This is a genomic window from Pseudomonadota bacterium, from assembly GCA_008501635.1.
Taxonomy (GTDB): Bacteria; Pseudomonadota; Gammaproteobacteria; order QQUJ01; family QQUJ01; genus QQUJ01.
This window is the reverse complement of the sequence record QQUJ01000016.1, coordinates 1-57,671: the sequence shown is the minus strand read 5'-3', so window position 1 is coordinate 57,671 and position 57,671 is coordinate 1. Positions and strand designations below refer to the sequence as shown.

Sequence of the window (57,671 nt, the reverse complement as noted above, 5' to 3'; positions counted from 1 at the left end):
GGGCCAAGGCGATCCCTCGTAGCTCATATGACAGGCGTTGCAGCGTTCGATGAACTGAAACTCCTCTCCCGCCTCCTCGAGCACGCTGCGCGGGGTGGCCTTTCCCTTGCTATCGAATTTCCGGGACGCCGTGCGGTGAATCAGCCGATACTCCGAGCCCGGCCCGTGACACGACTCACAGCCGACCCCGACCGTGTAGATGCTAGGGTCGTCAATCGTGTAGCCGCCCTCCTTCTCGAAGCCGGTAACATGGCATGCCACACAGTCCTTGTCGTTACTGTAGTCCTTGTCCGGGTCCAGTTTCGCTTTCTTCTTCGCCTCGGTTTTCACGCCCGGTTTAAGCGAGTCGAGCGCGTTGGCATGCCCGGTCTCTTTCCAGGACTGGTACTGGCTCTTGTGACAGCCACTGCATTTCTTGCGGCCATCATACGGGATATCGTCCTTGGCGATGACCGAGGAGGCTCCCAAAAGAAAGACCAGGCCGAACAATGCCCTACGCCGATACGACAACATCATGAGTCGGTTCCCCTGTCTGCCGCCGGTATTTTGTAGACCCAATACCCTAGGTGCTGGTAGACGACCCGCATGATTTTCAGATCCATTGATTGCGATTTGGTGAATGGCAGGGCTTGGGCGATGAGGGCGTTTTCAGATGCCGCGTTGGTGAGAAAATAGACGCGCACAACGTTGGCATCCCGATTCTCCGCGGTATAGGTCTTGTACCCCTGTTCGCGCAACCAATTCTTGATATTGCGAATGGTCGAGTGAAGGTCGCCGGTATTGGGGAAATCGCGATAGCCGATCCCGAATCGCTCGGGCTGCAGGGCGCCCAACTTGAAGGCATCGGAAAGATGTAGCGCCAGGTAAACCTCGTTGTCGTTGCCCGCCAGCTCCCGAAATATCCCAACCGCAGTGGCTTCATCGGCGAGCAGCGCCTCCTGGAAACGCTCGAACGCCGCGGCGCTGGGGCTGTCGTCCGGAACCTGCCAAAAGCGCTGTTCTGCGGTTTCGATTGTTCCTCGTTGGTCGCTCCACGCAGTGGGTAACAACAAGGGTAGTGCGAGGTTTTCATCAAAGGGTGTTTCGATATCGCTGAGCAACTTGAGCCGGCGGGTGGTGTCCCACCACCCCAGCAGCATGCTATCCCTCGGCAGGTGCGTGGCGATGGCAGTTGTCAGGGCCGCTAGTTCGGGGGCCGAAGCGGTGAGGGTGAACAGCGGTTCGGTGAGCTGATTTTGCCAGTCGAGCAACACCCTATCCAGTTGCGCGTTCCGCCCGACATGCAGACTCGCCAGGGGTTGGTCATGGCCATCCGCACGTATTTCGTACTTGCGAATCGACAATGCCGGCCGATCCGGAAGTCCCAAGTCGGGAAATTCCGCCACGGGACCTTCGGCGATCAGCTGATACCGGTAGTGCAGGGGATTGGGCTTGAGCGCGGACCATGTCACCCAGCCGAGCAACAGAAGCCCCCCCATCGCCAGTACGATACTGGCGATGGGGAGGGCCTTAGGCGAACCTGTACCCGCAGGCAGGGTTCCCGACAGTGGCACACCCATTTATTCCAGGGGCTCCTGGCTCTCGCCGCGACTGTTTGCGCTCTTGCGGCGCCGCCAGCCCAGCAGTCCACCGGTCAGTAGCATCATGCCGCCGAGTCCGCTTACTGCAACCTTCTCCTCAAACGTATCGAGGTTGATTCCAAGTGAGGCGCGTTTGCCTGCTTCGAGTGCATCGACCCGTTTCATAAGCGCCGCTTTTTCACGCAGTTCGGTATCGGCCTGCATGATATCCGTGTACGTACCCAGCAGTGGCTCCCAGCCAGTTGTGTAGGTCCATCCTCCATAGTTGACGTGGGCAACTGATACGTGGAGAAGTGCCAGTTCGTTTTCACCCATCTCTATCAGTTTCCGGTCCACTACCGATGGGTTGTTGCCCTTGGCCCACATGAGCTGGTAGAACTGGGCGGGGCCGCTGTCCAGACTGTCCGGTTTGGGCGGGGCCGGACGGTTGGTCTTCTGTCCCGGTAGCAGGCCATCATCGTACAGCTTCCCGACCACGGCGGCGGCCTCCTGATATTTGGCGACTCCCGCCAGCGTGGCATTATCGATCATCTCCAGGTAGGCGCGTGCAAACCGTTCGGAATGGCACTGGTTGCAGGTTTCCACCCACGCCTCCTTGCGTTTATCAGCCCAGTCGGACGTGATGTTTTCAGCAATACCCGGAGCGCCGGGATAGTTGGCCCAGCGCACCTTGCGGACCACATTGTGGCCATACTTGCCCTTGTATTCCATGTGGCAGGAGGCACAGGTGGGAGCCGTCTGACCGCCCTTCTCGAATGCATCCTTAAGCGGCACATTCCAGTTCCACTCATCCCCTCTGGTCTGGTAGATCGTACCGTGTTTGGATAAGGCATAGGCCGCGTTGTTATCGTGGTCGATGCCGTTGTGACAGCGGGCGCACGCCTCCGGCTTGCGTGCCTCGACCACGGAGAATTCGTGGCGAGTATGACAGCCGTCACACTTGTTCTGGTTGTAATGGCAACCCGTACAGCCTTCGGCGATCTCGCGTTCCGCCATACCGGCCCAGATGCCGGTCTCGACATTGGCCTGGTAGTCGAGGGCGTGCGACGGGCGGCCTTTCGGCCATTCATCGTTCGGCCAGATGGCGGTATCCCGCTCCGATTCCCTCTCGGCGAACTCCTGCAGGTGGCAGGTGCCGCAGACTGCGGCATCAGGGAGACGCAGGTCCTTGGTATGGTCCGCCTTTTTTGCGGTGTTAATGTTGACGTGACAGTCGATACAGCCAACCTCTTTCAGCGGTTCGTCACGACCCAGCTTGCCTATGGAGCGGAGGTTTTTTTCGATCTCTTCGAGCTTGGCCTTTTTATAATGGCGAGGGTCATCCGCTTTGAGTTTGCGAATCTCGCTGAGATTGGCGTGCGGGCTATTCTTCCACATCTGCACCCAGCCGGGCGTTTCTTCCTTATGACACTCAACACACTCCTCGCGGCTGTTAACCTCCTTGACGGTGCTCGGTGGTTTGTAAAACGTGCCCGGGTCGAAGTATCGGCTCATGGGAATAGGTTCCCACAAGTCACCAAATTTTCCTTTGCCCGCGCCCTGCGCAGGATCGTGGTAGCGTTTTTTCAATGCATCGAACAACTCCTTGGGTGAGGCGGATTTGCTGATACCCAAGGCGTCGTACGTTTCTTTCGGAACATCGGCCATCGCATTACCAGCCATGCCCAATAAGCCTATACAGAGTGCAACTGTCGAAACCAGGAGTCGATTCATCAAAGTTTTGGTCATTGCCCTCTCCCCGTTGCGTAACCCTAAGTACCGCAGCCCGTTGATGGCCGGATCTGACTTAAAAGTGTTATTGCGCGGAACTCCAACTTCTGAAATACGATATCGGTTGGTGACTAAACCTGAAGATCCATACGGTAAAAATAGATTGGGTCCACCGGTGTCTTCAGCACAGCACAACAGGTATCGATGAGTGCCCGAACTGTGGACGTCTCTTCACGGCTGGAACCCCATGCTGCGTTGATTCTGTACTGGGAGTGGTGCCATCAACGATGAATTGACTGGTACTACATACGTATCCAGATTTATATAGGCTATAGTACCAGTAGTCACCGCATTCACATTCGTACCTATCATTTGCAAGAACATCAGGAGGTAACCATGCAACTTCCTGTGAAACTCGAACCGGGCAACGGGATGACCTTGCAAGCCCAACTTTTCGAGGCGATTCGCAATCTCATTCTTAACGGACTCCTCAAACCAGGTGAAGTAGTGCCGGGTACACGGGTATTGAGTCAGCAGCTCAGCGTATCCCGCAATACGGTATTGGTCGCCTACGACCGTCTGGTAGCGGAGGGATACCTGGAAAGCCGCCCGACGGTCGGGACCATCGTGAGCCCCGATTTGCCCGATGCGTCAGTGTCGCCATCAATGAGACCCGATGCGTTGCGCTCAGGGGACGCGATGGAACGCCAGGCAAGCCGCCATCCTGCGCTTTTCAAGGGGCGCACTCACCCGGTGGTCAGCCCCAATCGCCACCGGCTTGCGATCGATTTCTGGGTGGGTCGACCTGACCCGCACTCCTTCCCCACCAAGTCATGGCGGCGACGACTGCTCCACAATCTCACCTTTGCGGGCGCTAACCTGACAGAGTACGGTGACCCCATTGGTCTTCAGAAACTGCGCTGTGCGATAGCCGACTTTCTGGGACCAGCGCGCGGTATCAAGGTTGAACCGGACCAGGTGATCGTAGTCAACGGAAGCCAGGCGGCACTCAACCTGGTGGCGCGCCTTTTGATCGAGAAGGGAACCACGGTGATGATCGAAGAGCCCTGCTACCAGGGGGCGGCCTTCGTATTCGAGAGTTACGGCGCCAAACTTCGGGCGGTGCCGGTCGATGACCGGGGAATCGATACCGCGCATCTCCCCGATGAGCCGATCGGTCTGGCCTACGTAACTCCGTCGCATCAGTACCCGCTTGGCGTCACCCTCTCTCTGGAGCGGCGCTTGCGGTTGCTTGATTGGGCATGGAAGACTGGGGCCTATCTGATCGAGGACGATTATGACAGTGATTTTCGCCATAAGGGATCCCCGCTGATCGCCCTGGCGGGGCAGGATGTGCACGGATGTGTGATTTATATAGGTACGTTCTCGAAATCGATTGGTGCAGGCATACGACTCGGCTATCTGGTGGTTCCCCCGGAGTTGGTCGAATCGGCCCGGATGGTGAGAACGCTGCACGACAATGGCCATGCCTGGCTCGATCAGGCCACCCTGGCTGATTTCATCTCGAGCGGAAGCTACGAGAGGCACCTTCGGCGCATTCGACGAACCTATCTGAGTCGTCGCGACTGTCTCCTGGAATCGCTACGAGCCAATTTTGGGGAGGTGCGGCTGACCGGACTGGAGGGTGGTATGCATTTAGCCTGGCATCTACCTCCAGATTTTCCAAAGGCGACCCATGTGCAGAAGATTGCCGAAGACGTCGGGGTGGGGATCTATAGTCTGACCACAGGGGCGGCGTTGAATTGCAATGGTGACTGGGGCGGCGATCGCGTCTTATTGATTGGCTATTCGTCGGTACCGGAAGATCAGATTCGGGAAGGGATCGCGCGCGTGGCAAAAGCGTGCTATTCATTCAGGGGCAAAGAGGGGAGAGGTTCCCCGGCTTCATTGACGACATAGCGAATCACTCCGCAACTCGTGAACAGTATTTGAGCACCGCTTCCCTTTGGCGGTGGGTTGAACAACGTCACCCGCACATTATCGAAGAGTACGGGCGTAGGTAAGGGGTTCACGCGAGTGTCGCCGGAAGTAATTTTCCGACATTTTTAACCCTGTCGTATTATGTCCTGAACTGTGATGGATCGGGGGGAGAGAGCCGTGCGGCTGAGCGTTGACGAATTCCGGGCCTGGGGAAATAAGTGCATCACCTTGCTGGGTATGTCGGGCGTGGGCAAGACCCACCTCGCCGCCAAGCTGCGCCGTCGCGACTGGTTCCACTACTCGGGCGATTACCGCATCGGCACCCGTTATCTGGACGAACAGATTCTGGACCAGATCAAGGAGCAGGCGATGCGCGTGCCATTCCTGCGCGAGCTGTTGCGCAAGGACTGGATATACATCCGCAACAATATCAAGGTGGATGACCTGGGACCGGTACTCTCATTCGTCGGCAAGTTAGGTGATCCGGAGCGCGGTGGTATGGCGTTGACCGATTTCATTCGCCACCAGGCGCTCTATCGCGAAGCCGAAATCGCAGCGATGAACGATGTACCGGCGTTTATTGAAAAAGCGCAGAAGATCTACGGCTACAAACACTTCGTCAACGACGTTGGCGGCAGCCTGTGCGAGATGGAGGACCCGGATATGCTCAATCTGCTGATCGAGCGCACCCTGATCCTCTACATCCAGGTTACCGACGAAGAGGAGGAGCGCAAGCTGATACAGCGTGCCGAGAGCGATCCCAAGCCGCTCTATTTTCGTCCCGCCTTCCTCGAGGAGCAGTTGGAGGCTTATCTGACGCAGCGTGGTTTGAGTTATGCGGCACAGATGAATCCTGACGATTTCACCCGGTGGATATTCCCGCGCCTGTTTCGGGCACGCATTCCGCGTTACGACGCGATTGCCGATCCCTATGGATACATAGTCACGGCTCACGAAGTGGCGCAGGTGCGCGATGAAGGAGATTTTCTGGAATTGATGGAAACCGCAATTGCGCGTAAACAGTGAGGGGGAGTGGAAGAGCCCCAGGCACAGTTCAGCAGGTTTGACCCCTGCAACATAGTTTTTCGTGCGATGGAATATTGAGAGAAGAGAGATGCCGCTGGTAGCAAATACAGGACTGCCGACCTTTCAACGCTTGCACGAAGAGGGGATGCCCGTGCTCAGCCCGGAAAGGGCGAGCCAACAGGATATTCGTGAACTGCATATCGGTCTGCTCAACATGATGCCGGATGGTGCGTTGGCGGCTACGGAACGGCAGTTTTTCCGTCTGGTAGGCGAGAGCAACCCCATCGCCCAATTCCACATGCACCCCTTTACCCTGGAAGGTTTGCCGCGTGGTGCGGAAGCGCGAGCGCATATCGAGCGCTATTACGAACCATTCGCGAAAATCCGCGAGGAAGGGCTCGATGCGCTCATCATTACCGGTGCCAATGTCAGCCATCCTGATCTGGCCCAGGAACCGTTCTGGCGGCCGTTGATCGAGGTCTTCGAGTGGGTAGTGGAAAATGTCACTTCGACGCTCTGCTCCTGTCTTGCCACGCATGCCGTGCTGCAGTTTCACTATGGCCAGCGACGCGTGCCACGAGCGGAAAAGCTATGGGGTGTGTTCGATCATCACGTGGTCGACCAGCGTCACCCGCTGGTCAACGATATCAACACGCACTTTGCTGTGCCGCACTCGCGCTGGAACTCGATTACCCGCGAGCAGTTCGATAATGCGGGGTTGCGAATTCTGGTCGAAAGCGAAGAGGGCGGCGTGCATCTTGTGACCAGTGCTGATGGATTGCGCATCGTCATGTTTCAGGGACATCCCGAATACGACACGGTCTCCTTGCTGAAGGAGTACAAGCGCGAGGTGGTTCGTTACGTGGGTGGTGAGTGCAACGACTATCCGCCGTTTCCACGTCACTACTTTGCTCCCCAGCAACGTGCGCTGCTCGATGAGTACCGGTTGCGCGTCGATCGCGCTCGCGAGCGCGGCATTCCCGCACCCGAGTTTCCTGAGCGCGAGATCGCGGGCGGGCTGCAGAACACCTGGCATGATACGGCGGAGGCAGTGATCGGCAATTGGATGGGTGGCGTCTACCAGGTGACTCACCGCGACCGGCGCATCCCGTACATGGACGGTGTGGATCCGAACGATCCGTTGGGCCTGGGCAGGTGATACAGGCGACGGCCGTGTAGGAGCGGCGGAAGCCGCGAAAAGATTTACCGCGCTCAAAGAATTCGATCCCTTCGCGGCTTCCGCCGCTCCTACAATTGAGTGGCGCGTTCGCGCAGCACGAATTTCTGAATCTTACCCGTCGAGGTCTTGGGCAACGGACCGAAAACCACGCAACGCGGGATCTTGAATCCCGCCAGATGCTCACGACAGAAGTCGATAATCTCATCGGCGGTTGCGCTATATCCGGTTTTGAGCGTCACGAAGGCGCACGGTGTCTCTCCCCATTTGTCATCCGGTTTCGCCACCACCGCCGCTTCCAGTACGGCGGGATGCCGATAGAGTGCGTTTTCAACCTCGATGGTGGAGATGTTCTCTCCGCCGGAGATAATGATGTCCTTGGCCCGATCTTTGAGCTGGATGTAGCCGTCCGCGAAAAGCACGCCGAGATCACCGCTGTGAAACCAGCCGCCCGCGAAGGCCTCGCGCGTAGCCTTTTCGTTTTTCAGATATCCCTTCATCACGATGTGTCCGCGCATGAAGACCTCACCCAGGGTTTCCCCGTCGGCAGGCACCGGTTCGAGGGTCTCGGGGTCGGCCACCATCAATCCTTCGAGCACGTGGTAACGCACGCCCTGGCGCGATTTCAGCTGTGCTTGCTCTTCCATGGGCAAATCATCCCACTCCGGGTGCCAGTCGCACACTACGGCAGGACCGTAGACCTCGGTAAGGCCGTAGACGTGCGTCACGTTGAACCCCTGGCGCTGCATCGCTTCCAGGACGGCGGCAGGTGGCGGCGCGGCCGCGGTCATGACCTGCACTTCATGGGTGAATTCACAGCGCTCTTCGGGTGAGGCATTGATTACCATCCCCAGGACGATGGGCGCGCCGCAGAAATGGGTGACCCTGTTTGTGGCGATAGCATTAAAAATGGCATGCGCATCCACCCGCCGCAGACAGACACTGGTGCCTGCCAGCGCAGCGAGAGTCCAGGGGAAACACCACCCGTTGCAATGAAACATGGGCAGTGTCCACAGATAGGTGGGGTGTGCCACCATGTTCCAGCTCAGCACGTTACCGATGGCATTCAGGTAAGCGCCGCGATGATGGTAGACAACACCTTTGGGATTACCGGTGGTGCCCGAGGTGTAATTCAACGAAATGGCGTCCCACTCATCGGCGGGTGGTTGCCAGGCGAACTCGGCATCGCTCTCGGCCAATAGCTCTTCGTAGCGCATCACACCCACACGTTCACCCTGGGGGTAGAGGGGATCGTCGATGTCGATGACCAGCGGCGGGTTGTCGAGTTGCTCCAGTGCGGCCTTGATCGTGCCGGCGAATTCGCCATCCGTCACCACAACCTTGGCTTCGCTGTGTTTCAGTGTGAATGCGATGGTGTTCGCATCGAGGCGCACGTTGAGTGCGTTCAAAACAGCGCCGAGCATCGGTACGCCGAAATGGGCTTCGTAGAGCGCGGGGATGTTGGGTGCCATGAAGGCGACAGTGTCCCCACGGCCAATGCCGTGCTTTGCGAGTGCCGAGGCGAGGCGACGACAGCGTGCGTAGGTCTCCGCCCAACTCTGGATATATTCGCCGTATACCAGTGCGGTACGCGCGGGATGCACCCGCGCGGCACGCTCGATAAAGGTCAACGGAGTGAGTGCCGTATAGTTGGCGTCGTTGCGATCTAGGCCCGTATCGTAAGGCGAGTGTGATGTCATTGTGTGGCTCCTGTAATCGCAATTCAGGTTGAGAACACCGCCAGCGCACCTCTGGGGCCAACCCGCAGGGCCGGGCGCCCGCGGACCCAGCGCGGTGTTGCGGCCCGCTCATTGGGAATGACCCAACCACGCTCGCCGCGCCTGGCGCTGAAACCACGAGCGACCGGCACAGCTGGCGGGGGATTTTGAGATAGGTTCTAGTTTCTTTTGGTATGGATCAACCAGTGTTAGTTAGTTTGCCCTTGATCGTGCTTTCCGTGAAGCCAAGTGGGTGATCTACATCAACCGGCGCCACGTTTCCCGGTACGCCCCGGAATCCGCAGGGTCGTCAGCATGATGCCACTGGCAACGGCCGCAATACCCCACAGATGATAGTTCTGGAGGTGCTCATCCAGGAAGGCGATGGCCAACAGGGTACTGAAAACCGGCATCAGATGGACGAATATGCCGGCCCGATTGGCGCCCACCCAGCGTACTGCTCGATTCCAGAAGATGAAAGCCAGAACCGACGCAAACAACGCCACATAGAGGACGCTCAGCAGCGTGGGGCGGTCGAAACGGATTACTCGACCACTTTGATGTTCCCAGGCGTAGAACGGTGCCAACGCCACGAGACCGGCGATGATGATGGCAAGCAGAAAGGCGAGGGGGTGCAGTCCTTCCGGGTAGTGGCGAAGCAACACGGAGTAACTGGCCCAGGTGAGTGCGGCGGCGAGTACCCAGAGGTCGCCCACCGTTCCATCAAGGGCGAAGATCGTCAGCGGCGCTCCCCGGGTTACTACCCAGATCACTCCAAGCAGCGATATCAATCCGCCGATTCCCTGGCGGGGCGTGATGCGCTCCCGGTAGAGGGTGTAGCTGATAAAGACAATGATCACCGGAACGGTGGAGTTGACCAGTACCGCGTTAATGGCGCCTGTCGACTGCAGGCCGAGATACACAAGCGTGTTGAAACCTGCGACCCCAAGGACGCCCTGGGTGACCAGAAATCGCCAGCTTTTAAGGGCCAGTGCGCGTTGTCGCCAGAGATGATGGGTGGCGAAAGGCAGCAGGATCAGGAGTGCCACTCCCCAGCGCCAGAACGACAACGCGATGGGCGGGACAATATCGTGCACGCCGCGGCCGATGACGAAGTTACCTGACCAGAACAGGGTGGTGAGCACAAGATACAGGTAAGGGAGAGGGCCGGTTACCATGGTCGGAAGTTCGATCGCCCGCGGTAGTTAACCGGATTCGGGACGTAACTGATGTGTGAACGTCAAACAGCCATCCTGTATTAGGGGGCAACAAGGCTGGAGGAGCTTCTGACCCCGCTTGGCGGTTTACTCTACCGGTTTGGCGCTGCAATTGCACACAGGGTATTATCGAACTCCAAAAGCGACTCACAACAACAACTGCTGCGCGGTGGAGCGAGACTGATGGTGGGAGTAGGCAGCACATGAATGCTCAAGGGACACATCGTCGCCACGCCGGGATCGCTGTTGTGCTTATCGCCGCCCTGTTGGGCGCGACGTCAGCTCAGGCAGCCAAGTTCTACCGTTGGGTAGACGAGAACGGTCAGGTCCACTTTAGTCAAACACCTCCGCCGGAAGTGCAGAAGAAGGGGATATCCGCGGTCAGCAACGACCGCACTGTCCTCTCGGTCACGCGCAAAGGCGATAGTGAATACTGTGGCAAGCTTGGCCTGCCGGGTCCGATCGGTGATACGCGGCGTATTCTGTCAAAATTGTCGGGTTCCGAAGAGCGCTGGCGGGAATCCCTCGAGCGCAGCGAGAAACGCCTGGAGGATTTTCTTGGGCAACAGGCGAGCAAACGCAGTTATGGCGGCAACAAGCAATTCGAGGAGCGCCGCCAGGACCTGATTAACGAGAAGGAACAATATCGTTGCGCGCTGGCCTGGGCACGCAAACAGCGTGAGGGCGCTGGTGAGGTCCGCGATTCGCTGAAGAGCGAACTTGAACAGTCGAAACAACGCCATCAGGCGCTGCGCGAGGAGGCCTACGATCGCTGTGGCCACGATCCCAAGGAGCGCAAAGCGAGTACGGTAACCGCCGCCGAACATACCGCGTGGAACAAGTGTATGCGCCGCTACAACAGTCCACTCCGATCTGCCGAGCGCGAGGTCGATCGTTTGCAGCGTGACTATCAGTCGGTCGCCCAATGAAGCGGCGCGTCCCAGCGGGCAACACCACCGACGTGCTGACCCGCGCACCAACTCACTAGCCGCTACGCGTGCGCAGTGCTTCCATCATGGCTGGGGTGGTACTGGTGATTCTGGCGGTGAGCTATTTGCAGCTGTCGCAACGCAGTCAGGTGGATCACTATTTGACCAGTGCCAAGGTCGTTCAAGGTCTGCAGGCTGCCGCCATGGTCCGAACTCAGGTCGAGGAATATTTCTGGTCGCAAGGCGATATGCCCGGTGACAACGGAACGCTGGGCTTGCCAGCACCGGAAACGGTCGCTCCGGAACCGGTGCGAGCGGTGACGGTGCTGCGTGGTGGTGTCATCCATATCGAGTTTGACGCCAGCCTCGGCGCCGGCAGTGCATTGACCCTGTTTCCAGCCATTGCCCGAGGCAGCGGCCGCATCGATTGGGCCTGCTCTGTGCAGGGGATCGATCCGTCCCATCTCAACGTTCTGCGTCCGCCCTGCGTGAGGACGCCACAGTCGCCCATCAGTGCGATGATGCTGGCGATCCACCGCGCCGATGTGGAGTCCGTCCAGAGACTGTTGGCGCAAGGGCTGGATGTGAACCAACACTTTCAGGGTGACCGTCCGTTGCCGGCGGCCGTTGACCGGGGGCGTGTCGATATCGCACGGCTTCTGGTGAAGGCTGGCGCCAACCCTAATCAGTCTGCCAGTTATTACCATGGCCAGACTCCGCTGATGATTGCCGCCACCCACCTCAACGTGCCGATGATTCGCCTGTTGCTTGAGCATGGCGCGCGGGTCGACCGCCGTGACAGGCAAGGCAGGACGGCTGTGGATTACGCTGCTCGGTTGGGAACGCAATACGAAGCCTATCGGGTACTGGCGCTGGCTTCCGATAAGAAGACGGCACTGGCAGCGCTTTTGGAACCATCCGATCGGACTCAAGCACCGGAGTCGGCGCTGATGGCGGCTGTCCTGTCGGGAGAGGCAGACAAAGTCACGGCGCAACTCGCAGTGGAAGCCCCGGACCGCGAAGATCGACGCGGTGAAACCGCTCTGTTCCACGCGCTGCGCGGCTCCCATCGCACCATCGTCGATCAGCTGCTGAATGCCGGTGCCGAGGTCAATCATCGCAACCTGCGTGGCGAAACGCCCCTGATGATAGCCAGCGAGGTAGGTGATGTGGCGCTGGTCGCCAGGCTGATCGAGGCGGGCGCGGAAGTGGATCCCGAACCGCAGGATGGCGACTCGCCGTTGATGCGCGCGATACTCAAACAGCGTTACGCCGTAGCGGAGCGGTTGCTGCTGGCTGGGGCGGATCCGAAGCGCAATGCGCACGGCGCGTTGATTGCGCTGGTGAGCGCCCCGTCGGCCCCTCCGGCAGCGTTGCTTGAGAAGTTGCTGGCTCGTGGCGCGGACAGCAACGCCAGCGATCGCAGCGGAGTTTCGGCCCTGGTGGTTGCAATGCGTTTGGGGCACATCGAGGCAGCCAAGAGCCTGCTTGCGCATGGCGCCAGGGCCGGAGGTGACGCGAAAGGCAGCGCGTTGCCCATCGTGATGGCGGCAGAGCGCGGGGATACGGAGTTGGTACGCTCGCTGCTGGAGGCCGGTGCCGATGCCAGTTCGCCTGACCGCGAAGGCCGCACCGCGTTGCACGCCGCGGTCGATCAGCGCTCGTTCGGCACCGTGAAGCTGCTCCTGCAGGCCGGCGCCGATCCGCACCGCGAAGATGTCCAGGGCATTTCGCCGCGGAAAATCGCAGCGGCCAAATACTACCAGCACATCCTGAATCTCATCGACGCTCCAGTGCGCAGATAAACAGCGTCGATGCGGCGCTACCCGAGCTGCGATCTGTTGAGGGCCTGATCGATATCCCACAGGATGTCGTCGCAGGTCTCGAGCCCCACCGAGATTCGAATCATTCCGGGTGTAACTCCGGCGTTACGCTGCTGCTCTTCGCTGAGCTGGCGGTGGGTCGTCGAAGCCGGATGGATCACCAGGGTTTTGGCATCGCCGACATTGGCGAGATGACTGAGGAACTGGCAAGCCTCGATAAAGCGCTCCCCCGCTGCGGCGCCGCCTTTGATCTCGAAGGTGAGGATGGCGCTGGGGCCGCGCGGCGTGTATTTGCGTGCCAGTTCGTGATACGGATTGTTCTTCAGTCCCGGGTAGTTGACTATTGCCACCAACGGATGGGCGTCGAGAAACTCGGCCACTTTCTGCGCGTTGTCGCAATGGCGCTCCATGCGCAGCGGCAACGTTTCCAGTCCTTGCAACATCAAAAAAGCGTTGAACGGACTCATGGCCGGGCCGTAAGTGCGCAGCGTCTCGACGCGGCATTTCATGATGAAGCCGAAGTCGCCGAAGGTTTCGAAGAAAATCACCCCGTGATAACCCCGCGAGGGTTCGGTCATCATCGGAAACCTGCCGTTGTCCCAGGGGAAACGCCCCGACTCGACGATCACGCCGCCCATGGAGGTTCCATGACCGCCCATGTACTTGGTCGCCGAGTGCACGACGATGTCGGCACCGTGCTCCAGGGGGCGACAGAGAAACGGCGTGGCGAAGGTGTTGTCGATAATCAGCGGAATGCCGGCTTGTCGAGCGATTTTTGCGACGGCTGCAATATCGAGCACATTGATACGCGGATTGCCGATGGTCTCGGCGTAGAGCGCCTTGGTCCTGGGAGTGATGGCGCGGGCGAAGTTTTCCGGGTCGTCGGGATCGACGAAAGTGGTGTTGATGCCCAGCTTGCGGAAGCTGACGTCGAACTGGGAATAGGTGCCCCCATAGAGTGTGCTGGCGGAGACCAGTTCATCGCCGGTTTCCAGCAGAGTCAGCAGGCAGGTCATCTGCGCCGACATGCCGCTGGCGGTGGCCAACGCACCGCGTCCCTCTTCCAGTGCCGCCACCCGTTCCTCGAATGCCGCGGTCGTCGGATTCATCAAGCGGGTGTAGATGTTGCCGAAGGTCTGCAGGTTGAAGAGGCTTGCGGCATGGTCGGCGTCGTCGAAGACGTAGGAGGTGGTCTGGTAGATCGGCACCGCGCGCGCACCGGTGGCCGGATCGGGCACCTGGCCGGCGTGCAGGCAGAGCGTTTCAAAACCGTATTCGTGATCTGGCATAGTAACGGGTCTCATGAAAGGGCACTGAAGTCTTTTAACGCAAAGACGCAAAGGCGCAAAGTTTGCCAAGGATTTCTTCAATAGGTTTTTCTTTGCGTCCTTGGCGTCTCTGCGACTTTGCGTTAAAAGAACTCAATGCTCTCACAAGCAGTTTCAATTGGCGATGTAACGCGGCCGTTTGGCGGAGATGACGCGGGTGTTGATGCCGATGAAATTGAGTCCGCCAAAGAGTCGCGCGTGCTCGATCTTCATGCAGCGGTCTTCGACCACCTCCAGACCGAGTTCGAGCGCCTCGCGCGCGGCTCGCTCGTTGATCACCCCAAGCTGCATCCAGAACACTTTGGCGCCGATCGCCCTGGCCTGCGCCACCAGCGGCGGAACGTCAGCCGGTTTGCGAAACACATCGACCACATCTACCGGATCGGGGATGTCCGCCAGGCTCGGGTAGCACTTCTCGCCCAGCACCTCCGCGTACTGTGGATTGACCGGGATGATGCGGTAGCCGTGATCTTGCAGGTATTTGGCGGCAAAGTAACTGGGACGATTCCAATTGGCCGAAAGCCCTACGACGGCGATGGAATGCGTGTTGGCCAGAATGTGGCGCAGACCTTCGATGTCGTCTGTAATCTCCGGTTGGCTCATGATTGCTCCCTTTTTTCGCGATCCATTTCGCGCAGCTCGGTGCGCCGCACTTTGCCGGTGGTGGTCAGCGGTAGCCGGGCAATATATTCGATCTCGCGCGGGTATTCATAGGCGGCGAGCCGGTTCTTGACGACCGATTGGATCTCGCGGGTGAGTTCTGCGCTGGGTTGAACCCCCTCCGTCAATACCAGATAGGCTTTGACGATGCTGCCGCGTAACGCGTCCGGGGCGCCGATTACCGCGGCCTGCGCGACGGCGGGATGCTTGAGCAGGCAGTCTTCGATCTCGCCGGGGCCAATACGGTATCCGGCGCTGGAGATGACGTCATCGTTACGGCCGACGAACCAGAGATAGCCATCCTCGTCACGGTAGCCGGCGTCCCCGGTCAGAAACCATTCGCCGACGCATTTCTTGCGCGTCGCCTCCGCGTTTTCCCAATAGCCGAGAAACATCACCGGATCGTCGCGGCGCGCGGCCAGCTCGCCGATTTCACCCACGTGCATGGGGCGACCCTCGGGGTCGATGACGTCCACCCAGTGACCGGGATAGGGGCGTCCCATGGAGCCCGGTTTTACAGGCAGCACCGCGCTGCAGTTGCCCACCAGGTAGTTGAACTCGGTCTGCCCCCACATCTCGTTGACCGGCACCCGCAGGGTGTCCTGCGCCCATTCGATGAGGTGTTCGCCCACCTGCTCGCCGGCGGACATGATTGCCCGCAGGCTGAGTTCGTAACGGTCGATATGGGGCACCTGCATCAGCATCTTCATGGCGGTCGGAGGAATAAAGCTGTTGTTCACGCCGTATTTCGCCATCAGCCCCAGGGCGCGCTCCGGATCGAAAGCGCCTTTGCCCTCGAAGGCCAGGATCGGTTTCCCGTAGTACCAGGTCGGCAGTAAGGCGTCCATGAGTCCACCGGTCCATGCCCAATCGGCTGGTGTCCAGAACAGCCCTCCGGTTTGTCCGTAGAAATTCTGTGACAGCTCGAAACCGGGGAGATTGCCGATCAACGAACGGTGTGCAATCAGCGCTCCTTTGGGCGGTCCTGTGGTCCCGGAGGTGTAGATGAGCAGCGCCGGGTCATCGGCGGTGGTGACCACGTCGGTTGGTGTCGTAGCCCCTTCGCGCAGTGTTTCCCAGAAACTACCCGTCTCCGGCGGGTCGCCGCAGACCAGTACCGACTGCAATCTGGGCAGGCGCGGATGTATTCCCTCGATGACCGGAAGTCGCGCGGCATCGGTGATCACCACTCGCGCGCCGCTGTTGGTCAACCGATACTCGAGTGCATCCGGGCCGAAGAGGATGGAGAGTGGCAATGCCACCGCGCCGATGGCGTAGATCGCCGTATGCGCGATGGCTGTCTCGGGCCGTTGCGAAAGGATGATGGCGACACGGTCGCCGCGCTCCACCCCCATCGCCTGGAGGGCGTTGGCCAGGCGCCGGGCATGATCACGAATCTGACCGAAGGTGTGGCGCGTCTCGTCTCCCTGGGCGTTTTCATAGAAGACGGCCACTGCGTCGTCAGCTGCGCCATTGGTGAAACAGGTCGCCTGGGCTATGTTGAATTCGCGGGGAATGTCCCAGCGGAAATTGTCGCGCAATGCATCGAAATCACCGGTACTAGGGTCGAGTAGAGCCATCGGTCGCTCCCGCTGATTACTCTCCTGTAGGGTATTGCCGCACCTAACTCTTGTGTTTCTTTTTTGCTGGACTGACCAACGCTTCCCCCTCGATGAGTTGCACATCGTCCTGGTTGTAGCAACAGGTGCGCAGCGTCACCCGGTTTTTCTCCGCGTTGATGTCGATCACTTCCACCTCGGCGCGCACCGTGTCGCCAATATGGACAGGGGCGAGAAACTTGACCTGCTGGCTGATGTAGATCGCGCCCGGCCCCGGCAGCTGCATGGCCAGCACCGTCGAGATGAAGCCGGTTACCAGCATGCCGTGAGCGATGCGGCCCTTGAAAGCCGTCTTGGCCGCGTAGACTTCATTGATGTGGGCCGGGTTCATGTCACCGGTAATGCCTGCAAACAGGTAGACATCGCTCTCGCTGATTGTCTTTTCAAAGACAGACTTTTCGCCGATGGAGAGTTCTTCTACCGTCTTTCCCAGTTTCATCCGATACTCCTCCTAGTTGAAGATGATTCTTATTTGACGCTTACGCAAACGGAGTGTGAGAATACCCGCTTGTTCGGGAAATACCTAGCATACCCGAGGCGGTTTAGCGACGGGGTGCCGGCGAGATATCCCGCGGTTCAACACCCGAACAGGCCCTGCGGAGGTCCCCATGCCGAAAGCCAAAGTCGCGGCCCATCCCGGTGCCCTCAGAGAACACGCCAAAGCACGTAACCTGCGCTTCGTTACGGCGGCCAGTCTTTTCGACGGCCACGACGCTTCCATCAACATCATGCGCCGTATCCTGCAGGCGGCAGGCGCCGAGGTGATCCATCTGGGTCATAATCGCTCGGTAGAGGAGATCGTCAACGCGGCCCTCCAGGAAGATGCCCACGCCATTGCTATCAGCTCCTACCAGGGCGGTCACGTAGAGTATCTCAAGTATATGGTCGAGATGCTGCGCGAGCGCGACGGCGCCGACATCCGCGTCTTCGCCGGTGGTGGCGGTGTGATCGTTCCCGCGGAAATCAAGGAACTCGAAAGCGCAGGGGTGACCCGCATCTACTCGCCTGAGGACGGCCAGAAGATGGGTCTGCAGGGCATGATCGACGATATGCTGAGCCGCAGTGATTTCGATCCCGGTGCCCGCGCACCGGATGACCTCAGCGCGATACTTGCCGGCGATCGACGCGCCTTGTCACGAGCCATTACCGCCCTGGAGAACGGCACGGCGGCCAAGTCACTTCTGGCGGCGCTGCACGAAGCGACCGCAGCGCAGCGTCTATCGGTGCCGGTGCTGGGGATCACCGGAACGGGGGGTTCGGGTAAATCGTCCTTGACGGACGAGCTGATCAGACGCTTTCGCTTCGATCAGCACGATCGGCTGAAGATCGCCATCCTCGCGGTCGATCCCACCCGCCGCAAGACCGGCGGCGCGCTGCTCGGTGATCGCATCCGTATGAACGCCATCGATGCACCCAATATCTATCTGCGCTCCATCGCCACGCGCGATACCAGGGGCGAGCTGCCTGAAAGCGTCAAGGAGATCGTGGCCCTCGTAAAACTGGCGGGCTTTGATCTGGTGATTGTCGAGACACCGGGTATTGGCCAGGGTGACGCAGGCATCGTTCCCCTGGTGGATGTCGCGCTCTATGTGATGACGCCCGAGTTCGGCGCTGCCAGCCAGCTCGAAAAGATCGATATGCTCGATTTCGCCGATGCGGTGGCGATCAACAAGTTCGACCGCAAGGGTGCCGACGATGCGTTGCGCGATGTGCGTAAACAGGTACAGCGCAATCGTGAGATATTCGATCAGGCTCCGGAGGTGATGCCGGTGTTTGGCACCATTGCCAGCCGTTTCAATGACGATGGCGTTACCGCGCTCTACCAGGGTCTGGCCGAGCGTCTCAAGGAGAAAGGACTGCACCTCGAAACCGGCGCGCTGCCGGTGGTGGCGGTACGCAGCTCCACCGCGCAGGGTGCTATTGTGCCGCCGGAACGCGTCCGGTACCTGGCCGAGATCGCTGAAACGGTGCGCGATTATCGGCAGACTGCCGAAAAGCAGGCGCGAGTTGCTCGCTCTCTTCAGCAACTGAACGAGACCAAACGCTTGTTGGAAGAACGCGGCAAGGTTACCGAGAGCATCGACGAATTGATCGGTGCGCAGCGCGAGGCGCTCGATCCGCGCGCCGCGAAACTCTTGGCCCAGTGGCCGACGATAAAAGCCAGTTATGCGGGCGACGAATACGTGGTAAAAATCCGCGGCAGGGAGATTCGCACCGCGCTCAATCACACCAGTCTAAGCGGTGTCAAAGTGCCCAAGGTGGCACTACCGCGCTACGAGGATCATGGCGAGCTGCTGCGCTGGCTGCTGCTGGAGAACGTACCCGGGGCGTTTCCTTATACGGCCGGCGTTTTCGTCTTCAAGCGCGAGGGGGAAGACCCGACGCGCATGTTCGCCGGCGAGGGAGATGCCTTCCGCACCAACCGCCGTTTCAAAGCACTTTCGGAACACTCGCAGGCCAAGCGGCTGTCGACGGCTTTCGATTCGGTGACGCTCTACGGTTACGATCCTCACGAACGTCCCGATATCTACGGCAAGGTGGGTAACTCCGGCGTTTCGATCGCGACGCTCGACGATATGAAGGTGCTTTACGACGGGTTTGATCTCTGCAGCCCGTCGACGTCGGTGTCGATGACCATCAACGGCCCGGCGCCGAGCATCCTCGCGATGTTCTTCAACACTGCGATCGATCAACAGCTTGCCCGGTTCGCGACCGACAACGGGCGCGATCCCACCGATGACGAGATCGAAAAGATTCGCGAGTGGACGCTGGAGAATGTGCGCGGCACCGTGCAGGCGGACATCCTGAAAGAGGATCAGGGACAGAACACCTGTATCTTCTCCACCGAGTTTGCGCTGCGCATGATGGCCGATATCCAGGAGTACTTCGTGCACCAACGGGTGCGCAATTTCTATTCGGTCTCCATCTCCGGATATCACATCGCCGAGGCGGGCGCGAATCCCATCAGTCAGCTGGCCTTCACATTGGCCAACGGCTTCACTTATGTCGAAGCCTATTTGGCGCGCGGCATGCACATCGACGATTTTGCGCCCAATCTCTCGTTTTTCTTCTCCAACGGGATGGATCCGGAGTATGCCGTGCTGGGACGCGTGGCACGACGCATCTGGTCGACCACGATGCGTTTCAAATACGGCGCCAATGAACGCTCGCAAAAGCTCAAGTACCACATCCAGACCTCGGGGCGCTCGCTGCATGCGCAGGAGATGGCGTTCAACGATATTCGCACCACGCTCCAGGCGCTGATCGCGATCTATGACAACTGCAACAGCCTGCACACCAACGCCTACGATGAGGCGATCACCACGCCGACGGAGGAGTCGGTGCGCCGCGCGCTCGCTATTCAGCTGGTAATCAACAACGAGTGGGGACTGGCGTACAACGAAAATCCCAACCAGGGCAGTTTCATCATTGATGAATTGACCGATCTGGTCGAGGAAGCCGTGCTTTGCGAGTTCGAACGGATCGCCGCACGCGGCGGTGTGCTTGGCGCCATGGAGACAGGCTATCAGCGCGGCAAGATCCAGGATGAATCACTCTACTACGAACGCAAGAAACACGACGGCAGTCTGCCGATCATTGGTGTCAACACCTTTATGAACCCCAATCCACCGGGAGACCTGGTGATCGAGTTGGCACGCTCCACGGACGAGGAGAAACAGAGCCAGATCGAACGGCTGCAGCAGTTTCATCAGCGTCACGCGGATGAGGCGCCGCGGATGCTGAAGCGGCTGCAACAGGCGGCGGTCAATGACGAGAACCTCTTCGCGGTGCTCGTGGACGCGGTGCGGTGCTGTTCGTTGGGTCAGATAACCCAAGCGCTCTTTGAAGTGGGCGGGCAGTACCGTCGGAACATGTAGTGGCGGGACCGAAGCTCAGCCGGCCGGCGGTGCGGGACGTTGTTCATCGCTTTCAAAGTGCCGCAGACCCTCGACGTTGAGCACGGTGATCATGCCATAGTCCACTTTGACCAACCCGGCCGCTTCGAGGACACGTAATGCCTGGTTGACTCGCTGGCGTGAAGCGCCGGCGATATAACCCAACTCCTCTTGCGAGATCTGTACGCGCGTCTCGGCGCCGGGATAGAGGTAGGTGTTGAAGAGCGAGGCCAGTGCCCGGGCCACTCGGGCATCGGGATCCAGCAAACGATCATGTTCGACCATGCCGATGAACTGGCCGAGGCGCTCGTTGATCTGCAACAGCAGAAAGCGATTGAATGGGAAACTGTTGTCGAGCAACCAGTTGAACGTCTTTTCCGGCATAAAGACGATACGCGAATCACGCAGCGCGATGACGTCGTATTTGCGAGGTTCACCCTTCAGGACCGATCCTTCGCCAAACCAGCTCCCAGCGGGGATGCCTGCGAAAGTGACGGCCTTGCCGACATGTGAGAAGCAGTTGAGTTTGACCAGGCCGTCCAGAACGCCGATCCACGAATCCGAGGGTTTTCCTTTATGGCAGATGGAGGCGCCCGCCGGATAGGCACGCTCGATCAGGTCCGATTCCACACGCCGTCTTTGATCGCCTGTCAGATCGGCCGTCCAGGGGCTGATTGCGAGCAACTCTTCTAGGGATCGCATGATTGTCGGGGATTGTCAGCCAAATGACAGAGGAGGGAGAAATATACCCCGTATGATCGGCCGATATAAACAATCTGGCGGCTTTTGCCTGTGGACGGAGCGCAAAAACCGCACTACGAGAATAACGGTTGGGAATGACCCAACGGGGCCGATGCCCAAGCAGCAGTCTTTAGGAGGAGCTTCATTGTGTGCAGTTCCGCACCTGCCTGTCAGCAGATTGCCGTGCTCTTGAATCGCACCCGTGCCGAGTTTGCGCTTCCGGCAACCTTTACTGCATTGCAGCATAGCCGGATGGGCAGGCAATGAGCGTTCAACGGGTCGGCGTGGTCGGGGCTGGAACGATGGGCCATGGTATCGCTCAGGTATTCGCCGCTGCGGGTATTCCGGTAGTCCTGCAGGATACGACTGCGGAGCGTGCGGCAGCAGGCATCGCTCGTATCAGCAAAAATCTCGATCGCCTGATCGAAAAAGAGAAGATGGTCGCCTCCGAGAAGGCCGTGATTCTGACGCGGTTATCGGCGACGCATGATTTGCAGCAGATGGAATCTGTAGACCTCGTCATTGAGGCTGCTTCCGAGAACCAGGCGATCAAACTCGAACTCTTCCGGGCGCTCGATGGAATATGTCCGGCGCATGCCGTACTGGCCACCAATACTTCCTCAATTTCGATTACCAAAATTGCCGCTGCCACGCAGCGCGCCGAGCGCGTGATTGGCATGCACTTCATGAACCCGGTACCGGTGATGAAGCTGGTGGAGATTATCCGTGGCATGCGTACCGGCGATGAGGTGTATCGCCTGGTTCACGGGCTTACGGAGAAGCTTGGCAAGGTGCCGGTCGCGGTGAACGACAGTCCCGGGTTCGTAGCCAATCGCATCCTGATGCCAATGATCAACGAAGCGATTTTCACGCTTTCCGAAAACATCGCGACTGCGGAGGGAATCGATGCGGTGATGATGCTGGGGATGAATCACCCCATGGGGCCGCTGGCTCTGGCGGATCTTATTGGCCTGGATACCTGTTTGGCGATTCTTGAGGTGCTGCACGAAGAGTTGGGCGATCCCAAGTACCGCCCCTGCCCGCTGCTGCGCAAGATGGTGGATGCCGGCCTGCTGGGGAGAAAATCAGGCCGTGGGTTCTACACTTACAAAACCTGACCGACCGATGCCCGATTGGGCCAGATAACAGACTATGGCGTATCAGAACATTCTTCTCGAAGCGATCGAAGCCGGTATTTACCGGCTGACGGTCAATCGCCCCAAGGCATTGAACGCGTTGAATCAGGAGACGCTTGAAGAAATCGGCGCCGCAGTCGCCGCCGTGGGTGACAAGGCGGATGCGCGGGTTCTGCTGGTTACGGGCGCGGGCGACAAGGCGTTCGTTGCGGGTGCGGATATCTCGCGTATGCAGGCGATGAGCGCCTTGCAGGGCAAGGCCTTTTCCGAACTCGGGTTGCGCACCTGCCGCAGTCTGGAACTTCTCCCCCTGCCGACGATCGCTGTGGTCAACGGCTATGCCCTCGGGGGCGGCACAGAACTGGCAATGAGCTGTGATTGGATCTATGCCAGCACACGTGCGGTTTTCGGCCAGCCCGAAGTCAATTTGGGGGTGACACCCGGTTTTGGTGGCACGCAGCGCCTCACCCGGCTGGTCGGCCGTGCAGTGGCCATGGAGATGGTCACGACCGGACGCCAGGTCACGGCGGACGAGGCGAAGAGTATCGGACTGGTCAATCGGGTGGTGGCCCCCGATCAGCTCATGGAGGCGGCGCTGGAGAGTGCGCGGCTGGTGGCAAGTCGCGGGCCGGTGGCCGTACGACTCGCCAAAGAGGCGATTCAGCGTGGACAGGATCTGGAGCTGGATGCGGCATTGGTGCTGGAGAGCGACGCATTCGGCCTCTGTTTCGCTACCGACGATCAGAAAGAGGGGATGGCCGCGTTTCTGGAGAAACGCACCCCTGAGTTTAAAGGGCGTTGACGGGAGCGGCGCGCTATAGTTAAGCGGATCGGCATCGAGAACAGCTACCCCGGGGGATGAATTCATGACTATCAAGGACATTCTTGTTCATGTGGATCGATCGGAGCGCAGTCGTGCCCGAGTGGATATCGCGATGCAGCTCGCTCAGCTGCACGGTGCCCACCTGACCGGGTTATTCGCGGAAGCGCACACGCCGGTATCCGATTTCGCACCCAGTCATTTGTCGCCGGGTGACACCGGGGATGTGCAGCAGACGGGCGAGGCGTGGGGCCAGCGATTCCAGGAACAGGCTCGAAAAATGGAAGTCAGTGCCGAGTGGCGCCAGATTAACCAAAACTCGTTGAGTGCCAACGACCTGATCGAGCAGGTGATTCTCCATGGCCGCTACACTGATCTGGTGATCGTCGGACAGAACGATCCGGATCATAACACCGGCAGCGTGCCGGGTGATCTCCCCGATCGAGTGGTTATCGGCGTGGGACGCCCGGTGCTGGTGGTGCCGTACAGTGGCGACTTCGATCTCACCACCGTGCGTGCCATGGTGGCCTGGAACGGGGGGCGCGAAGCCGTGCGTGGAGTCAACGATGCGCTGCCGTTTCTGGAGCGCGCGACAAAGGTGTTGGTGATGGCGGTCAATCCTGAGGCTGGCACTGGCCACGGCGATATCCCGTGCGCCGATATCTGTACGCATCTGGCGCGCCATGGGGTAAAAGCTGAAGCGCAACATGTCAACGCGCCGGATGTGCGCGTGGGGGATGTGCTGTTGTCACGCGCGGCGGACGAGGGGGTTAACCTGCTGGTTTCCGGCGCCTACCAGAAATCGCGCATGCGCGAGATGATGCTGGGCGGGGTGACCCGTCACCTTTTGGAGCAGATGACCGTTCCCGTATTGATGTCGCGCTAAGGAGAAACAGGCTTGCCGGTGGAGGCCGGGTGCCCGCCGCACACTAGAGAATTTAGACTTCCGCGACGCCAATGGCGACCAGGAAGCAGAATGAGAAGAGCAGAATGGTTCGAGTCTGACGGCGTAGCAGCCCAGCAGAATCGTGATCGACTTTTGAGGAGGCTCTGAGGCGCGCCGCGCGATTGTGCGGCAAGGCGCCGAAGACGTGGAGGTAAAATGACTGCCGATACGCAACGGCGAGGGACTGAACAGGTGGTGCTTGCGCCCGAATCTATGGATACGTTTCCCAAACTTCTTGCGCACCATGCACAGGTGCGAGGCAACCGCCCGGCCATGCGCGAGAAGAATCTCGGCATCTGGCAGTCGTGGACCTGGAAGGAGGTTGCGGACGAGGTGGCGGCCCTGGCGGGCGGTCTGGCCGCCATGGGTTTTAAGCGGGGCGACAAGCTCGCCATCATCGGGGATAACCGTCCGCGGCTCTATTGGGGGTTTACCGCGGCCCAGAGTCTCGGCGGTGTGCCGGTGCCTCTTTATCAGGATGCCGTGGCCGAGGAGATGGCCTACGTACTGGATGACGCGGACGTGCGTTTCGCCCTGGTGGAGGACCAGGAGCAGACTGACAAGCTGCTGGAGATGAAGGAGGTTTGCCCCAAGATCGAAACGATCATTTACGCCGATCCTCGCGGTTTGCGTGATTACAAGCAACCGTATGTAAAGAGCATCGATGATGTCCAGAAGCGGGGCAGAGAATTTCTGGAGAAAAATCCTGGATACACCCAGGCGGAAGTCGCAAAAGGCGAGAGCAGCGATATTGCCGTTATTCTCTACACCTCGGGTACTACCGGCAAACCAAAAGGCGTGTGCCAGACCCACTACGCCTTTATTCAATCGGCGCGCGGCGGTTGCGAATTCGATCGTTTAGGTCCGAACGACACCATACTCTCCTATCTGCCTATGGCTTGGGTGGGCGATTATCTTTTCTCCAACGCCCAGGCACTGCTGGCCGGGTTCAGCATCAACTGCCCTGAATCGAGCAATACGGTGATGACGGATCTGCGTGAAATTGGCCCCAGCTACTATTTCGCCCCGCCGAGTATCTACGAGAACCTGTTAACGCAGGTGATGATTCGCATGGAGGACGCCAGCGCGATCAAACGCAGCCTGTTCAACTATTTCCTCGGTGTGGCTCGTCGCTGCGGCGCCGAATTATTGGCAGGGTCCAAAGAGGTTTCAACAAAAGATCGCCTGTTATATGCCATTGGTGATCTGCTGGTTTATGCGCCGCTGCGCAATGTCCTGGGCATGAGCAGGATTCGAGTTGCCTACACCGCGGGAGCGGCTATCGGTCCGGATCTGTTTCGTTTCTATCGCTCGTTAGGAGTCAATCTGAAACAGCTGTACGGGTCTACCGAAACGTGTGCGTATGTTTGTCTGCAGCCAGATGGTGAGGTGAAACTGGATACCGTGGGCGTACCGGCGCCGGGCGTTGAGGTTGAGATATCCGGCAACGGTGAGGTGCTGGTCAACGGGCCCATGCTGTTTGCCGGGTACTACAAGCGCAAGGATGCGACAACGGAGACGATGGACGCACGGGGTTTCTTCAAGACCGGGGATGCAGGATTACTGGACGAAGACGGCCACTTGAAGATCATCGACCGCGCAAAGGATGTCGGCAAGTTGGCCAGCGGTGCGGTGTTCGCTCCCAACTATATCGAGAACAAGCTCAAGTTCTTTCCACACATCAAGGAGGCGGTTGCGTTCGGTCATGATCGGGACAAGGTATGCGTATTCATCAACATAGATCTCGAATCGGTGGGCAACTGGGCTGAAAAGCGTGGTTTGGCCTATTCCGGCTATACCGATCTGGCGGGCAAGAAAGAGGTCTACGACATCATCGGGCAGTGTATCGATGAGGTGAACGAACAGCTGGTAGAGGACCCCTTGCTGAGCGAATCACAGGTTCACAGGTTTCTCATCCTGCACAAAGAACTGGATCCGGATGATGACGAACTGACAAGGACGCGTAAAGTGCGGCGCGGGTTTGTCGCCGAGAAGTACGCCGTTCTGGTCGACGCGCTTTATAGCGCTCGTAATGAATGTCATATAGTCACCGAAGTGAAATTCGAAGACGGGCGTCGCGGCACGATCGAAGCCAATTTACAAATTCGGGATGCCCGCGTTGCTCCGGCAAAACCCGAGCTACGCAAGGCGAGCTAGGGGGGAAAGCGAATGAACAGGGCATTTCCCATCGGCGATACCATGCTGGCGGTAGAGGATATTTCACTCTCCTTCGGCGGCGTGCGGGCGCTTGCCAATGTGAGCTTTGATGTTCCCAAACATTCTATCGTCGGCATCATCGGTCCCAACGGTGCCGGTAAAAGTTCGATGCTCAACGTGATCAATGGATTCTACAAGGCCCAGGGAGGTCACATCACATTCAAAGGCAAAAAACGCCGGTACATGCACCCACACGAGGCGGCCCGGAACGGCGTGGCGCGCACGTTTCAGAATATTGCGCTGTTCAAGGGCATGAGCGTGCTCGACAACATCATGACCGGACGCACCCTCAAGATGCGCTCCAACCTGTTGGCGCAGGCATTCTACCTGGGTCCGGCGAAACGCGAAGAGATCGAGCATCGTCGGGTCGTCGAAGAGGTGATCGATTTTATGCGCATCCAGCACGTGCGCAAGACCCCGGTCGGCCGTCTACCCTATGGGATGCAGAAGCGTGTCGAATTAGCGCGAGCCTTGGCGGCCGAGCCGGAGTTGCTGTTGCTCGATGAGCCTATGGCTGGCATGAACACCGAAGAAAAAGAGGACATGGTGCGCTATATCCTCGATGTCAACGAGGAGTTTGGTACTACGATCATCCTCATCGAACACGATATGGGCGTGGTCATGGATGTGTGCGATCAGGTGGTGGTGCTCGATTATGGCGGCAAAATTGCCGATGGTACTCCCGACGAGGTGCAGAAGACCCAGGCTGTGATCGATGCCTATCTTGGTGTTCCGCACGATTGACCTGTTTAGTGAACTGAGGCGAGGCGTATGCTCTTCTTTCTCGAAGCAACCATAAGCGGGCTGACAGCCGGGGTTATGTACGCCCTCGTGGCGCTGGGGTTCGTGCTCATCTTTAAAGCTTCCGGTGTGTTTAACTTCGCTCAGGGTGTCATGGCGCTCTTTGCCGGCCTGACGCTGGTCGGGTTCATGGATGAGTTTGGTATGCCGGTCTGGCTGGCGCTGATCAGTACCGTTGGCGTGATGATCGGGTTGGCGTGGCTGATTGAACGGTTGGTGCTGCGTAAACTGGTCAATCAGGAGCACATCATTCTGTTCATGGCAACCCTGGGGCTTACCTATGTCTTGGAGGGCATGGGCGACATTTTGTGGGGCTCCGATGTCAAATTGTTGGACATAGGATTGCCGCAGGGCGCCAGCGATTGGCTCTTGGACGGCTATGGGCTCTATGTGGAGAAGTTGGAGGTCGTTGCTGCAGTCACCGGTGGTGTTCTGGTAGTGATTCTGGCGATTTTCTTTCAAAAGACGCGCATTGGACGGGCGCTGCGCGCGGTTGCCGATGATCATCAAGCGGCACTTTCCGTGGGGATTAATTTACACACCATATGGGTGATCGTCTGGTCGGTTGCCGGCGTCGTTGCGCTGGTCGCCGGGATCATGTGGGGCACCAAATCGGGCATACAGTTCTCTCTATCGCTTATTGCATTGAAAGCACTGCCGGTGCTTATGTTGGGTGGATTCACTTCGATTCCGGGAGCGATTATTGGCGGACTGATAATCGGCGTAGGCGAAAAGTGGGCTGAGATCTATATTGGTCCCATGGTGGGTGGAGCGATCGAGAACTGGTTCGCCTACATGCTGGCGCTGCTGTTCCTGCTATTTAGACCGCAGGGACTGTTTGGCGAAAAGATCATCGAACGCGTTTAGGGGAGAGGGCGGAAATGTTTTACAGAGAGGCTGGACAGTTCAAGACCTCCTACGCGGCCGATCAGGGTTTGTTGCCGATAGTCCAGGATCGTTGGTTCGTAGTGGGGTTGTTGTTGGTGGCGTTCATTGTAGTGCCCTTCATCGGCAACGATTACTGGTTCAACGCGTTGTTGACCCCCTTCCTGATCTACGCCATGGCGGCGATCGGGCTCAATATCCTGACGGGGTATTGCGGGCAGTTGTCATTGGGTACTGGCGGTTTCATGGCGGTGGGCGCCTACGCAACCTATAAATTGATGACGGCATTTCCAGAACTCAATCTGATTGTGGTAATGGTTTTGTCCGGTGGGATTACCGCGGCTGTTGGTGTTTTGTTTGGTATACCGTCGTTGCGCATCAAGGGCTTCTATCTTGCCGTGGCAACACTGGCTGCCCAGTTCTTTATTATCTGGTTGTTCAACAAAGTGCCGTGGTTTTTCAACTACAATGCATCGGGTCAGATTACCGCGCCGCCCAGCGAGATGTTTGGCATTCAAATCACCGGAGCGGAGGCGAATCCCGCGATAACTTATCTGTTTACACTGAGCGTGGTGACTGTCTTCGCGTTGACTGCCAAGAATCTGGTGCGAAGCCGGGCGGGGCGCAGCTGGATGGCGATACGGGATATGGATATTGCCGCCGAAATCATCGGTATCCGTCCCTTGATGACCAAGCTGACAGCGTTCGCGATTTCGTCATTTTACATTGGGATAGCAGGGGCGCTGCTGTTCGCCATCTGGCTGGGGTCGGCGGAGGTGACGGAGGCGTTCGGCATCGACAAATCGTTTCTGGTGTTGTTCATGATCATTATCGGTGGACTGGGCAGCATCATGGGATCATTTTTGGGCGCCGCCTTTATGATGCTGCTGCCCATCTTTCTGAAGAATTTGTTTGTCGACGGGCTAGGATTTGGTACAGGTTTTGCGGAACATGTGCAGATCACCTTGATGGGCGTGCTGATAATTTTCTTCCTGATTGTCGAGCCACACGGCCTGGCCAGATTGTGGCAGATCGGAAAAGAGAAACTGAGATTGTGGCCGTTCCCCTACTAGCGGGGCACGGGTAAGAGATTCGTCCTGACCAAGGGGTTTTAACCCCAGGGCGAGGGGTCGGAGATGCCGGCCATGTGAGCCAAAGAAGAGGAGAGCATAACGTGAAAATGACGAAACTATTGGGAGGTGCGCTCGTGGCATCGCTGTTCGCCGGTAGCGCCGCCGCCTATGAACTTACCATTCCAACCCTGGATTATCGGACGGGTCCTTATGCCCCCAACGGTATTCCTTTCGCCAATGGTTATTCGGATTACTTCACTTTGTTGAATGAGCGAGATGGCGGTATCAATGGGTCCAAAATCAATCTGGTGCCTTGTGAGACCGGCTATAACACTCAGAAGGGTGTCGAATGCTACGAAAAGACCAAGAACGAAGGTAATGGCGCGATTGTCTATCAGCCGCTATCGACAGGCATTACCTATCAGCTGATCCCCAAAGTTACAGCGGATAAGATTCCTATGTACACCATGGGCTATGGTCGAACATCGGCCGCGAACGGGAAGGTGTTCGACTGGGTATTCAATGTGCCGCTGACCTACTGGGATGGAGCTACGATCGCCATTCAGCACATCGCCGAACAGGAAGGCGGAATGGACAAGCTGAAAGGCAAGAAGATCGCGTTGGTCTATCACAACTCCGCGTACGGAAAAGAGCCGATCCGCACCCTGGAAGAGATGGAGAAAAAGTTCGGTTACACCCTGCAACTGCTGCCTGTCGATCATCCTGGCCAGGAGCAGAAGGCGACCTGGTTGCAGATCCGTCGTGAGCGTCCGGACTGGGTATTGATGTGGGGATGGGGCGTAATGAACCAGGTGGCTGTCAAAGAAGCCGCCTCGATTCGCTATCCGATGGATCATTTCATCGGGGTGTGGTGGTCGGGTTCCGAGAACGACGTGGTGCCGGCTGGAGACGCGGCGCACGGCTACAAGTCGTTGGCATTCCATGCCGCCGGTTCCGATTTCCCCTTGCACAAAGACATTCTCAAGTACGTCTATGATGCGGGCAAGGCAGTAGATGGCGATTTTCGCGATCGCGTGGGCGAGGTGCTTTACAACCGGGGTTTGATCGCGGCTGTCTGGACTGCCGAGGCTATTCGCACCGGAATGAAGATCCACAATACCAATGAGGCGACCGCGGCGATGGTCCGTGATGGTTTCGAGAACCTCGACGTTAACGTCATCCGGCTCAAGGAACTGGGTCTGGAGGGCTTCACCTATGAGGTCAAGGTGAGCTGTGCCAATCATCGCGGCCAGGGCAAGGCGGCAGTTCAACAGTGGGACGCCAAGGCAAAACGCTGGAATCTGGTCAGCAAGTTCTACCCGCCGCTCGACGACATCGTGTGGCCGCTGGTAGAGGAGGATTCCAAGAAATACGCGGAAGAAAACGGTATCACACCGCGTAGCTGCAACTAGTCGTAGGGAGTACAAGACCAGGGGCGTGTCCCCTGGTCTTGGCCCATTCTTCTCGAGGAATTCAGGATGTCGCTACCGGCCCACAGCAAAGGCGCGGATACCCAACCTGCGCCAAATACGATTTTGTCCGTCAACAATATCGAGGTGATCTACGATCACGTCATACTGGTGTTGAAGGGCGTCTCGCTTGAAGTTGAACGGGGAGGCATAGTCGCATTGCTCGGGGCCAATGGCGCCGGCAAGACGACTACCTTGAAGGCTATATCCAACTTGTTGCGCGCTGAACGTGGCGAAGTAACGAAAGGCTCCATCGAATTCGAAGGCGAAGAAATCCAACATTTAAGCCCTCACGAGCTGGTACAACGCGGCTGCATACAAGTCATGGAAGGGCGGCACTGTTTTGAGCATCTGACCGTCGAAGAGAACCTCATGACAGGTGCTTACACGAGGCGCGCGGGGCGCAAAGAGATACGCGACGATCTGGAAATGGTCTATCACTACTTTCCAAGGCTTAAGGAACGTCGTCGTTCGCAGGCAGGTTATACCTCGGGTGGCGAACAACAGATGACCGCGATAGGCCGCGCCTTGATGGCGAAGCCAAGAATGATATTGCTTGATGAGCCATCGATGGGATTGGCCCCCCAATTGGTGGAGGAGATTTTCGAGAACGTCCGCCGCCTCAATGAAGAGGAGGGGGTGAGTTTTCTGCTGGCCGAGCAGAATACCAATGCCGCCCTTCGGTACGCGAATTACGGATACATTTTGGAGACCGGACGTGTGGTGATGGACGGTGACGCAAAAACCCTGGCAGAGAATGAAGACGTCAAGGAATTCTATTTGGGCATGAGTGGCGATGAGCGCAAGAGTTTTCGTGATGTAAAACACTATCGCCGTCGTAAACGCTGGTTGAGCTGAATGCTCTGTCAAAAGGCGATAATCCGGATGGTTGTGTATCGCGCAATCCCAGGATGTCCGCCAACCCGGAATCAATCCTAAGTCCAAGGGCTGGTGGGGATGTATAGCGGCCTGGTATCACTGAAACGGAGGAAACATGGGCCATACCGGTATCTACTACGATGAACTGGAGACCCGATCTCCGGAGATGCGGGAGAATGCCCTGTTGGCCGCTCTTCCGCAGCTGGTTGCTCATGCCAAGAACAACTCACCCGCTTATGGCCGAATCCTGGAGAACATCGAACCGCAGGTAATCACGCAGCGTTCGGCATTGGCGCAATTGCCGGTTACACGTAAATCGGAGCTTTTGGTGCTGCAGAAGCAGCACCTGCCCTTTGGCGGGTTTGTAACGCAGGCCACGGGAGAGTTGGCGCGGATCTTTGTATCACCTGGACCGATCTATGATCCGGAATCACGCGCCACCGACTATTGGCGTTTTGCGCGTCCGCTCTATTCCGCGGGCTTTCGATGTGGTGACGTTATCCAGAATTGCTTCTCCTACCATTTCACTCCCGCGGCATCCATGGTCGAGGGCGGCGCCGCCGCTTTAGGGTGCGCTGTCATTCCTGCGGGTGTCGGGCAGACCGAGATGCAGGCACAAACCATTGCGGCTGTACGTCCCAAAGGTTATGTAGGAACGCCGTCTTTTCTGAAAATTATTCTCGAGAAAGGCGATGAGTTGGGATTGGATCTTTCCAGCCTCAAGCAGGGCGTTGTCTCCGCCGAACCTTTCCCTCCTTCGCTGCAACGCGAGTTCAAGGATCGAGGCATCGATGTTTACGAATGCTACGCCACCGCCGATTTGGGTATGATCGCCTACCAGACCGCCGCACGCGAGGGACTGATCGTGGAGGAGGGCGTGTTGGTGGAGATCGTCCGACCCGGCACAGGAGATCCGGTGGCAGCGGGTGAGGTGGGAGAAGTTGTCGTCACGTCTTTTAACGAAGCTTACCCGCTGATTCGTTTCGCGACAGGCGATCTCTCGGCGGCCTTGCCAGGGGTATCGCCATGCGGACGCACCAACATGCGTATCAAAGGGTGGATGGGGCGCGCAGATCAGACCACCAAGGTCAAAGGCATGTTTGTGCATCCTTCGCAAATTGCTGAAGTGCTGAGGCGCCACCCCGAAGTGCAGAAGGGTCGATTGGTGGTCGACAACGAGAATGCTCGCGATCGTATGCGGCTCAGTTGTGAAGTGGCGAGCGATGATGCGTCGCTGGCCAAAGCTATTGTTGAGACCATGCAATCCGTGTGCAAGCTGCGCGGCGAGGTCGCTTTTGTGAAACCCGGAGCCCTGCCTAATGACGGTAAGGTGATTGATGATGTCCGGACCTACGAGTAGCCGCAGGTCGAACGCTGCCTCGCGCAACTACGGTTGACCCTTGGAACGGAATTAATCATTATCGATCCACTCCCCATTCGAGGTGCCAGCATGGCGCAGGAACCCATTAGCCGTTTTCCGGTGCCGGAGCTCGCGGAGCTTCCCGAGGACATTCGCCTGACTATCGAAAAAGTCCAGGAGAAGGCCGGTTTCGTCCCCAATGTGTTTATCACACTGGCCCACCGACCCGATGAATTTCGTGCTTTTTTCGCCTATCACGATGCATTGATGCTGCGTAAAGGAGGACTGAGCAAAGCCGAACGCGAGATGATCGTCGTTGCAACCAGCGCGGCCAATCAGTGCCACTATTGCGTGGTCGCCCATGGGGCTATTCTGCGCGTCTACGCCAAAGACCCGTTGATTGCCGACCAAGTGGCGATCAACTACCGAAAGGCTCCTTTGACAGCTCGCCAAACAGCGATGCTCGATTTTGCACTGAAGGTAGCCACGTCCTCACATCTTGTTGATAATGCCGACTACGATCTGCTGCGGCGGCACGGATTCGACGACGAAGACATCTGGGATATCGGTGCAATTGTCGGTTTCTTCGCGTTGTCCAACCGGATGGCCAATCTGATCAATATGCGGCCAAACGCCGAGTTCTACGGTATGGCACGCTAATCAGTCAGGGTGAGAAACGGGGGGGCTTGTGAACGATCACGTATACAAGAAAATCGAGCTGGTCGGTACTTCGCCAGATAGCATAGAGGATGCCATCGAAAACGCCATCACGCGTGCCAACGAAACCATCCGCAATGTCCGTTGGTTTGAGGTCACCGAAACCCGGGGTACTGTTCATGACGGAGAGGTCTCCGGTTATCAGGTGACGGTAAAGATCGGATTTACTCTCGAGGAGTAGCTAGCCCTGCGGCGGCGGGCCGGTATCGAATGCACGGGATTACCCGCAGTGGTGATATGAGCACCAAGGGCGAGAGTCTTCGTGAGTCAGCAGGCCACAGAAGGGCGTGCGCGGCGCCAATGGCATCAGGCTAGCGGGTCGGATTGCGATTAATTGACGTTAACGTAAACGACAGTATACTGGCGGCTGCGGATTATCGGGGCAGTAAGCGGACCGCCACGCGCTTAGTTGTGCCGTTAGTGATTACCTATAAGAAACAAGACGTTAAGAGTCAGTATCAGAGGATCTGCCATGAAAGTGCTGGTCGCGGTAAAGCGGGTGATTGATTTCAACGTAAAAGTGCGGGTGAAGGGCGACGAGAGCGGCGTAGAGCTGACCAACGTGAAAATGGCTTTGAATCCTTTTGACGAAATCGCCATTGAGGAGGCGGTGAGGCTGAAGGAAGCCGGCACAGCCACCGAGGTGATCATTGTTTCGGCCGGCGAGCCCAAGGCCCAGGAACAGATCCGTACCGCGCTCGCGCTGGGCGGAGATCGTGGGATTCATATCGCGGCCGACGTCGAACTCCAGCCTCTGGCCGTAGCAAAACTCCTCAAGGCTGTGATCGAACGCGAAAACCCCGAACTGGTGATTCTCGGCAAACAGGCTATCGATGACGATGCCAACCAGACCGGACAAATGCTGGCTGCGCTCCTGAACTGGCCGCAAGGCACCTTCGCCTCCAAGTTAGTACTGCAGGGCGGCGAGGCAACCGTGACCCGCGAGATCGATGGCGGCTTGGAAACTGTGGCCCTGAAACTCCCTGCGGTGATCACGGTTGATTTAAGACTCAACGAGCCCCGTTACGCCAGTCTTCCTAACATTATGAAGGCCAAGAAAAAGCCGCTCGATACCCTGACCATAGATGAACTCGGTGTGGATGTCGCTCCGCGGCACACCACGCTCAAGGTGACTGAACCGCCGAAGCGCGCCGGAGGTGCGAAAGTAGCCGATGTCGCCGAGTTGCTCGATAAACTCAAGAGCGAAGCGAAAGTCTTATGAACCCAGGTCCTGCCCCTGGGTGTTGAAAGCAGATTTAGTTTGAGGAACGACTCATGAGCATTCTGGTCATTGCCGAACACGATAACCAAAGCCTCAAGCCCGCCACCGCGCACACGGTCGGCGCGGCTACCCAGCTGGGGGAAAACGTCACCGTTCTGGTCGCCGGCAGGGATTGCGGTATGGCTGCCGGGCAGGCGGCGCAGCTGCAAGGTGTTGCGCGGGTTTTGAGTGTCGACGATGCGGCTTACGAGCACCCGTTGGCGGAAACGTTTACGCCGCTGATTAGTGGGCTCGTATCCGACTATCAGTATCTTCTGGCACCTGCGACTACCTTTGGCAAGAACCTCCTGCCTCGTGTCGCGGCTCTCCTGGATGTGGCAATGCTGTCGGAGGTGATCGGTATCGACGGACCCGATACCTTTCGCCGCCCCATCTACGCCGGCAATGCCATTGCGACCGTCAAGACGGCGGATCCGCTCAAGGTGATGACCATTCGGGCGACCGCCTTCGATGCCGCGCAGCCGGGTAATAGTGCCCCGATCGAATCGATCGGGGCGCAAGAGCCCGCCGACAGCTCGCGCTTTGTCGATCACCAGCTGACCGAAAGCGCCCGCCCCGAACTCACCGAAGCAAAGATTATCGTCTCCGGAGGTCGCGGGGTCGGAAGCGGCGAGAATTTCAGCATAATCGAAGCACTGGCCGATAAGCTGGGAGCCGCGGTGGGCGCCAGCCGCGCGGCGGTGGACGCCGGGTTCGTTCCCAATGACTACCAGGTGGGGCAGACCGGCAAAATTGTTGCGCCGGAGCTCTATATCGCGGTGGGTATCTCGGGGGCTATTCAGCATTTGGCGGGAATGAAGGACAGCAAGGTAATTGTGGCGATCAATAAGGATGAGGAGGCACCGATTTTCCAGATCGCCGATTACGGTTTGGTTGCCGACCTGTTCCAGGCGGTGCCGGAGTTCACCGAAAAACTCGGCTGATTGTAACCGCTCTCCATGAGGGGTGATCTGCTTGAAGGTGTTCGCGTACTTGATCTGACCCGGCTGCTCCCCGGTCCTCTTTGCACACAACATTTGGCTGATTTGGGCGCTGATGTCATCAAGATCGAGGATACCCACGGTGGCGATTATGGCCGCCATGGCCTCGGCACTGGCGGCGACACCGATCCGGACTATTTTGCGACGGTCAATCGCGGCAAACGGAGCCTGGCACTCGATCTGAAACAGACCGAAGGCCGCGAGCTCTTCTGTAAGCTTGCCCGCACGGCGGATATCGTGGTCGAAGGATTTCGCCCTGGCGTGATGGAACGGTTGGGTATCGGTTACGCTTCCCTGCAGCAGATCAACTCAAAGATCGTCTTTTGCTCCATTTCCGGTTATGGACAAACAGGTCCCTACCGGAACCGGGCTGGGCACGATCTTAATTACTGCGCTTTGACGGGGATGATCGATCAAACCGGGCAGCCTGCCAGCGATCCTGTTATTCCGGCCTTCCAGATCGCCGATCTTGCCGGTGGTACCCTGACCGCCCTGGCAACTCTGTTGGCAGCTCTGTACAAGGCGCAGCGCAGCGGACGTGGGTGTCATATCGATGTGGCAATGGCCGATAGCGTCATGGCGCATTCCATACTCTCGCTGGCGGTAAACCAGTCGGTCTCTGTTGAGCAGGGTCGTGGCCAGGGCGCGTTGAACGGTGGTCTGCCGTGCTATGGCGTCTACCGGACCGCGGATGGACGCCACCTGGCGGTGGCGGCGCTGGAACGCAAATTCTGGGAGCGGATGTGCCATCAGATCGAACGGCCCGATCTGATAGAGCGTCATTCGGCTTCCGGCACGGATGCGCAACTGGTGCGCGGTGAACTCGAAAAGGCGTTTGGGCGCCGTACCCTCAAAGAATGGCTGGATCTGTTCGATGATGCCGATTGTTGTGTCAGCCCCGTACTGCGCTTCGATGAAGCCCTCGAACATCCGCAGTTCATCGCCCGCGCGCTATTCAACAGGGATACATCCGGCAGCGTCCGCAGTTTTGGATTTCCCGCTGTCATCGATGGACAGCGATACTCGGCAGAATGCGCGGCACCCACCTACGCGCAGCATGGTCGTGCCATCGTCGGTGAACTCGGTTATTCAGATGAGCAGATCACTGCGCTGATCGATTCAGGCGTGATCAGACTCGCTGGCCGCCAGGGCGAAAGCTAGTCCTGAGCCACATCAACCCGCCCGGTGCCTGGAGAGAGGCCTGAGCGGCGAGTGAACCGTCCTTTCCAATCTCGAAGACTCCGGACACCACTATCCGTTAGGGCTATATCTACATTATGGGGCCATTAGTTTAGAATGGTCCGGCGGAACGTGACAAAAGCGACCAGTGACGGTCGACGGCGATAGAGAACACTTAAAAAAGCGTTTCCGCCCGTGACCCCGTTCGAGCTGTCATTGGCAAGGCAGAGGACGGCCGCGCGTAAAAAACCATTGAGGCACGCCAGCTATGATTTTGAGCACGAATATCCGCATGTTTTTGCTTGCGGCGCGTCACCTGAGCTTTACCGTGGCAGCCCGCGAAGCATTTGTATCGCAGCCCGCCGTGACCGTGCGCATCAAGAAGCTTGAAGAGCATCTGGGCGTGGAACTGTTCACCCGTATGCCCTCGGGATTGCGGCTGACGCCGGCGGGCACCGTCTTCTACGAATACGTTCAGAAGCTGGAGATCATGGCCTCGGAGGCTCATCGCGCAGCCAAGGACATAGCTGAAGGTGATGAGGCGCATCTCTATCTGGGTGCCAATCGTAGCGCCACTTCGTACATGCTGCCCGGACTCCTGGTAACGTTTCGTCGCGAGCACGAGCGAGTGCGCATCCGTACCGAAGTCGAGTCATCCGACAAGCTGTTGGAGCGCTTGTTCGCCGGTTATCTGGATGCGGTAATCGTCGAACAGGCGGTGGATGAGGAGCGCTTTATGGTGACACCGCTGCTCAAGGACGAAGTGATAGTGATCTGTCGGGAGGATCATGAACTGGCCAGCAAGCCGTTGTGCACCCTGGAGGACTTGTGTGCATCTCCACTGATCACTCACGAGCCGGACTCCGGGACCCGGCAGTTGCTGGGAGAGCGGCTTTCGCTCGAGGAAAAAAGTGATAACGACCTGAACATCGTGATGGAGCTTCAGAGCAGCGAGTTGGTAAAGGAGATGACCGCGAAGGGTCTGGGGATAGGTCTCGTGTCAAGACTCAGCATGTCCGATCAAATGCGACCGCAAGGACTTGTGATCCGCAGCCTGGAAGGCGATCCGCTCTATCGTTTCTTCAGTCTGGTCACAACCGAGAAGGGTGCGGCGCGATCCAAGGTGCAGGATCTGATTCGCATTGCCCAGCAGATCTATACCGAGGATATGCTCTTCGAATAGGGTCGCATTGAGTTTGCGGCAGGGACCAAAACACGGCGGCGCGACCCGCCGTTTTTTTCGTTGCGTCCATCGACATCGGCATCCCTGCCATTGACCATCGTTATTCCCGGTCATATATTTCGCTTCGATGAGCGCGCGCAAAACTTCTGTAAAGTCCACCGCTGCCCAATGCCGGGTCAGGGGTCAGGTCTGGATTGAAGGGCCACATGGGGCGTTATTGGGAAACGGGCGCGTGGAACTCTTGGAACAGGTGCGTGCGGAAGGATCCATCACCGCCGCGGCACGTGCCATGGGGATGTCGTATCGCCACGCGTGGGAGTTGATCGACTCCATGAACCGACAGCCGGATGGTCCTCTGGTACTCAAGTCGGCCGGTGGCCGGGGTGGGGGTGGTGCCCACCTGACGCCGGCGGGGGAACGGGCCATCGCCGTTTTTCATGAGCTGAATACCGCGTTCCAGGAGTTCGTCGATCAACGCACGCAGATGCTCTCATTAACGCCGGATACCAACCGTGAAGTCGAAAAATGAGCGACAGCTCCGGTAGCCGGCTGACGGGGGGAAGGGTGCTCGCTGCGGTGCTGATCATGGCTGCACCGGTCCATGCCGAAAGTGCCGAGATCCGCGTTGGCGTTGCAAGCAACTTCGCTGGGGCGCTTGCCGATCTGGCTGAGGACTTCCAGCGCAGAACAGGACACCGCCTGGTGATCAGTTCGGGTTCCACCGGCAAACTCTATGCGCAGATAAAGAATGGAGCACCGTTTGACGTTTTTCTGGCTGCCGATGGAGAACGGCCGCAGCGACTCGAAGAGGAAGGTGAGAGCATAGCGGGAACACGTTTTACCTACGCCATTGGCAGACTTGTGCTCTGGAGCTCACAGCGGGATCTGGTGGAAGGGGAAGGAGAAGTGCTAACGACCAATCGATTCAAACGGTTGGCTATAGCCAATCCGGACACGGCACCCTACGGTCGCGCTGCACGGCAAGCGCTCGAAGCTCTGGGGCAATGGGAACGGCTGGAACCGCGGCTGGTGCGCGGTGAAAATATTGCGCAGACCTTCCAGTTTGTTGCCAGCGGCAATGCCGAACTGGGACTGGTGGCACTGGCCCAGACGCGGAGTTTGCGTGACGAGAGGGGGTCGGCGTGGCTCTTGCCCGCTTCACTATATCACCCGATTGAGCAGCAGGCGGTTCTCTTGAAGAGCGCGCGCGAACCAGGAGCGGCGCGCGAGCTTCTTGACTACCTGCGCAGTCCGACTGTGCGTAAATACCTGGAATCTTCCGGGTACGAAACCAAGTCCGAGTAGCGAGCAGAGACAACGGATATGGATTGGATCGCCTTCACGCTTTCGCTGCAGCTATCCCTGGCGACGACGGTGATACTGCTCTTCGTTGGAATGGCGGTTTCACGAAGTCTGGCATGGCATAACTTTATGGGGCGAAGTATCGTAGAGGCGGTGGTGGCGTTGCCGCTGGTGCTGCCCCCGACTGTATTGGGCTATTACTTGCTGGTAGCGCTGGGAGCCGGATCACCCTTTGGGCGGCTATTCCAGGCGGTGACGGGAGATACCCTCGCTTTTTCTTTCAGCGGCCTGCTGCTGGCTTCCGTCATCTACAGCTTACCGTTCGCCGTACAACCCATGCTGCGTGCGTTCGAAGCCATCCCCTTCGATCTTCGCGAGGCCGCCTGGTGCAGCGGACTAAGCCGCTGGTACACATTCTGGCGAATCGAGCTGCCACTTGCCTGGCCCGGTGTTCTCACGGCGATGGTGCTGAGTTTTGCGCATACCATGGGTGAATTCGGCGTGGTATTGATGGTGGGCGGAAATATACCGGGTGAAACCAAAACCATATCGATCGCTATCTACGATAAGGTGGAGTCGCTTGACAACACCGCCGCGGGAACCATGTCACTGGTATTGTTGATCTTCGCATTGGTCACTATCAGCCTGGTCTACATGGTGAATCGGCGCATGGATCATCGTTATGTCTGAGCCGGTGGCGCGCGAACTCTCAGTATGGCTCCGCCAACAGGGACCGATTCCACTCGATGTGGAACTGGACTGTCAACCGGGTGAACTGTTGGCGCTGGTTGGACCGTCCGGCAGCGGAAAATCAACGATACTGCGCAGCATCGCCGGGCTCTATCGCCCCCGCAGGGGGGTTGTCGAATGCGGCGGCAAGCGCTGGCTCGATACCAACCGTGGAATCGATGAAAAGCCGCAGGCGCGGCGTGTCGGGCTGATGTTTCAGCACTATGCCCTGTTTCCCCATCTCAGCGCCCTCGACAACGTGAAAGCAGCGTTGGGACATCTCCCGGAGTCGCAGCGTGATCAACGGGCTCAGGAGTTTCTGGCCCGCGTGCATCTATCCGGTATGCGAGACCGTAAACCGGGCAAACTGTCAGGGGGCGAACAGCAGCGAGTCGCGTTGGCACGAGCACTGGCTCGCGAGCCGCAGGTGCTGCTGCTCGATGAACCTTTCTCAGCCGTCGACCAGGTGACGCGCCGCAAACTACGATTGGAGTTGATGGCTCTGGTCCGCGCGCTCGACATCCCCATCATACTTGTGACGCATGATCTGGATGAAGCCTGTATGTTGGCGCAGCGCATGTGCATTCTGCGAACTGGGCGCACTCTCCAGAGCGGCGTACCCCAGGAGGTGATGAAAAGACCGCGCAACGCCGAGGTCGCCCGCCTGATGGATCTGCGCAATATTTTCCCAGGTGAAGTAGTAGCATCCGGGGACGACGGAACAACGCGCTTGAAGTGGCGCAACCAGGTATTGACCTTGCCGTACTGCAGTCGGTATCGACCGGGTGAGCCAGTGACCTGGTGTATCCCTGCCGAGCAGGTGCTGTTACATCGCCGCGATCGACCGGCTGCGCGAGGTGCACGGGAAAATCCGGTGACCGGCACGGTAGTCGAGCTCCTTACCGTCGGCGGAATATCCAGCGTACTGTTGGCGTTGGGTGAATCTGAACGGGATCGCTTGCACATGGATCTGCCGCCTCACGTGATCCAGCGCAGTCAATTGCAGCTTGGTGACACCGTCACCATGTCACTGCTCGGGGAATCCATTCACTTGATGCCCTGGCAGGAGTTGAATCCACGCAGCCGCGGCGATGGGGGCAATGTGTGATGAGTCGTTGCAGGAGTGTGATGATCGGAGTGCTGCTGCTCGCGGTTTTGGTCGGCTGCAGTCGGCCCACAACCTATAACCAGCGTATTTATGTCTTTGGCACATTGGTTGATGTGACGGTGTGGGGGATCCCTGAGGATCAGGCGCGTGCTCGGGTGGATGAGTTGGCACAGGCATTCCAAGGCATGCATACCGCCTGGCATGCGTGGCGGCCGGGTGCGCTGGGTGATCTCAATGAGGCGATTGCACAGGGACGCGATGTCGAAGTGGCCGGCGATCTCGTGCCGTTATTGCGCCAAGCCACCGATCTCTACCTGAAAAGTGACGGGCTGTTCAATCCCGCGATCGGTCGTTTGATCGCGTTATGGGGGTTTCATAAGGATGATCCTTTGGACGGTCGTCCGCCACCGGCTCCTGAGGTGGTCGCAACTCTGGTAAGCAGCGATCCGGGTATGGACGATCTAATCATTGAAGGCAATCGGGTCAGCAGCCGCAATCGTGATGTACAGGTGGATCTCGGTGGATTTGCCAAGGGTTATGCGGTGGATTGGGCAATAACCAGTCTGCGCCGCAACGGTGTCGAACACGCCATAGTCAATGCCGGTGGCGATCTACGCGCCATCGGTAGCAAGGGAGAACAACCGTGGCGCATTGGAGTACGTCATCCGCAGGGGAATGGGGTACTCGCGGCGATTGAAGTGCAAGGTGACGAAAGCATATTCACTTCGGGAAACTACGAGCGCTACAACGAGCATCAGGGTATCCGTTATCCGCACATTATCGACCCGCGTACCGGCCAACCGGTGCAGGGGGTGACCTCGGTGACCGTGATTCATCACAATGGTGCCGAAGCCGATGCCGCGGCCACGGCGCTGGTGGTGGCTGGAGTGAAAGAGTGGCCGCGTATCGCGCGCCAGATGGGAATCGATCGAGTGATGTTGGTCGAGGAGAACGGAATCGTGCACATGACGCCCGCAATGGCCGAACGGGTAGCGTTCCAAGGCCAACGCCCACCGGTACAGATCACCCCGCTGCCTTGAGTCTCTCCAAGCCGCGAATTTCATGCAGTAGGATGTTTTGGTTACCGATTGTTTGATATAAAACATCGAGAACCTATCTTAGAATCCCGCGCGTGCTGTGTTGAGCCCCAGAGGTGCGCTGGGTAGGCCCGAAGGCGCAGCCAATAGCAACGCTATTGGCAAGTCGAGAACACCGCCAGCGCACCTCTGGGGCCAACCCGAAGGGCCGGGCGCTCGTGGCTCCAGCGCGGTGTTGCGGCTCGCTCATTGGGAATGACCCAACCACGCTCGCCGCGCCTAGCGCTGGAGCCACGAGCGACCGGCACAGCTCGCGGGGGATTCTGAGATAGGTTCTAGAGTTAACCACAATGTTGCCGTACGTTCGATGTGCCCTGCGATAGCCCGGATCGAAAAGGTCGCCCATGGCCGATCTTGAATCACGACTGCTTGGCAACTTGCAGTCCACGATGCAGCAGATGGCTGATCCTTTCGGCATGCTCGAAGCCTGCTGGAGGGTGCAGAAAGCCTGGATGACGCATCCTCAGGCTCTGACTGAACAGCTCAGGGAGTTACACGCGGGTATCGCGATGCTGCAGGTCCAGGTGCAGCGCAGAATGGCTGGTCTGGATGGCGAAGATGTGATTCCGCCCGTGCCCTACGATGAGCGCTTTCAAGAGCCCGTATGGCGGGATAATCCTTGCTTCGACAATCTCAAGGAAGTCTACCTGCTCTACACCCGTTGGTTGGAAGATGCGATCTATGCATCGCCGGGAGTTTCGTGCCACGAAAGAGAGAAGGCGGGATTCCTGACCCGCCAGGTGCTCAATGCGTTGGCACCCAGTAATTTTTTCTGGACCAATCCCGCCGCGATGCTGCGTTTCCTGCAGACCGGCGGCATGAGCCTGGTCGATGGTGCAGTCAACTACCTGAAGGATTTGCGTCGCGGCACCATCCGCATGGCCGACGATACCGAGTTCGAAGTTGGCCGTAATCTGGCCACAACGCCCGGGGCCATTGTCTACCGCAACGAATTGTTTGAGTTGATTCAGTACGCCCCTGCAACCGAGACAGTGCATGAAGTGCCTATTGTTTTGGTCTCCCCATGGATCAACAAATACTATGTGCTTGATCTTGACGAGAAGAAAAGCCTGATTCGCTACCTTGTTGCACAGGGATTCACAGTGTTCGTGACCAGCTGGAAAAACCCGACCCGGGAGATGCGCGACACAACCCTTGACGACTATATGCTAAAGGGAGTTCTGCAAGCGCTAGACGTTGCGCGTTCCATTGCCAACTCGCATTTGGTGCATCTGGCTGGCTATTGCATCGGGGGAACCATCGTTGCTGCGTTGATGGCCTGGTTGAATAACGGGGGCGAAGAGGACGGCGATCAGCCGGTGTCAGCTTGGTCGCTCTTCACCACGCTGGTGGATTTCGAGCATCCCGGCGAGATTGCTGTCTTTATCGATGAACGGACCATCGAAAATCTTGAGAGCCGCATGGCCAGCCAGGGGTATCTCGACGGACAGGATATGGCGGGCTCTTTTCGCGCGCTGCGATCCAATCCCCTGGTCTGGCACTATTTCATCAACAACTACCTCCTCGGTGAGGATCCTCCCAAGCTAGACGTCCTTTTCTGGAACATGGACACCACACGTATGCCCGAAGCGATGCATTCTTTCTATCTGCGCGAGTTCTATCTGCACAATCGCTTGATCGAGAGGGATGGTGTGGAATTGGGAGGACGCGGTATCGATCTGCGCAGGATACGCCAACCCCTTTATGCTGTCGGGGCCGAGCAGGATCACATTGCACCGTGGCAAGAGACCTTCAAGATTGGTGCATTAGTGAGTGGTCCGGTGCGCTATGTACTCGCAACATCGGGCCATATCTTTGGTGTCATCAATCCCCCGGTGCAACCACCGAAGCGGCGCTACTGGGCGGCAGACCTGGATAGCGGCATAGATGCCTTGACCTGGCGTGACGCAACGTCCAAGGTGCCCGGTAGCTGGTGGGAGGATTGGATTACCTGGTTGCGTCCGAAGTGCGGCGCCATGGCTGCTCCCCCGCAACTGGGGTCGGAAGCTTACCCTGTCCTTGGCGATGCACCGGGCAGCTACGTGTTGGAGCGCTAAGTCACAGTAGTCCAAGGTGCGAAGGAAGAGGTGTTTTTCTGATGCGGGCCGTCCTCCTACAGGCATGCGCCGTTGAACGAGGATGAAGTAACGTAAAGCGGGAGTCTGTTCAAATCATGGCGCTGCAGATAAAGCAGCACAGCACAATCACCGAGTTACCTGCCCAACAGTGGGCACGCCTGCTCACCCACGACAATCCGTTTGTCAGTCACGCTTTTTTGGCTGCGCTCGAACACAACGGTTGCGTTGGTGCGGCCCTGGGTTGGCAGCCCTGCTTCCTTGGGGCGTGGGAGGATGGCGTGCTGTTTGGCGCGGTTCCCATGTATCTCAAGGAAAACTCTTACGGTGAGTTCGTCTTTGATTGGAGTTGGGCTGACGCCTACCGGCATTTCGGCAACAGCTATTACCCCAAGTTAGTGGTTGCCAGCCCTTACACACCTGCCACCGGGCCGCGACTGCTGCTCGCCGAAGATGCACCGGCCACTTTAGGTCGTCAACTCATCGATGCGGCGATTGCCGAGGCGCGAGGCAGGGGGTTGTCGTCGCTGCACTGGCTGTTCCCTGCACAGGATGAATTGCCCTTACTGGAATCCGCGGGGATGTTGCGTCGGGTGGGAGTGCAATACCACTGGCTTAACCCCGGGTATCGCGATTTTCAGGATTATCTGGATGCGCTGACGGCGGCGAAACGGAAAATGATCCGCCGCGAACGCCGCAAAGTCGCTGAACAGGGTGTCGAAATCGAACGTCGTTTTGGAAATGAGTTGTCTGATTCAGAGTGGCGCGTTGTGTATGCGCTATATGCCGAGATTTACCAGCGCAAATGGGGGTTTCCAACGCTCAATGAGACATTTTTTCGTGAGGTTGGGGAGACCATGGGCGATCAGGTCCTGGTGGTGCTCGCCTACCACGATCGACGCTGCGTAGCGGGTGCTATCGATTTCGTGGGTGGCGGGGTGCTCTACGGACGTCATTGGGGTTGCTTTGGAAATTACGACAGTCTTCATTTCGAACTCTGTTACTACCAGGGTATCGAACTTGCGATCGAGCGAGGTTTGCAGCGTTTCGAACCAGGGGCTCAGGGCGAGCATAAGATCAGTCGTGGATTTCTTCCGCAGTTTACCTGGTCGGCTCACTGGTTGGCACATCCGGGATTTCGCAGAGCGGTCGAGCGGTACCTGCGCACCGAGGCGCAGGAGATGGAACGCTACGCCGCGGAACTGAGCCAACACTCTCCGTTTCGGGAGACGCCGTAATTCAGCGCCGCGGTTGCCAATCTGCGACGCGCCGCTGGACAGCGCTTCGATCTTGTTCGGTGAGCCGGTCGCTGATCTGTTCACGTAACGCACGGGCCTGATCAGCGACTGCGCCAGAGGAATCGCTTGCGAGGGTCGCCCAGAAATAGGCGTCCGCGAGATTTTCCAGGTCATCTGCCGCGAGTTGTTCGGAGAGCAGATACTGCCCCAGCGAATGGTCCTGGACTGCCGCACGGCGAAACCAGCGTACGGCCTCGGCGCTATCCCTCTCCACGCCCCAACCCTGCCGGTAAAGGTTGCCCAAATTCACCTGCGCATCCGCGATCCCGCGGTCCGCCGCCTTGCGAAACAGAATAGCGGCCAGCGCGTAGTCGCGGCTGACACCGTTACCGGCTATGTAGAGCAATCCCAGGTTGAGTTGCGCCTCCCAAACATTCTCTTCGGCCGCCCTCCGGTACCATTCGGCGGCCGCTAGAGGGTCGCGCGTAACACCTTGTCCGCGGTCATAGAGCACTCCAAGCCCATATTGGGCGCGCGGGTAACCCTTTTCCGCAAGCGGTTCCCAGTATTCGAAGGCCTGGTTGAAGTTACCCTTTTCGGCGGCTTCGATGCCCCGGCGGAACTGGGCAGAATCGTCCGACAAGGGCCAGAAGATCAGGAGCGAAGCTGACGCGAGCGCGACGTAGAATGCCAGCGTGTAGTTGCGGGGTCGGCGCATCCAGGTTATTGGCTGTCGAGGTCGAAGCGAATTCCCTGCGCCAGTGGCAATTCGTGGCCCCAGTTGATGGTATTGGTCTGGCGGCGCATATAGGCCTTCCAGGCGTCCGATCCCGCTTCGCGTCCGCCCCCGGTCTCTTTCTCGCCGCCGAAGGCACCGCCGATCTCCGCACCCGAGGTGCCGATATTGATATTGGCAATCCCGCAGTCGCTGCCAACGCTGGAGAGAAATTGCTCGATGTGCTGGAGACGGTCCGAAAAGAGTGCCGAGGAGAGTCCCTGGCCGACCGCATTATTCATGGCGATGGCCTCTTCGAGATCCCGGTACGGGATAAGGTAGAGAATAGGAGCGAAGGTCTCCTGCTGAACCACATCCCAGTCATTGCGGGCCTTGACGATGGTGGGCTCAACGAAGTGGCCCGGTCGGTCGAGCCGGTGACCCCCGTAGAGGATCTCGCCGCCCAGCGCCCGGGCCCGTTCAATCGCATCGAGGTATCCAGCAACTGCAGCCTCGTCGATGAGCGGGCCCATCAGGGTGCCGTCCTCCAATGGATCGCCAATGCGCACCTGCTGATAGGCAATCTTCAGCCGTTGACCGAGCGTTTCGACAATCGATTCATGAGCGATGACGCGGCGGGTCGAGGTACACCGCTGCCCCGCGGTCCCGACAGCCCCGAAGACAATCGCAGGTACCGCCAGATTCAGATTGGCGGTCGCATCGACGATGACGGCGTTGTTGCCCGAGCACTCCAGCAGGGATCTGCCGTAGCGTCCGGCGACGCGCTCACCCACCATTCGGCCGACGCGACTTGAGCCAGTAAACGAGATCAGCGGCAACCGCGGGTCGTCCACCAGTTGCTGCGCCGCATCGCGAGTGGCCGGTTGATAGAGCGTGAAGATGGCGGGTAGCCGCATTTCAAGCAGCACCTCATTGCAGATGCGCTGAACGGCAATGGCGCAAAGCGGGGTTTTTTCGGACGGTTTCCAGATCAATGTATTGCCGCATACCGCCGCGATAAAGGCATTCCAGGACCAGACCGCCACAGGAAAATTGAACGCGGTGATCACCCCGATCGGACCCAGCGGATGCCACTGTTCATACATGCGATGGTGGGGTCGCTCCGAATGCATGGTGCGACCGTAGAGCATGCGTGAGAGTCCGACCGCAAAATCAGCGATGTCGATCATCTCCTGCACCTCACCGTCACCCTCAGACTTGATCTTGCCGCATTCCAGTGAGACCAGCGTGCCCAACGCGTCTTTGTGGCGTCTCAGTGCATCGCCCATGCGCCGCACGGCTTCACCGCGCTGCGGGGCCGGAACTGTTCGCCACTGCCGGAACGCTGCTTGGGCGGAGCGAACGATGGTGTCGTAATCCTCTTGCCGGGCGCACAGCACCTTGGCCAAAGGTTGCCCGGTGGCGGGAGAGCAGGAGATCAAGGGTTGCCGGCCCACACCCCCCAACCAGGTATCGGGATGGGTGCAGCTACCCGGGTTGGATTCCCGGATGCCTAGTGCTTTCAGTTCATTCATGCGGATTGCTCACTGGCGCTGTTGGGTATCGGTGTGTACAAGGCTATAGTCGATTCAAGCAGTCTGCTGTTCCTGCCTCTAGCCAAGGATAGTCAGCCGGTACTCCAACGTCGAAGATCGAGTGGTTTCCGAGCCAAGTATCTCAGAGACTGGGGGTGCGCGGCCTGCGATGGTGACTGTATAATGCGCGGCTTGTGCGGCGCCGGGGTTGCTCGGGGCATTCGGCGAAAGTGGCGGAACTGGTAGACGCGCAGGATTTAGGTTCCTGTGGGGTAACCCGTGAGAGTTCGAGTCTCTCCTTTCGCACCACTCTGTCCATAATTTGATGCGAAATCTGAATCTTAACTGTAGTGACCTCCCCGAGTGGCAGCGATCGGGCCGCCGGGAGATTACCTGCAGATATCAAGGTGACTGGCTGAACAGCCTGTCGAGCGAACCCGCAATTCACGTGGCCCACCGCCACACCAAGTTGAGGTTTTCAGTATGGAAGTTACGGTTGAAACAACCGCAGGTCTGGAACGGCGCATCAAGGTTCAGGTGCCGGCCGAGCGTATTGATTCAGAAGTCGAGGATCGCCTGAAGAACCTTCGGGGTCGGGCCAAAATCGATGGATTTCGACCGGGTAAGGTACCGCTGTCGGTGGTCCGCAGCAAATTTGGCAGTCAGGTGCGCCAGGAAGTGCTTGGCGAAGTGCTGCAATCATCGTTCTACGAGGCCGTCACCCAGGAGAAGCTTCGCCCGGTGGGAGGTCCACGGATCGACCCCCAGGTGATGGAGCCGGGCAAGGCGCTGGAGTATACGGCGGAATTTGAGGTTTATCCCGAGATCGAAATTGGCGATATCGCGGCGATAACCATCAAGCGCCCCCAGGTGGAGGTCGGAGACAGTGATATCGACAAAGTGATCGATCGCCTGCGCAAGCAACGCATTGAGTGGCAACCGGTCGAGCGGGACGCGCAGGACGAGGATCGAATCAAGCTGAATTTTATCGGTACTATCGATGGTGAGGAGTTCGCAGGCGGTAAAGGCAATGACGTGCCCCTGGTGCTGGGATCCGGGTCGTTCATTCCCGGATTCGAGGAGCAGTTGCGCGGAGCCGGTAAGGGCGATCAGAAGACGATCGAAGTCCGATTCCCGGATGACTACCATGCTAAGGATCTGGCCGGCAAGACCGCCCGCTTCGCGACCGAAATTCTGGAGGTGGCAGAACCCAAACTGCCCGAACTCGATGACGAGTTTGTCAAAGGGTTTCAGATTGCGGACGGAAGCCTCGAGAGTTTTCGCGCCGAGATCAAGCAGAACATGGAGCGCGAACTGGCCGATGCGGTAAAGGGGCGTGTCAAGCAGCAGGTGATGGATGGATTGCTTCAGGTTAACCCGGTGGATGTGCCTAAGGCATTGATCGAAGAGGAAATTGACCGGCTCGTTAAGCAAACCAAAGAGCAGATGGCGATGGGTCAGAAGCAACCCCAGGACCTTGAATTGCCACGCTCGATGTTCGAAGCGCAGGCGATACGCCGCGTTACCTTGGGTTTACTGCTGGCGGAGATAGCGCGTAAGCATGAGCTCAAGGTGGATGGTAAGCGTGTGCGCGCCACCATCGAAAAGTTTGCCGCCAGCTACGAAAAGCCCGATGAGGTGGTCAAGTGGTACTATTCCAATCAGGAACACCTGTCCAATGTCGAGTCCATGGTGATCGAAGACCAACTCGTGGACTGGGTGCTGGAGCAAGCCAAGGTGAGTGACGAGCCGATGAGCTTCGATGCCGTCATGAATCCGGAAGCTGAGAAGAGCCAATAAGTCGAGGAAATCATTAGATGAATGACGTCAGGTCAAAGGCGGATTACGAAGACACGGTTATGAATCTGGTGCCGATGGTTGTCGAGCAGACCGCGCGCGGCGAGCGCGCGTACGATATCTATTCCCGCCTCCTCAAGGAACGCGTCATCTTCCTGGTCGGGCAGGTAGAAGACTATATGGCGAATCTGGTGGTGGCCCAATTGCTGTTTCTCGAAGCGGAGAATCCCGATAAGGACATCCATCTTTATATCAATTCGCCCGGTGGAGTCGTCAGTGCCGGTCTCTCCATTTATGACACCATGCAGTTCGTGAAACCCGACGTGAGCACCATGTGTATTGGTCAGGCGGCAAGCATGGGCGCATTGATCCTGGCAGGCGGGGCCGCGGGGAAACGTTTCTCCCAGCCGCATTCACGGATGATGATCCATCAACCGTTGGGTGGCGTACAGGGACAGGCCGCGGATATCGAGATTCACGCCCGTGAGATGCTGAAGGTGCGCGATCGGTTGAACAAGATTCTGGCCGAACATACCGGCCAACCACTGGAAAAGATTAAAGTTGATACCGATCGTGACAATTTCATGAGCGCTAACGACGCCGTTGAATACGGCCTGATCGATTCCGTTCTCACACACCGCGCGGGTCCCTGATTATCCGGGAACGAAGCGCCTTGCAATCGACTCCAAAGTCCATCGGGTGCTGAACGGGTGGGTTTCTGAGAGTACGAACACCGGCCAATTAGCCTAAATGCGCAGTGGGTTCCGGTTTGGGTTCTGATGCCGAATACCCTAGGAGTTCATGGAGTGTGTGACTCTTCCCTGGGTGGCACTTCACTCAGACCGGATCGTGTACAAGCTGCAAGTGATTGATTCAGATCAATCTGCTGGGTTTATCAAGCTTGCATATTCGAACATTTCGTAGCAATGTTGAATCAGAAACGCTCGTTATTTTGGTGAGGTAATGGCATGAGCGATGACAAGCACGGCAAGAACGAAGACGGAAAGCTGCTCTACTGCTCTTTCTGCGGCAAGAGTCAGCACGAAGTCCGGAAACTGATTGCCGGGCCATCGGTATACATCTGCGATGAGTGCGTTGAACTCTGTAACGACATTATCCGCGAGGAGATGCAGGATAAGTCGGGCAGTGAGGGCGGCAGTCGCCTGCCAAAACCCCAAGAGATCAAACAGATCCTGGACGAGTATGTCATCGGGCAGGAACGCGCCAAAAAGGTCCTGTCGGTTGCGGTATACAACCACTACAAGCGTCTCGATTCCGATCTGAAAAATGACGATATCGAATTGAGTAAAAGCAATATCCTGCTCATCGGTCCGACAGGCTCCGGTAAGACGCTGCTCGCCGAGACCCTGGCACGGCTGCTCAACGTGCCCTTTACCATCGCCGATGCGACAACACTGACCGAAGCCGGGTATGTCGGCGAGGATGTCGAGTCGATCATTCAGAAGTTGTTGCAGAAATGCGATTACGATGTCGAAAAGGCAGAGAGTGGCATCGTCTACATCGACGAAATTGATAAGATCTCGCGTAAATCTGATAACCCCTCCATTACTCGGGATGTTTCCGGAGAGGGTGTGCAGCAAGCCCTTTTGAAACTGATCGAGGGAACGGTTGCCGCCGTTCCACCGCAGGGTGGGCGTAAACACCCTCAACAAGAGTTTTTACAGGTCAACACGGCCAACATCCTGTTCATTTGCGGCGGGGCGTTCGATGGTCTGGACAAGATCATCAGGGGACGTTCGGAAAAGGGCGGAATCGGCTTCTCGGCGCAGGTCAAGAGCAAGGATGACAAGCGCAACGTGGGCGAGATCCTGCTCAATGTCGAACCTGAAGATCTGATCCGCTTCGGTTTGATTCCGGAATTCGTAGGCCGTATGCCGGTAGTCGCGACGTTGGAGGAACTCGATGAAGCGGCGCTGATGAAAATTCTGGTAGAACCCAAGAATGCCCTTACCAAGCAGTATCAGAAGCTCTTTGAGATGGAGGGTGCAGACCTCGAGTTCCGCGACGAGGCGTTGCTCGCGGTATCGCGGAAGGCGATGGAGCGCAAAACCGGCGCACGAGGCTTGCGCACCATCCTTGAGCAGGTGCTGCTGGATACGATGTACGACCTGCCCTCCATGGATAACGTGAGCAAGGTGGTCATAGACGAAGCAGTTATCACAGGCGACTCAGACCCCTACCTGATATATGAGGGCTCCGAGCAACCTCGGGTGGCGTCGGAGAAGTAGCCTACCCCATCCTCCATTGGGCAGGTTCGTGACCGCCCGAACGGAGTGAACAGGGTGATGGACGCAACAGGCCGGGTGGGCTTGAATTCTCCCCGCGGAGCCACAATGTGGTGAAGCATCCAACTCTTCCACGGCCGACCTGAGAACAAGCTTTGTTCCGCTGGTTGGCCCCGCAGTAGCCGAGAGAGGCGCCTGACATGGAACAATCTGATCACCTCGAATCGACCGCAGACAACGAGCCGCGCGAATTAACCATATTGCCTCTGCGCGACGTGGTCGTATTCCCGCACATGGTTATTCCGTTGTTTGTCGGGCGGGAAAAATCCATCAATGCCCTGGATCTTGCAATGGAGCAGGACAAGCAGATCCTGCTGGTGTCGCAGAAGAGTCCGGAAGTGGATGATCCTGGTATCGAAGATATCCACACAACCGGTACGCTCTCTAATATTCTTCAGCTTCTAAAACTGCCTGACGGGACGGTCAAGGTGCTCGTCGAGGGTGAACGGCGGGCCACGGTGGCGCGTTACCTGGAAACGGAGAAGTACTTTTCTGCAGATGTGGTTCCCGTGGTTGAGAGCGACGATACAGATGAGCGCGAATCGGAAGTGCTGATCCGCTCGGTAATGTCGATGTTCGATCAATACGTCAAACTCAACAAGAAGATCCCACCGGAGATCCTGACCTCGGTGGCGAGCATCGATGAATCGTCACGATTGGCGGATACTATAGCCGGACATATCCCACTGAAAATTGAGGAAAAACAGCAGATACTTGAGATGTCCTCACCGCGGGAACGTCTCGAACACATGCTCGGTGTCATGGAGTCAGAAATTGACATACTGCAGATGGAGAAGCGCATCCGTGGACGTGTCAAGAAGCAGATGGAGAAGAGCCAGCGCGAGTACTATCTGAATGAGCAGATGAAGGCAATTCAGAAGGAGTTGGGCGAACTGGAGGATGCTCCCAACGAGATCGAAGAACTCGCGCAAAAGATCGAAAAGGCAGGCATGACAAAGGAGGCCAAGGAAAAGGCGAATTCCGAGCTGAATAAACTGAAAATGATGTCGCCCATGTCTGCGGAGGCGACCGTGGTTCGCAACTACATCGATTGGCTGGTGAGCGTGCCATGGAAAAAGCGCTCCAAGATTCATCGCGATATTGCCAAGGCAGAAGAGGTTCTAGAGGCGGATCACTACGGACTGGAAAAGGTCAAGGAACGTATTCTCGAGTACCTCGCCGTACAACAGCGCGTCAAGAAGCTCAAAGGCCCCATACTCTGCCTGGTCGGTCCACCGGGTGTGGGCAAGACGTCCCTGGGGCAATCGATCGCGCGTGCCACCAACCGCAAGTTTGTTCGCATGTCACTTGGAGGTGTGCGTGACGAGGCGGAGATACGCGGGCATCGGCGCACCTATATCGGATCGCTTCCGGGCAAGATCGTGCAGAATCTCTCCAAGGTCGGAACCCGCAACCCTTTGTTTCTTTTGGACGAGATCGACAAGATGTCGATGGATTTTCGCGGTGATCCGTCGTCGGCGCTTTTGGAAGTGCTGGATCCCGAGCAGAATCACACGTTTGCCGACCATTATCTGGAAGTGGATTTTGATCTCTCCGAGGTGATGTTCGTGGCAACCGCCAATACTCTGAACATACCTTCGCCGTTGTTGGATCGTATGGAAGTAATTCGCCTGGCCGGTTACACCGAAGACGAGAAGATCAATATCGCTGCCCGTTATCTCATTCCTAAACAGGTAAAGAATAACGGTTTGAAAGAGGACGAACTGCATATCGCCGAAGGGGCGCTGCGCGATATCGTTCGCTTCTACACGCGTGAGGCTGGGGTGCGAAACCTGGAGCGCGAAATTTCAAAGATCTGCCGTAAGGTGGTGAAAGAAATATTGTTGAAACCCAGGGAAGAGCGTACAAAAATTACGCCGAAGAACCTGGATAAGTATCTGGGCGTGAAGCGCTTCCGCTTTGGGCTTGCTGAGGAACACGATCAGGTCGGGCAAGTGACGGGTTTGGCTTGGACGGAAGTGGGAGGCGAGTTGTTGACCATCGAAGGATCGGTTATTCCAGGTAAGGGAAAGCTCATTCATACCGGGCACTTGGGTGAGGTCATGCAGGAATCGATCCAAGCCGCAATGACTGTCGTGCGCAGCCGCGCGACCGTGCTGGGCATCGATCCGGATTTCTATCAGAACAATGACGTGCACATACATGTTCCAGAAGGCGCCACACCAAAGGATGGTCCAAGTGCCGGTATTGCGATGTGTACTGCTTTGGTTTCCGCGCTCTCTGACGTTCCAGTCAGGTCTGACGTCGCGATGACAGGTGAGATCACCTTGCGCGGTGAGGTATTGCCTATCGGTGGATTGAAAGAAAAACTCCTCGCAGCGCATCGCGGAGGAATAAAAACAGTATTGATTCCGAAGGAGAACGAACGTGATCTTGTCGATATTCCCAAGAATATTCAAAAAGATCTCGAAATATACCCGGTACAGTGGATAGACGAGGTGCTTGAAGTGGCGTTACAGAAGGTACCACGTCCGCAGAGTGAAGAGGACGTCGCCGTCAAAGAGGGTGACGAAGAGAGCGTATCTCAGCAAGAAAATACCGATGAAAATACGTCGCGTCCACGCGCCCACTAGTACAAGGGCACTTCCTTGACAGGGCGTGCGAGGGGCCTGTATAAAGCCCATCTTACGCCACCGGTGGCCAGGTGTTTTGGGGTTGCTAACAAGGACAGCCCGGTCACATCAGGAAGTCCCATCAAGGCAGTTACAACCTAACGAGGAAAAAGGGGGAATACCTTAATGAACAAAACCGATCTTATCGACGCCATTGCCGAATCCGCTGACATCTCCAAAGCAGCAGCTACCCGGGCCCTGGATGCTGTGACCGGTTCGATTGCCGGTGCCTTGCAGAAGGGTGATCAGGTTTCACTCGTGGGCTTCGGAACCTTCCTGGTACGTGCACGCGCAGCGCGCAGCGGTCGCAACCCGAAAACCGGCGAAACCATCAATATTGCTGCCTCAAAAGTCCCCGCTTTCAAGGCTGGCAAAGCCCTGAAGGATGCCGTAAACTAGCGCGCCTTCGTAAATGGGTGCTTAGCTCAGCTGGGAGAGCGTCGCCCTTACAAGGCGAATGTCGGGGGTTCAAATCCCTCAGCACCCACCAGGTTATTTCGGAGTGGTAGTTCAGTTGGTTAGAATACCGGCCTGTCACGCCGGGGGTCGCGGGTTCGAGTCCCGTCCACTCCGCCAACTGCCCGGGAGAGGGTGCCAATCATGAGGCACCCTTTTTTCGTTGTGATGGATAAAAAAATCCAGGGCAGCTGCCGACAGTCAAGGGTCTGACGCTGGAGCGAATGTATCGAGCCTCCAGCGCACCAATAAAGAGTGAGCGAACTCCATGCTGCAAGCCATTCGTGAGAAAGCCCAAGGCTGGATAGCCTACGCCATTGTCGGATTCATCAGTATCCCCTTCGCGCTATGGGGAGTGAATCAGTACTTTGATGGTGGTGGTGAACTCAACGTAATTTCTATCAATGATCGTGACGTAACTCAGCGCGAGTTTCGTCAAGCCTACTCTGACCAACGGCGCAATCTGCAACAGTTGATGGGTGAAAACTACCGTCCTGAACTCATTGATGAAGATCGTGTGCGGGAGCAGGTGATCGATAACCTGGTCGAAAACGAATTACTGATCACCTCTGCCGACAATCGGGGGTTTCGCATCAGTGATGCCCAAGTGGCAGAGGTCATCCAATCAGAATCCTCCTTCCAGCGCGATGGGCGTTTTGAGCGCACTTTGTTTGAACAGTACCTGCGCAGTCAGGGCGAGTCGGCGGACAGTTTCGGGTATCGGTTGAAGAGCATCATGTTGCGCAATCAGATGCAGGGCGGCATCGCCGGTTCCGATTTCGTTACACCAAAAGCGCTGAGCCGCCTGGAGAATCTACGCAGTCAAAAGAGGGAGATTGAGTACGTAGTTGTCCCCAAGGATCACTTTGCGGAGGGGAAACCTGCGGACAGCGAGATTGCCGCTTACTATGAAGAAAACAAACCGCGATTCCTCACCCCCGAGCAAGTCAGAGTTGAGTATCTTGAGCTGAAACTCGCGGATATTGCGGCGACCATGACACCCGATGAGACGGCGTTGAGACAGAGATACGAAGAGCAGAAAACCCGTTTCGGGACACCTGAGGATCGACAGGTCGCCCACATACTTGTGACGGTGGATGATGAAACCAACGAGGAGCAGGCCAAGGCCAAGGCAGAATCTTTGCGCAAGCGCATCCTCGGTGGGGAGCGTTTCGAAGACCTAGCGAAGAAAGAATCGCAGGATCCAGGTTCTGCGGATCAAGGCGGAGATCTGGGTTTCATCGGACACGGCATCGTAGATGCGGAGTTGGAAAAGGCCGCCTACGCGATGGGGCTTTCAGATGTCAGCGAACCAGTGCGTTCGGCATTCGGTTATCACATCCTTGTGGTCAATGCGGTGAAACCGGGCAGCATCAAATCGTTCGAGACGGTCAAAGAACAATTGAAAAAGGAAATGCAGCGCGAGATGGCTGAAAGCCAGTTCTTTGAACAGGCAGAACAGCTGGCGACCGCAGCTTACGAAAATCCAGAAACGCTTACTGTCGCGGCGGAGCGTTTAGCCATTAAAGTCGCTCAGAGTGATTGGTTCTCTCGCGAAGGTGGTGAAGGGATTGCGCGCAATCCTCGTGTAATTGCGGCAGCGTTCAGCGATGACGTACTGAACCGCAAGAACAATAGCGAACCACTGGAACTGAGTGCAGAGCATTACGTGGTAGTACGAATACTGGAACATCAACCTTCCCGGCAACAAACACTCGATGAAGTACGCGATCAAATCATAAGCTCTATGTCGGTTGAAATGGCGAAACAGCGTGCCCGCGACATGGGGCGGGCATTGGCGCAGCAACTCAAGGACGGTGCCCGGTTGGTAGAACTTGCAGCGGCGGAAGGTTTGGAGCTGAAAAAGCCGGCACCGGTATCGCGTACGGATGGAGAAATCCCCGCAGAGTTGCGTGGGCTTGTCTTCCAACTGGCCGCCCCCGATGCCGGGACCGTCAGTGTGGGTGGCGTGAGTTTGGGGAATGGTGATTACGCAGTTGTTGCTTTGACAGGGGTGGCCACTGACGTTGCGAACGAGTCGGAAACGGCGGCAGCGCTGAAAGACGCAGTGCTTCAGGCGCGTGGTCAGAGTGCGGTTAGAGCTACAATCGAATCCATGCGGGCCAAAGCAAAAATCCGCGTTAATCGGGAGAACTTCTAGAACCTATCTGAAATTCCCGGTGTGCTGTGCCGGTCGCTCACGGGGGATTTTAATGGAATGGTCGCCCCTTCCTTACCCGGCATCTGAGTGCCACAGTGGGAGCGTGAAGCAAACCACTTAACAGAAAGGGGCGACCGAGATGAAGATTACGACAGTAGGGATTGATGTGGCAAAGACGTTGTTGCAGGTTCATGGTGTGGATGAGCGAGGTCGGGCGGTTATTCGAA

General features: G+C 57.7%; 47 protein-coding genes and 3 tRNA genes (1 of these 50 running past the window's edge). 38 read left to right on the top strand and 12 right to left on the bottom strand.

Annotated elements, in window-relative coordinates; all coding sequences use genetic code 11:
* The 3 genes in view from DWQ09_07785 to DWQ09_07775 are tightly spaced (each overlapping or abutting the next) and all read right to left on the bottom strand, a layout consistent with a single transcriptional unit that may run on beyond the window.
* Window positions 1–513: the 5' portion of a cytochrome C554 gene (locus tag DWQ09_07785; protein KAA3628636.1), read on the bottom strand. The gene continues 192 nt to the left of window position 1, outside the view; the window shows 513 of its 705 coding nt (coding positions 1–513); it begins with the start codon at window positions 511–513; its stop codon lies off the left edge, out of view.
* On the bottom strand, window positions 513–1,559 hold the full coding sequence (gene haoB / locus DWQ09_07780) for a hydroxylamine oxidation protein HaoB (protein ID KAA3628564.1): 1,047 nt from the start codon (window positions 1,557–1,559) through the stop codon (window positions 513–515). The genes DWQ09_07785 and haoB overlap by 1 nt, the downstream gene beginning before the upstream one ends.
* On the bottom strand, window positions 1,560–3,308 hold the full coding sequence (locus tag DWQ09_07775) for a hydroxylamine reductase (protein ID KAA3628563.1): 1,749 nt from the start codon (window positions 3,306–3,308) through the stop codon (window positions 1,560–1,562).
* A gap of 378 nt (window positions 3,309–3,686) precedes the next feature.
* Between DWQ09_07775 and DWQ09_07770 the strand changes: the two genes are divergently transcribed.
* The 3 genes from DWQ09_07770 to DWQ09_07760 all read left to right on the top strand — a co-directional run bounded on the left by DWQ09_07770 (window position 3,687) and on the right by DWQ09_07760 (window position 7,416).
* On the top strand, window positions 3,687–5,210 hold the full coding sequence (locus DWQ09_07770) for a PLP-dependent aminotransferase family protein (GenBank protein KAA3628562.1): 1,524 nt from the start codon (window positions 3,687–3,689) through the stop codon (window positions 5,208–5,210).
* A gap of 198 nt (window positions 5,211–5,408) precedes the next feature.
* Window positions 5,409–6,257, top strand: coding sequence for an ATPase (locus DWQ09_07765; GenBank protein KAA3628561.1), 849 nt, complete (start codon window positions 5,409–5,411; stop codon window positions 6,255–6,257).
* 88 nt (window positions 6,258–6,345) lie between these two features.
* Window positions 6,346–7,416, top strand: coding sequence for a homoserine O-succinyltransferase (locus tag DWQ09_07760; GenBank protein ID KAA3628560.1), 1,071 nt, complete (start codon window positions 6,346–6,348; stop codon window positions 7,414–7,416).
* Between the two features lie 89 nt (window positions 7,417–7,505).
* Here DWQ09_07760 and DWQ09_07755 read toward each other — a convergent pair whose 3' ends face one another.
* On the bottom strand, window positions 7,506–9,134 hold the full coding sequence (locus DWQ09_07755) for an acyl-CoA synthetase (GenBank protein ID KAA3628559.1): 1,629 nt from the start codon (window positions 9,132–9,134) through the stop codon (window positions 7,506–7,508).
* A 281-nt stretch (window positions 9,135–9,415) separates the two neighbouring features.
* Window positions 9,416–10,330: a DMT family transporter gene (locus DWQ09_07750; protein ID KAA3628558.1), complete on the bottom strand. Its 915-nt coding sequence runs from the start codon at window positions 10,328–10,330 to the stop codon at window positions 9,416–9,418.
* A gap of 242 nt (window positions 10,331–10,572) precedes the next feature.
* Between DWQ09_07750 and DWQ09_07745 the strand changes: the two genes are divergently transcribed.
* Together DWQ09_07745 and DWQ09_07740 are read left to right on the top strand one after the other, a co-directional pair.
* Window positions 10,573–11,298 (top strand): DUF4124 domain-containing protein, encoded by a 726-nt coding sequence (locus DWQ09_07745; protein ID KAA3628557.1) that lies wholly within the window; start codon window positions 10,573–10,575, stop codon window positions 11,296–11,298.
* A gap of 86 nt (window positions 11,299–11,384) precedes the next feature.
* Entirely contained in the window at window positions 11,385–13,103 is a 1,719-nt protein-coding gene (locus tag DWQ09_07740) for a hypothetical protein (GenBank protein ID KAA3628556.1), read from the top strand.
* 17 nt (window positions 13,104–13,120) lie between these two features.
* Here the strand turns inward: DWQ09_07740 and DWQ09_07735 are convergent, their stop codons facing one another.
* The 4 genes from DWQ09_07735 to DWQ09_07720 all read right to left on the bottom strand — a co-directional run bounded on the left by DWQ09_07735 (window position 13,121) and on the right by DWQ09_07720 (window position 17,167).
* Window positions 13,121–14,410 carry an O-acetylhomoserine aminocarboxypropyltransferase/cysteine synthase gene (locus DWQ09_07735; protein KAA3628555.1) on the bottom strand — a complete coding sequence of 430 codons (1,290 nt, stop codon included), beginning with the start codon at window positions 14,408–14,410 and terminating at the stop codon, window positions 13,121–13,123.
* Window positions 14,411–14,563: 153 nt separating this feature from the next.
* Window positions 14,564–15,052 (bottom strand): CoA-binding protein, encoded by a 489-nt coding sequence (locus DWQ09_07730; protein ID KAA3628554.1) that lies wholly within the window; start codon window positions 15,050–15,052, stop codon window positions 14,564–14,566.
* Entirely contained in the window at window positions 15,049–16,689 is a 1,641-nt protein-coding gene (locus tag DWQ09_07725; protein ID KAA3628553.1) for an AMP-dependent synthetase, read from the bottom strand. Before DWQ09_07725 ends, DWQ09_07730 begins: the two co-directional genes overlap by 4 nt.
* Window positions 16,690–16,732: 43 nt before the next feature.
* Window positions 16,733–17,167, bottom strand: a complete 435-nt coding sequence (locus DWQ09_07720) for an enoyl-CoA hydratase (GenBank protein ID KAA3628552.1) — start codon at window positions 17,165–17,167, stop codon at window positions 16,733–16,735.
* 169 nt (window positions 17,168–17,336) lie between these two features.
* Between DWQ09_07720 and DWQ09_07715 the strand changes: the two genes are divergently transcribed.
* Window positions 17,337–20,606: a methylmalonyl-CoA mutase gene (locus DWQ09_07715; protein KAA3628551.1), complete on the top strand. Its 3,270-nt coding sequence runs from the start codon at window positions 17,337–17,339 to the stop codon at window positions 20,604–20,606.
* 15 nt (window positions 20,607–20,621) lie between these two features.
* On the opposite strand, the gene DWQ09_07710 is transcribed toward DWQ09_07715, so the two are convergent.
* The gene (locus DWQ09_07710; GenBank protein ID KAA3628550.1) at window positions 20,622–21,326 is read right to left on the bottom strand and encodes a Crp/Fnr family transcriptional regulator; all 705 of its coding nucleotides are present in this window, start codon (window positions 21,324–21,326) and stop codon (window positions 20,622–20,624) included.
* Between the two features lie 302 nt (window positions 21,327–21,628).
* Here DWQ09_07710 and DWQ09_07705 point away from each other — a divergent pair, with 302 nt between their 5' ends.
* The 23 genes from DWQ09_07705 to DWQ09_07595 all read left to right on the top strand — a co-directional run bounded on the left by DWQ09_07705 (window position 21,629) and on the right by DWQ09_07595 (window position 45,841).
* The gene (locus DWQ09_07705; protein KAA3628549.1) at window positions 21,629–22,483 is read left to right on the top strand and encodes a 3-hydroxybutyryl-CoA dehydrogenase; all 855 of its coding nucleotides are present in this window, start codon (window positions 21,629–21,631) and stop codon (window positions 22,481–22,483) included.
* A gap of 34 nt (window positions 22,484–22,517) precedes the next feature.
* Entirely contained in the window at window positions 22,518–23,303 is a 786-nt protein-coding gene (locus tag DWQ09_07700; protein KAA3628548.1) for an enoyl-CoA hydratase/isomerase family protein, read from the top strand.
* 64 nt (window positions 23,304–23,367) lie between these two features.
* A complete protein-coding gene (locus tag DWQ09_07695) occupies window positions 23,368–24,207 on the top strand; it encodes a universal stress protein (GenBank protein ID KAA3628547.1) in 840 nt (279 codons plus the stop codon).
* 273 nt (window positions 24,208–24,480) lie between these two features.
* Window positions 24,481–26,424 carry a long-chain fatty acid--CoA ligase gene (locus DWQ09_07690; GenBank protein ID KAA3628635.1) on the top strand — a complete coding sequence of 648 codons (1,944 nt, stop codon included), beginning with the start codon at window positions 24,481–24,483 and terminating at the stop codon, window positions 26,422–26,424.
* Window positions 26,425–26,436: 12 nt separating this feature from the next.
* The gene (locus tag DWQ09_07685; GenBank protein ID KAA3628546.1) at window positions 26,437–27,228 is read left to right on the top strand and encodes an ABC transporter ATP-binding protein; all 792 of its coding nucleotides are present in this window, start codon (window positions 26,437–26,439) and stop codon (window positions 27,226–27,228) included.
* A 27-nt stretch (window positions 27,229–27,255) separates the two neighbouring features.
* Window positions 27,256–28,152 carry a branched-chain amino acid ABC transporter permease gene (locus DWQ09_07680; GenBank protein KAA3628545.1) on the top strand — a complete coding sequence of 299 codons (897 nt, stop codon included), beginning with the start codon at window positions 27,256–27,258 and terminating at the stop codon, window positions 28,150–28,152.
* A gap of 14 nt (window positions 28,153–28,166) precedes the next feature.
* The gene (locus tag DWQ09_07675) at window positions 28,167–29,243 is read left to right on the top strand and encodes a branched-chain amino acid ABC transporter permease (GenBank protein KAA3628544.1); all 1,077 of its coding nucleotides are present in this window, start codon (window positions 28,167–28,169) and stop codon (window positions 29,241–29,243) included.
* Window positions 29,244–29,350: 107 nt separating this feature from the next.
* On the top strand, window positions 29,351–30,655 hold the full coding sequence (locus DWQ09_07670; protein ID KAA3628543.1) for an ABC transporter permease: 1,305 nt from the start codon (window positions 29,351–29,353) through the stop codon (window positions 30,653–30,655).
* Window positions 30,656–30,721: 66 nt separating this feature from the next.
* On the top strand, window positions 30,722–31,570 hold the full coding sequence (locus DWQ09_07665; GenBank protein ID KAA3628542.1) for an ABC transporter ATP-binding protein: 849 nt from the start codon (window positions 30,722–30,724) through the stop codon (window positions 31,568–31,570).
* A gap of 136 nt (window positions 31,571–31,706) precedes the next feature.
* Window positions 31,707–32,951 carry a phenylacetate--CoA ligase family protein gene (locus tag DWQ09_07660; GenBank protein ID KAA3628541.1) on the top strand — a complete coding sequence of 415 codons (1,245 nt, stop codon included), beginning with the start codon at window positions 31,707–31,709 and terminating at the stop codon, window positions 32,949–32,951.
* A gap of 90 nt (window positions 32,952–33,041) precedes the next feature.
* Window positions 33,042–33,611, top strand: coding sequence for an alkylhydroperoxidase (locus DWQ09_07655; GenBank protein ID KAA3628540.1), 570 nt, complete (start codon window positions 33,042–33,044; stop codon window positions 33,609–33,611).
* A gap of 28 nt (window positions 33,612–33,639) precedes the next feature.
* A complete protein-coding gene (locus DWQ09_07650; protein KAA3628539.1) occupies window positions 33,640–33,849 on the top strand; it encodes a dodecin domain-containing protein in 210 nt (69 codons plus the stop codon).
* 291 nt (window positions 33,850–34,140) lie between these two features.
* Window positions 34,141–34,890: an electron transfer flavoprotein subunit beta/FixA family protein gene (locus DWQ09_07645; GenBank protein KAA3628538.1), complete on the top strand. Its 750-nt coding sequence runs from the start codon at window positions 34,141–34,143 to the stop codon at window positions 34,888–34,890.
* A 53-nt stretch (window positions 34,891–34,943) separates the two neighbouring features.
* Window positions 34,944–35,873 (top strand): electron transfer flavoprotein subunit alpha/FixB family protein, encoded by a 930-nt coding sequence (locus tag DWQ09_07640; protein ID KAA3628537.1) that lies wholly within the window; start codon window positions 34,944–34,946, stop codon window positions 35,871–35,873.
* A gap of 15 nt (window positions 35,874–35,888) precedes the next feature.
* Window positions 35,889–37,091, top strand: coding sequence for a CoA transferase (locus DWQ09_07635; protein ID KAA3628536.1), 1,203 nt, complete (start codon window positions 35,889–35,891; stop codon window positions 37,089–37,091).
* 286 nt (window positions 37,092–37,377) lie between these two features.
* Window positions 37,378–38,292 (top strand): LysR family transcriptional regulator, encoded by a 915-nt coding sequence (locus DWQ09_07630; GenBank protein ID KAA3628535.1) that lies wholly within the window; start codon window positions 37,378–37,380, stop codon window positions 38,290–38,292.
* A gap of 127 nt (window positions 38,293–38,419) precedes the next feature.
* Window positions 38,420–38,821 (top strand): LysR family transcriptional regulator, encoded by a 402-nt coding sequence (locus tag DWQ09_07625; GenBank protein KAA3628534.1) that lies wholly within the window; start codon window positions 38,420–38,422, stop codon window positions 38,819–38,821.
* Complete coding sequence (gene modA / locus DWQ09_07620) at window positions 38,818–39,597, top strand: molybdate ABC transporter substrate-binding protein (GenBank protein ID KAA3628533.1); 780 nt, start codon at window positions 38,818–38,820, stop codon at window positions 39,595–39,597. The genes DWQ09_07625 and modA overlap by 4 nt, the downstream gene beginning before the upstream one ends.
* An 18-nt stretch (window positions 39,598–39,615) precedes the next feature.
* Complete coding sequence (modB, locus tag DWQ09_07615; protein KAA3628532.1) at window positions 39,616–40,284, top strand: molybdate ABC transporter permease subunit; 669 nt, start codon at window positions 39,616–39,618, stop codon at window positions 40,282–40,284.
* Complete coding sequence (locus tag DWQ09_07610; GenBank protein ID KAA3628531.1) at window positions 40,277–41,431, top strand: ABC transporter ATP-binding protein; 1,155 nt, start codon at window positions 40,277–40,279, stop codon at window positions 41,429–41,431. The genes modB and DWQ09_07610 overlap by 8 nt, the downstream gene beginning before the upstream one ends.
* Window positions 41,431–42,471: an FAD:protein FMN transferase gene (locus DWQ09_07605; GenBank protein ID KAA3628530.1), complete on the top strand. Its 1,041-nt coding sequence runs from the start codon at window positions 41,431–41,433 to the stop codon at window positions 42,469–42,471. The genes DWQ09_07610 and DWQ09_07605 overlap by 1 nt, the downstream gene beginning before the upstream one ends.
* A 401-nt stretch (window positions 42,472–42,872) precedes the next feature.
* A complete protein-coding gene (locus tag DWQ09_07600) occupies window positions 42,873–44,585 on the top strand; it encodes an alpha/beta hydrolase (GenBank protein ID KAA3628529.1) in 1,713 nt (570 codons plus the stop codon).
* Between the two features lie 116 nt (window positions 44,586–44,701).
* The gene (locus DWQ09_07595; protein KAA3628528.1) at window positions 44,702–45,841 is read left to right on the top strand and encodes an N-acetyltransferase; all 1,140 of its coding nucleotides are present in this window, start codon (window positions 44,702–44,704) and stop codon (window positions 45,839–45,841) included.
* Between the two features lies 1 nt (window position 45,842).
* Here the strand turns inward: DWQ09_07595 and DWQ09_07590 are convergent, their stop codons facing one another.
* Window positions 45,843–46,559 (bottom strand): sel1 repeat family protein, encoded by a 717-nt coding sequence (locus tag DWQ09_07590; protein ID KAA3628527.1) that lies wholly within the window; start codon window positions 46,557–46,559, stop codon window positions 45,843–45,845.
* 5 nt (window positions 46,560–46,564) lie between these two features.
* Entirely contained in the window at window positions 46,565–48,091 is a 1,527-nt protein-coding gene (locus DWQ09_07585) for an aldehyde dehydrogenase family protein (protein ID KAA3628526.1), read from the bottom strand.
* Window positions 48,092–48,315: 224 nt separating this feature from the next.
* Between DWQ09_07585 and DWQ09_07580 the strand changes: the two genes are divergently transcribed.
* From DWQ09_07580 to DWQ09_07540, 9 genes are all read left to right on the top strand, one after another.
* Window positions 48,316–48,400: transfer RNA gene (locus DWQ09_07580), tRNA-Leu, on the top strand.
* A 174-nt stretch (window positions 48,401–48,574) separates the two neighbouring features.
* Window positions 48,575–49,891: a trigger factor gene (locus DWQ09_07575; GenBank protein ID KAA3628525.1), complete on the top strand. Its 1,317-nt coding sequence runs from the start codon at window positions 48,575–48,577 to the stop codon at window positions 49,889–49,891.
* 17 nt (window positions 49,892–49,908) lie between these two features.
* On the top strand, window positions 49,909–50,541 hold the full coding sequence (gene clpP, locus DWQ09_07570; GenBank protein ID KAA3628524.1) for an ATP-dependent Clp endopeptidase proteolytic subunit ClpP: 633 nt from the start codon (window positions 49,909–49,911) through the stop codon (window positions 50,539–50,541).
* 315 nt (window positions 50,542–50,856) lie between these two features.
* A complete protein-coding gene (locus tag DWQ09_07565; protein KAA3628523.1) occupies window positions 50,857–52,137 on the top strand; it encodes an ATP-dependent Clp protease ATP-binding subunit ClpX in 1,281 nt (426 codons plus the stop codon).
* Between the two features lie 197 nt (window positions 52,138–52,334).
* The gene (locus tag DWQ09_07560; protein ID KAA3628522.1) at window positions 52,335–54,788 is read left to right on the top strand and encodes an endopeptidase La; all 2,454 of its coding nucleotides are present in this window, start codon (window positions 52,335–52,337) and stop codon (window positions 54,786–54,788) included.
* A gap of 165 nt (window positions 54,789–54,953) precedes the next feature.
* A complete protein-coding gene (locus DWQ09_07555; GenBank protein ID KAA3628521.1) occupies window positions 54,954–55,226 on the top strand; it encodes an HU family DNA-binding protein in 273 nt (90 codons plus the stop codon).
* A 15-nt stretch (window positions 55,227–55,241) separates the two neighbouring features.
* A tRNA-Val gene (locus DWQ09_07550) sits at window positions 55,242–55,317 on the top strand.
* Window positions 55,318–55,326: 9 nt separating this feature from the next.
* Window positions 55,327–55,403, top strand: a tRNA-Asp gene (locus DWQ09_07545).
* 148 nt (window positions 55,404–55,551) lie between these two features.
* Window positions 55,552–57,444, top strand: coding sequence for a peptidylprolyl isomerase (locus DWQ09_07540; protein KAA3628520.1), 1,893 nt, complete (start codon window positions 55,552–55,554; stop codon window positions 57,442–57,444).
* The last annotated feature ends 227 nt before the right edge of the window (window positions 57,445–57,671 follow it).

What these genes read in the sequence shown, in the direction of transcription:
- haoB (KAA3628564.1), bottom strand. Translation starts at nt 1,559, where the DNA reads ATGGGTGTGCCACTGTCGGGAACCCTGCCTGCGGGTACAGGTTCGCCT.
- DWQ09_07775 (KAA3628563.1), bottom strand. Translation starts at nt 3,308, where the DNA reads ATGACCAAAACTTTGATGAATCGACTCCTGGTTTCGACAGTTGCACTC.
- DWQ09_07770 (KAA3628562.1), top strand. Translation starts at nt 3,687, where the DNA reads ATGCAACTTCCTGTGAAACTCGAACCGGGCAACGGGATGACCTTGCAA.
- DWQ09_07760 (KAA3628560.1), top strand. Translation starts at nt 6,346, where the DNA reads ATGCCGCTGGTAGCAAATACAGGACTGCCGACCTTTCAACGCTTGCAC.
- DWQ09_07755 (KAA3628559.1), bottom strand. Translation starts at nt 9,134, where the DNA reads ATGACATCACACTCGCCTTACGATACGGGCCTAGATCGCAACGACGCC.
- DWQ09_07750 (KAA3628558.1), bottom strand. Translation starts at nt 10,330, where the DNA reads ATGGTAACCGGCCCTCTCCCTTACCTGTATCTTGTGCTCACCACCCTG.
- DWQ09_07745 (KAA3628557.1), top strand. Translation starts at nt 10,573, where the DNA reads ATGAATGCTCAAGGGACACATCGTCGCCACGCCGGGATCGCTGTTGTG.
- DWQ09_07740 (KAA3628556.1), top strand. Translation starts at nt 11,385, where the DNA reads ATGGCTGGGGTGGTACTGGTGATTCTGGCGGTGAGCTATTTGCAGCTG.
- DWQ09_07735 (KAA3628555.1), bottom strand. Translation starts at nt 14,410, where the DNA reads ATGCCAGATCACGAATACGGTTTTGAAACGCTCTGCCTGCACGCCGGC.
- DWQ09_07730 (KAA3628554.1), bottom strand. Translation starts at nt 15,052, where the DNA reads ATGAGCCAACCGGAGATTACAGACGACATCGAAGGTCTGCGCCACATT.
- DWQ09_07725 (KAA3628553.1), bottom strand. Translation starts at nt 16,689, where the DNA reads ATGGCTCTACTCGACCCTAGTACCGGTGATTTCGATGCATTGCGCGAC.
- DWQ09_07720 (KAA3628552.1), bottom strand. Translation starts at nt 17,167, where the DNA reads ATGAAACTGGGAAAGACGGTAGAAGAACTCTCCATCGGCGAAAAGTCT.
- DWQ09_07715 (KAA3628551.1), top strand. Translation starts at nt 17,337, where the DNA reads ATGCCGAAAGCCAAAGTCGCGGCCCATCCCGGTGCCCTCAGAGAACAC.
- DWQ09_07710 (KAA3628550.1), bottom strand. Translation starts at nt 21,326, where the DNA reads ATGCGATCCCTAGAAGAGTTGCTCGCAATCAGCCCCTGGACGGCCGAT.
- DWQ09_07705 (KAA3628549.1), top strand. Translation starts at nt 21,629, where the DNA reads ATGAGCGTTCAACGGGTCGGCGTGGTCGGGGCTGGAACGATGGGCCAT.
- DWQ09_07700 (KAA3628548.1), top strand. Translation starts at nt 22,518, where the DNA reads ATGGCGTATCAGAACATTCTTCTCGAAGCGATCGAAGCCGGTATTTAC.
- DWQ09_07695 (KAA3628547.1), top strand. Translation starts at nt 23,368, where the DNA reads ATGACTATCAAGGACATTCTTGTTCATGTGGATCGATCGGAGCGCAGT.
- DWQ09_07690 (KAA3628635.1), top strand. Translation starts at nt 24,481, where the DNA reads ATGGATACGTTTCCCAAACTTCTTGCGCACCATGCACAGGTGCGAGGC.
- DWQ09_07685 (KAA3628546.1), top strand. Translation starts at nt 26,437, where the DNA reads ATGAACAGGGCATTTCCCATCGGCGATACCATGCTGGCGGTAGAGGAT.
- DWQ09_07680 (KAA3628545.1), top strand. Translation starts at nt 27,256, where the DNA reads ATGCTCTTCTTTCTCGAAGCAACCATAAGCGGGCTGACAGCCGGGGTT.
- DWQ09_07675 (KAA3628544.1), top strand. Translation starts at nt 28,167, where the DNA reads ATGTTTTACAGAGAGGCTGGACAGTTCAAGACCTCCTACGCGGCCGAT.
- DWQ09_07670 (KAA3628543.1), top strand. Translation starts at nt 29,351, where the DNA reads ATGACGAAACTATTGGGAGGTGCGCTCGTGGCATCGCTGTTCGCCGGT.
- DWQ09_07665 (KAA3628542.1), top strand. Translation starts at nt 30,722, where the DNA reads ATGTCGCTACCGGCCCACAGCAAAGGCGCGGATACCCAACCTGCGCCA.
- DWQ09_07660 (KAA3628541.1), top strand. Translation starts at nt 31,707, where the DNA reads ATGGGCCATACCGGTATCTACTACGATGAACTGGAGACCCGATCTCCG.
- DWQ09_07655 (KAA3628540.1), top strand. Translation starts at nt 33,042, where the DNA reads ATGGCGCAGGAACCCATTAGCCGTTTTCCGGTGCCGGAGCTCGCGGAG.
- DWQ09_07645 (KAA3628538.1), top strand. Translation starts at nt 34,141, where the DNA reads ATGAAAGTGCTGGTCGCGGTAAAGCGGGTGATTGATTTCAACGTAAAA.
- DWQ09_07640 (KAA3628537.1), top strand. Translation starts at nt 34,944, where the DNA reads ATGAGCATTCTGGTCATTGCCGAACACGATAACCAAAGCCTCAAGCCC.
- DWQ09_07635 (KAA3628536.1), top strand. Translation starts at nt 35,889, where the DNA reads ATGAGGGGTGATCTGCTTGAAGGTGTTCGCGTACTTGATCTGACCCGG.
- DWQ09_07630 (KAA3628535.1), top strand. Translation starts at nt 37,378, where the DNA reads ATGATTTTGAGCACGAATATCCGCATGTTTTTGCTTGCGGCGCGTCAC.
- DWQ09_07625 (KAA3628534.1), top strand. Translation starts at nt 38,420, where the DNA reads ATGAGCGCGCGCAAAACTTCTGTAAAGTCCACCGCTGCCCAATGCCGG.
- modA (KAA3628533.1), top strand. Translation starts at nt 38,818, where the DNA reads ATGAGCGACAGCTCCGGTAGCCGGCTGACGGGGGGAAGGGTGCTCGCT.
- modB (KAA3628532.1), top strand. Translation starts at nt 39,616, where the DNA reads ATGGATTGGATCGCCTTCACGCTTTCGCTGCAGCTATCCCTGGCGACG.
- DWQ09_07610 (KAA3628531.1), top strand. Translation starts at nt 40,277, where the DNA reads ATGTCTGAGCCGGTGGCGCGCGAACTCTCAGTATGGCTCCGCCAACAG.
- DWQ09_07605 (KAA3628530.1), top strand. Translation starts at nt 41,431, where the DNA reads ATGAGTCGTTGCAGGAGTGTGATGATCGGAGTGCTGCTGCTCGCGGTT.
- DWQ09_07600 (KAA3628529.1), top strand. Translation starts at nt 42,873, where the DNA reads ATGGCCGATCTTGAATCACGACTGCTTGGCAACTTGCAGTCCACGATG.
- DWQ09_07595 (KAA3628528.1), top strand. Translation starts at nt 44,702, where the DNA reads ATGGCGCTGCAGATAAAGCAGCACAGCACAATCACCGAGTTACCTGCC.
- DWQ09_07590 (KAA3628527.1), bottom strand. Translation starts at nt 46,559, where the DNA reads ATGCGCCGACCCCGCAACTACACGCTGGCATTCTACGTCGCGCTCGCG.
- DWQ09_07585 (KAA3628526.1), bottom strand. Translation starts at nt 48,091, where the DNA reads ATGAATGAACTGAAAGCACTAGGCATCCGGGAATCCAACCCGGGTAGC.
- DWQ09_07575 (KAA3628525.1), top strand. Translation starts at nt 48,575, where the DNA reads ATGGAAGTTACGGTTGAAACAACCGCAGGTCTGGAACGGCGCATCAAG.
- clpP (KAA3628524.1), top strand. Translation starts at nt 49,909, where the DNA reads ATGAATGACGTCAGGTCAAAGGCGGATTACGAAGACACGGTTATGAAT.
- DWQ09_07565 (KAA3628523.1), top strand. Translation starts at nt 50,857, where the DNA reads ATGAGCGATGACAAGCACGGCAAGAACGAAGACGGAAAGCTGCTCTAC.
- DWQ09_07560 (KAA3628522.1), top strand. Translation starts at nt 52,335, where the DNA reads ATGGAACAATCTGATCACCTCGAATCGACCGCAGACAACGAGCCGCGC.
- DWQ09_07555 (KAA3628521.1), top strand. Translation starts at nt 54,954, where the DNA reads ATGAACAAAACCGATCTTATCGACGCCATTGCCGAATCCGCTGACATC.
- DWQ09_07540 (KAA3628520.1), top strand. Translation starts at nt 55,552, where the DNA reads ATGCTGCAAGCCATTCGTGAGAAAGCCCAAGGCTGGATAGCCTACGCC.